Origin of the sequence: Sphingobacterium multivorum (assembly GCF_039511225.1) — a bacterium.
GTDB lineage: Bacteria > Bacteroidota > Bacteroidia > Sphingobacteriales > Sphingobacteriaceae > Sphingobacterium.
This window is the reverse complement of the sequence record NZ_CP154261.1, coordinates 2,304,420-2,362,090: the sequence shown is the minus strand read 5'-3', so window position 1 is coordinate 2,362,090 and position 57,671 is coordinate 2,304,420. Positions and strand designations below refer to the sequence as shown.

The 57,671-nt window shown below is 41.6% G+C and carries 41 protein-coding genes and 1 tRNA gene (2 of these 42 cut by a window edge); 21 read left to right on the top strand and 21 right to left on the bottom strand.

The window, feature by feature from the left end:
- From AAH582_RS09565 to AAH582_RS09555, 3 genes are all read right to left on the bottom strand, one after another.
- Positions 1-1,008, bottom strand: the start of a protein-coding gene (locus tag AAH582_RS09565) for a SusC/RagA family TonB-linked outer membrane protein (protein ID WP_343321945.1). 2,238 nt of this gene lie to the left of the window's left edge; only the first 1,008 of its 3,246 coding nucleotides appear in the window; the start codon lies at positions 1,006-1,008; its stop codon lies off the left edge, out of view.
- A gap of 377 nt (positions 1,009-1,385) precedes the next feature.
- Positions 1,386-2,162: a phosphatase PAP2 family protein gene (locus AAH582_RS09560; protein WP_343321944.1), complete on the bottom strand. Its 777-nt coding sequence runs from the start codon at positions 2,160-2,162 to the stop codon at positions 1,386-1,388.
- A gap of 264 nt (positions 2,163-2,426) precedes the next feature.
- Positions 2,427-3,698, bottom strand: a complete 1,272-nt coding sequence (locus AAH582_RS09555; protein ID WP_046675878.1) for a glucose-1-phosphate adenylyltransferase — start codon at positions 3,696-3,698, stop codon at positions 2,427-2,429.
- 594 nt (positions 3,699-4,292) lie between these two features.
- On the opposite strand from AAH582_RS09555, the gene AAH582_RS09550 reads away from it, so the two are divergent.
- Positions 4,293-4,901, top strand: a complete 609-nt coding sequence (locus AAH582_RS09550) for a methyltransferase domain-containing protein (RefSeq protein ID WP_343321943.1) — start codon at positions 4,293-4,295, stop codon at positions 4,899-4,901.
- Here the strand turns inward: AAH582_RS09550 and AAH582_RS09545 are convergent.
- Positions 4,885-6,417: a SulP family inorganic anion transporter gene (locus AAH582_RS09545; protein WP_115048082.1), complete on the bottom strand. Its 1,533-nt coding sequence runs from the start codon at positions 6,415-6,417 to the stop codon at positions 4,885-4,887. The two genes, AAH582_RS09550 and AAH582_RS09545, sit on opposite strands and share 17 nt — an antisense overlap.
- A 101-nt stretch (positions 6,418-6,518) precedes the next feature.
- Here AAH582_RS09545 and AAH582_RS09540 point away from each other — a divergent pair, with 101 nt between their 5' ends.
- Positions 6,519-8,051, top strand: coding sequence for a DUF3943 domain-containing protein (locus AAH582_RS09540; protein WP_343321942.1), 1,533 nt, complete (start codon positions 6,519-6,521; stop codon positions 8,049-8,051).
- A gap of 42 nt (positions 8,052-8,093) precedes the next feature.
- Here AAH582_RS09540 and AAH582_RS09535 read toward each other — a convergent pair whose 3' ends face one another.
- Both AAH582_RS09535 and fbp read right to left on the bottom strand, forming a co-directional pair.
- Positions 8,094-9,533, bottom strand: coding sequence for a L,D-transpeptidase family protein (locus tag AAH582_RS09535; RefSeq protein WP_343321941.1), 1,440 nt, complete (start codon positions 9,531-9,533; stop codon positions 8,094-8,096).
- 114 nt (positions 9,534-9,647) lie between these two features.
- A complete protein-coding gene (gene fbp, locus AAH582_RS09530; RefSeq protein WP_046675871.1) occupies positions 9,648-10,658 on the bottom strand; it encodes a class 1 fructose-bisphosphatase in 1,011 nt (336 codons plus the stop codon).
- Between the two features lie 269 nt (positions 10,659-10,927).
- On the opposite strand from fbp, the gene AAH582_RS09525 reads away from it, so the two are divergent.
- From AAH582_RS09525 to AAH582_RS09490, 8 genes are all read left to right on the top strand, one after another.
- Complete coding sequence (locus AAH582_RS09525; RefSeq protein ID WP_343321940.1) at positions 10,928-11,161, top strand: hypothetical protein; 234 nt, start codon at positions 10,928-10,930, stop codon at positions 11,159-11,161.
- Positions 11,162-11,413: 252 nt separating this feature from the next.
- Entirely contained in the window at positions 11,414-14,266 is a 2,853-nt protein-coding gene (locus tag AAH582_RS09520) for a heavy metal translocating P-type ATPase (protein ID WP_343321939.1), read from the top strand.
- Positions 14,267-14,321: 55 nt separating this feature from the next.
- Complete coding sequence (locus AAH582_RS09515; protein ID WP_046675869.1) at positions 14,322-14,600, top strand: lipopolysaccharide assembly protein LapA domain-containing protein; 279 nt, start codon at positions 14,322-14,324, stop codon at positions 14,598-14,600.
- A gap of 141 nt (positions 14,601-14,741) precedes the next feature.
- Positions 14,742-14,814, top strand: a tRNA-Lys gene (locus AAH582_RS09510).
- A gap of 178 nt (positions 14,815-14,992) precedes the next feature.
- Positions 14,993-15,769 (top strand): hypothetical protein, encoded by a 777-nt coding sequence (locus AAH582_RS09505; protein WP_343321938.1) that lies wholly within the window; start codon positions 14,993-14,995, stop codon positions 15,767-15,769.
- A gap of 111 nt (positions 15,770-15,880) precedes the next feature.
- Positions 15,881-16,453 (top strand): Crp/Fnr family transcriptional regulator, encoded by a 573-nt coding sequence (locus AAH582_RS09500; RefSeq protein ID WP_343321937.1) that lies wholly within the window; start codon positions 15,881-15,883, stop codon positions 16,451-16,453.
- A 78-nt stretch (positions 16,454-16,531) separates the two neighbouring features.
- The gene (locus AAH582_RS09495) at positions 16,532-17,350 is read left to right on the top strand and encodes an alpha/beta hydrolase (RefSeq protein ID WP_343321936.1); all 819 of its coding nucleotides are present in this window, start codon (positions 16,532-16,534) and stop codon (positions 17,348-17,350) included.
- On the top strand, positions 17,337-18,209 hold the full coding sequence (locus tag AAH582_RS09490; RefSeq protein WP_343321935.1) for an EamA family transporter: 873 nt from the start codon (positions 17,337-17,339) through the stop codon (positions 18,207-18,209). The genes AAH582_RS09495 and AAH582_RS09490 overlap by 14 nt, the downstream gene beginning before the upstream one ends.
- Here AAH582_RS09490 and AAH582_RS09485 read toward each other — a convergent pair.
- Positions 18,190-18,615: a hypothetical protein gene (locus tag AAH582_RS09485; RefSeq protein WP_343321934.1), complete on the bottom strand. Its 426-nt coding sequence runs from the start codon at positions 18,613-18,615 to the stop codon at positions 18,190-18,192. The two genes, AAH582_RS09490 and AAH582_RS09485, sit on opposite strands and share 20 nt — an antisense overlap.
- Before the next feature lie 373 nt (positions 18,616-18,988).
- Here AAH582_RS09485 and AAH582_RS09480 point away from each other — a divergent pair, with 373 nt between their 5' ends.
- The 7 genes from AAH582_RS09480 (at position 18,989) to AAH582_RS09450 (ending at position 30,656) form a co-directional block, all read left to right on the top strand.
- A complete protein-coding gene (locus AAH582_RS09480; protein WP_343321933.1) occupies positions 18,989-20,167 on the top strand; it encodes a FecR family protein in 1,179 nt (392 codons plus the stop codon).
- A 185-nt stretch (positions 20,168-20,352) separates the two neighbouring features.
- Positions 20,353-23,781, top strand: a complete 3,429-nt coding sequence (locus AAH582_RS09475; protein ID WP_343321932.1) for a SusC/RagA family TonB-linked outer membrane protein — start codon at positions 20,353-20,355, stop codon at positions 23,779-23,781.
- 17 nt (positions 23,782-23,798) lie between these two features.
- A complete protein-coding gene (locus AAH582_RS09470) occupies positions 23,799-25,454 on the top strand; it encodes a RagB/SusD family nutrient uptake outer membrane protein (RefSeq protein ID WP_343321931.1) in 1,656 nt (551 codons plus the stop codon).
- Positions 25,455-25,509: 55 nt separating this feature from the next.
- Positions 25,510-27,033, top strand: a complete 1,524-nt coding sequence (locus AAH582_RS09465) for a sulfatase-like hydrolase/transferase (RefSeq protein WP_343321930.1) — start codon at positions 25,510-25,512, stop codon at positions 27,031-27,033.
- Positions 27,030-28,520 (top strand): arylsulfatase, encoded by a 1,491-nt coding sequence (locus AAH582_RS09460; protein WP_343321929.1) that lies wholly within the window; start codon positions 27,030-27,032, stop codon positions 28,518-28,520. The genes AAH582_RS09465 and AAH582_RS09460 overlap by 4 nt, the downstream gene beginning before the upstream one ends.
- A 200-nt stretch (positions 28,521-28,720) precedes the next feature.
- Positions 28,721-29,314, top strand: coding sequence for an RNA polymerase sigma factor (locus AAH582_RS09455; protein ID WP_343321928.1), 594 nt, complete (start codon positions 28,721-28,723; stop codon positions 29,312-29,314).
- A 751-nt stretch (positions 29,315-30,065) separates the two neighbouring features.
- Complete coding sequence (locus tag AAH582_RS09450) at positions 30,066-30,656, top strand: riboflavin synthase (protein WP_046675860.1); 591 nt, start codon at positions 30,066-30,068, stop codon at positions 30,654-30,656.
- 89 nt (positions 30,657-30,745) lie between these two features.
- Here AAH582_RS09450 and AAH582_RS09445 read toward each other — a convergent pair whose 3' ends face one another.
- The gene (locus tag AAH582_RS09445) at positions 30,746-32,545 is read right to left on the bottom strand and encodes a chloride channel protein (protein WP_343321927.1); all 1,800 of its coding nucleotides are present in this window, start codon (positions 32,543-32,545) and stop codon (positions 30,746-30,748) included.
- Between the two features lie 6 nt (positions 32,546-32,551).
- The gene (locus AAH582_RS09440; protein WP_046675858.1) at positions 32,552-33,490 is read right to left on the bottom strand and encodes a hydrogen peroxide-inducible genes activator; all 939 of its coding nucleotides are present in this window, start codon (positions 33,488-33,490) and stop codon (positions 32,552-32,554) included.
- Positions 33,491-33,716: 226 nt separating this feature from the next.
- Between AAH582_RS09440 and AAH582_RS09435 the strand changes: the two genes are divergently transcribed.
- Positions 33,717-35,879, top strand: a complete 2,163-nt coding sequence (locus AAH582_RS09435) for a S46 family peptidase (protein WP_343321926.1) — start codon at positions 33,717-33,719, stop codon at positions 35,877-35,879.
- A gap of 161 nt (positions 35,880-36,040) precedes the next feature.
- Here AAH582_RS09435 and AAH582_RS09430 read toward each other — a convergent pair whose 3' ends face one another.
- Positions 36,041-37,219, bottom strand: coding sequence for a MalY/PatB family protein (locus AAH582_RS09430; protein WP_046675856.1), 1,179 nt, complete (start codon positions 37,217-37,219; stop codon positions 36,041-36,043).
- A gap of 204 nt (positions 37,220-37,423) precedes the next feature.
- On the opposite strand from AAH582_RS09430, the gene AAH582_RS09425 reads away from it, so the two are divergent.
- The gene (locus tag AAH582_RS09425; protein WP_046675855.1) at positions 37,424-37,816 is read left to right on the top strand and encodes a diacylglycerol kinase family protein; all 393 of its coding nucleotides are present in this window, start codon (positions 37,424-37,426) and stop codon (positions 37,814-37,816) included.
- Here the strand turns inward: AAH582_RS09425 and AAH582_RS09420 are convergent.
- The 10 genes from AAH582_RS09420 to AAH582_RS09375 all read right to left on the bottom strand — a co-directional run bounded on the left by AAH582_RS09420 (position 37,790) and on the right by AAH582_RS09375 (position 52,330).
- The gene (locus AAH582_RS09420; RefSeq protein WP_156167729.1) at positions 37,790-38,278 is read right to left on the bottom strand and encodes a hypothetical protein; all 489 of its coding nucleotides are present in this window, start codon (positions 38,276-38,278) and stop codon (positions 37,790-37,792) included. The two genes, AAH582_RS09425 and AAH582_RS09420, sit on opposite strands and share 27 nt — an antisense overlap.
- Positions 38,279-38,884: 606 nt before the next feature.
- The gene (locus tag AAH582_RS09415) at positions 38,885-40,618 is read right to left on the bottom strand and encodes a thiamine pyrophosphate-dependent enzyme (protein WP_343321925.1); all 1,734 of its coding nucleotides are present in this window, start codon (positions 40,616-40,618) and stop codon (positions 38,885-38,887) included.
- Positions 40,619-40,921: 303 nt separating this feature from the next.
- Positions 40,922-42,703, bottom strand: a complete 1,782-nt coding sequence (locus tag AAH582_RS09410) for a DUF4091 domain-containing protein (protein ID WP_343321924.1) — start codon at positions 42,701-42,703, stop codon at positions 40,922-40,924.
- A gap of 129 nt (positions 42,704-42,832) precedes the next feature.
- On the bottom strand, positions 42,833-43,615 hold the full coding sequence (locus AAH582_RS09405) for a zinc-dependent peptidase (RefSeq protein WP_343321923.1): 783 nt from the start codon (positions 43,613-43,615) through the stop codon (positions 42,833-42,835).
- Between the two features lies 1 nt (position 43,616).
- The gene (locus tag AAH582_RS09400; protein ID WP_046675849.1) at positions 43,617-44,378 is read right to left on the bottom strand and encodes a hypothetical protein; all 762 of its coding nucleotides are present in this window, start codon (positions 44,376-44,378) and stop codon (positions 43,617-43,619) included.
- Positions 44,379-44,548: 170 nt separating this feature from the next.
- Positions 44,549-45,832, bottom strand: a complete 1,284-nt coding sequence (locus AAH582_RS09395; RefSeq protein WP_046675848.1) for a glucose-1-phosphate adenylyltransferase — start codon at positions 45,830-45,832, stop codon at positions 44,549-44,551.
- 6 nt (positions 45,833-45,838) lie between these two features.
- Positions 45,839-47,251, bottom strand: coding sequence for a glycogen synthase (locus AAH582_RS09390; RefSeq protein ID WP_046675847.1), 1,413 nt, complete (start codon positions 47,249-47,251; stop codon positions 45,839-45,841).
- Between the two features lie 35 nt (positions 47,252-47,286).
- A complete protein-coding gene (glgB, locus tag AAH582_RS09385; RefSeq protein ID WP_046675846.1) occupies positions 47,287-49,245 on the bottom strand; it encodes a 1,4-alpha-glucan branching protein GlgB in 1,959 nt (652 codons plus the stop codon).
- A gap of 3 nt (positions 49,246-49,248) precedes the next feature.
- A complete protein-coding gene (locus AAH582_RS09380) occupies positions 49,249-51,708 on the bottom strand; it encodes a glycoside hydrolase family 31 protein (protein WP_046675845.1) in 2,460 nt (819 codons plus the stop codon).
- A gap of 148 nt (positions 51,709-51,856) precedes the next feature.
- Entirely contained in the window at positions 51,857-52,330 is a 474-nt protein-coding gene (locus AAH582_RS09375; RefSeq protein WP_046675844.1) for a Dps family protein, read from the bottom strand.
- 301 nt (positions 52,331-52,631) lie between these two features.
- Between AAH582_RS09375 and AAH582_RS09370 the strand changes: the two genes are divergently transcribed.
- Both AAH582_RS09370 and AAH582_RS09365 read left to right on the top strand, forming a co-directional pair.
- Complete coding sequence (locus AAH582_RS09370; RefSeq protein ID WP_343321922.1) at positions 52,632-54,350, top strand: RluA family pseudouridine synthase; 1,719 nt, start codon at positions 52,632-52,634, stop codon at positions 54,348-54,350.
- A gap of 376 nt (positions 54,351-54,726) precedes the next feature.
- Positions 54,727-57,249: a DUF5686 family protein gene (locus AAH582_RS09365; RefSeq protein WP_156167778.1), complete on the top strand. Its 2,523-nt coding sequence runs from the start codon at positions 54,727-54,729 to the stop codon at positions 57,247-57,249.
- Positions 57,250-57,644: 395 nt separating this feature from the next.
- On the opposite strand, the gene AAH582_RS09360 is transcribed toward AAH582_RS09365, so the two are convergent.
- A protein-coding gene (locus tag AAH582_RS09360) for a protein-disulfide reductase DsbD family protein (RefSeq protein ID WP_430459045.1) crosses the window boundary here: on the bottom strand, positions 57,645-57,671 show its final stretch. 1,602 nt of this gene lie beyond the right edge of the window; the window shows 27 of its 1,629 coding nt (coding positions 1,603-1,629); its start codon lies off the right edge, out of view — the gene reads right to left on this strand; its stop codon occupies positions 57,645-57,647.

The window sequence follows — 57,671 nt, the reverse complement described above, 5'->3', positions numbered from 1 at the left end:
CAAGCTATAATAAGTAATTTTGTCGCCACCACCATTGACCGATATGGATTGCCGATGGGTAAATGGATTCCGCCAGATGACATCGTTGGCATTATAATTTTTATCCTTGAAATAATCAAACTCTTTTTGTCCATTTGGGATGGAAAGACCGCGAAATTCGGCGACCCTGTTTTGATAGGTGAGCTCATCTTGTGCAGTCGTTAAATTCGCAAGAAGTTCCTGTGTTGGCGTATTAAAGGTATAATTACTTTGTACATTAAAAACTGGTGCTTGCGCTGCTCCTTTTTTCGTCGTCACAACGACAACGCCATTACCCGCCCGGGTGCCATACACTGCGGCAGTTGCTGCATCTTTTAAGAAGGTCATTTGGTCAACCTCGTTCGCTTCAAGCACATCAAATGCAGCTTTATCGCGGACCACACCATCAATTACATAAAGTGGCTCGGCAAAACTCCCCCGGATACGCAAGCTCGACGATGCTCCAGCCATCCCCGAAGTATTGGTGACATTGACCCCCGCTGCCCTACCGGCAAGTGAATTGGAAAGATTTGAACTGGGGATATTTTTTAGCTGTTCTGCATTTACGGTAGCGACGGAACCGGTGATATTCCCTTTCCGCTGCTTACCATACCCAATGATCACGACCTCTTCAAGCGCCTGATCACTCGAAACCATAACAACACTGATGTTGCCTGCGGAAACTGCTACCTCCTGCTTTGTAAAGCCCTGGTAGTTCACGACCAAAACATCACCACGCTTGGCCCGAATAGAAAAAATACCTTGTTGATTGGAGGATGCTTGAACGGATGTTCCTTTGACGGTGATGGTAGCGCCGGCTAATGCCTGACCTTTCTCATCTTTGATGATCCCTGTAACCTGATCTTGATCGACAATAGCATTGATCGGATCCAGATTCAGTGCGTAAGAATCAGGCTGACTAAACAGCAGGCAGAGCCCCAAAAGGCTAATGGGTCTCGCCTTTCCATGAAGAAAAAAATTTCTCATCATAATTACAAATTGGTTTAAAATAATAAAGAACCCTCAGGCTCAACTTTGGTTTATTTACTTAGCCTGCTTTCTTTTTGTAAAAAACAGCAAAAGTGGATTAGATTGTCTACTAAATTTAAAAAACAAATTCTTATTTACGAAATTAACATGATTTTTTAATCAGAAGTTCACATAAACGTTACATGCTGAAATAGGGAATGGAAATGGTTGACACAGCAGTGCCGATCTTCAGGTAGAACACCTAAAAACTGTGGTGAATACAGGGGTTTAAAGTGAATTTACATCCCTGTACGAATACTATCTAGGAAATTTTGTTTTCAGGCAAGCTGAGTACGATCAATGTAGAGACCCCGAATGGGGCTAAAAAAAATAAGAGTCTAAAACTGTAAACTAGCGTTTAAACAAAATTGTCTCCCGTTATATGTTGGAAGTACAACATAGCTCTTTTTCGAATTCTGTAATCGACTGTCTACCAACGGGAGCAACCAATAGGCGATTTTAGTACTTAAGATACCGACCCCAGCTCCCATAACGATATCCGAGAACCAATGCTTGTCGTTGTACATCCGCAGATAACCGGTACCTGCTGCAACAGCATATCCTGCTATTCCGTACCAAATTGACTCCTGTCTATATTCCTGCCAAAGCAGTTCGGCACCAACGAATGCAGCTGCAGCATGCCCTGAAGGAAAGGAATTATTCGCTGAACTATCAGGCCGCCATACGGGAATGGTGGATTTCATAATTTTCACGGTTGAAGTCATGATAATATTAGAAACAGCTGTCGTAAACAGGCGTTGTTTAAGGTTATGTTTGGCAGGCACCCCTACCGCGTCCAAAACAAATACTCCGGCAGTTCCAGCAAAGCGGGTGAAATCGTCCAACTTAATTTTTCGGCTAGTCCCCCTCGATACGCCGTCTCTAATGTCTTCATCTATCCCCTTTAAAAAAGGATTTCCTTTGGCAACGACGCCATAGGTGATCAGTCCTACAGGAACAGCCAGTTCCTTGTAAGGAACTTTCTTAAAAAAATGAGATCCGCTGCTCGAATCCGACGGTTGTTCCGACAGGATTTGGGCAATTGAGGTAGCCGGTACTACAAAAAGTAAAACCAGGATACAATAAAAAACAAAGTATCTTTTGTAAGTGCTCATTTTATCCGTATTTATTTTATCGTGTGCAAAGATAATATTAAAATATCCAGTAAAAAAAGACACCGGGCATTGTCAACTCGGAAACTAAGCATCTTGCACCATCCACCTTCGTCAGAGGGTCAGCTTCCCTTATAGGCTGATAGCCGTAGGGGCGAAAGCGTAATCGGCACATGAAGATGTGTCTGCTCAAAAAGCGTAAACAAAAGTCCGCCGTTTCATGGATTGATATGAACAGCGGGCTTTAGATTTAAAATTTATGTATGATCAAAGTCCTATCGTCACGCCATTGGCAATGACCGCATCTTTTTTCACAACAACAATCCCATCACAGATCATATGCGTATCAAAATCACCATCATTCAAACCAGGTCCACCAATGATACGAACGTCATCTCCAATTCGGCAGTTCTTATCCAAGATTGCATTTTCGATATAACAACGTTTACCTACACCTACCGGTGGTGGCTTTTGTGTATTTCCCAATTCCAATACTTCTTCCAACTGCTCATAGTAATCAGTTCCCATCATGTAGGTCGATTTAATAACCGTTCCTTCACCAATACGGGAACGTATCCCAATAACGGACCTCTCCAGTTTATCGCCATTTAAAATACATCCATCGGCAATTACCGTATTATTTAACGTTGTACCCGAAATTTTCGAAGGCGGGAGCATCCGCGCACGTGTATACACGGTTTCATTAAACAAATTGAAGTCCGGAATATCATCTGTCAATCCGATATTGGCATCAAAAAATGATTTGATGGTCCCGATATCGGTCCAATACCCATCAAATTGATAGCTCAATACCCGAAGTGCTTCGATAGCATCAGGTATAATTTCTTTACCAAAATCCATCCCCGGGTTGGCGATCAAAAGGTTGCGCAATATGTTTTTCGAGAAAACATAAATGCCCATGGATGCCAAATAATGCCTTCCCTGTTTATGCAAAACCGCTGAAACCTCTGAGGTCCAATTTAATACTTCATCCTTATCGGGCTTTTCGACAAAGGCAGTGATTTCATTCGCTTCGTTCGCTTTTAAAATACCAAATCCCGTAGCATCTTTACCATTGACTGGTATCGTAGCGATGGTAACATCGCCTCCATTTTCAACATGGAAATCAATCAGCTTTGAATAATCCATTTGGTATAATTGATCACCGGACAATACAAGAATGTAGTCGTAATCGACATTCAGGAGATGCTTCTGCGTTCGTCTTACCGCATCGGCTGTCCCCTCAAACCAACGATCGCCCTCATTGGTCTGCTCTGCAGCCAAGATGTCGACAAAGCCCTTACTGAAAATGCTGAAATTGTAAGAATTTTTGATGTGTGTGTTCAAAGAGGCTGAATTGAACTGCGTCAGTACGAAGATCTTATTATAGCCTGAATTCAAACAGTTCGAAATCGGAATATCGACCAAACGGTATTTTCCAGCTATTGGAACCGCTGGTTTCGAACGCTGTTGCGTCAATGGGAAAAGGCGCGACCCTCGACCTCCTCCCAATACAAGGGAAACTACTTTGTGTATCATACCTCAATCCATTAATTGGTTATAAAACTATTATCTTCAAGAACAGGGACCTGATCAGGTTTACCCTCGAGATCCTTTAAATTCAGGTTTAAGAATCCTTATTAAATTAGCAATTTTTCGGATAAGAAGCAAACAGCAATTTTGATCATTGATTCTTTTTACAATAAAGGTAATCCCCGAAAAACGAACAGAGCCATTCTTAATGTTAACCGATTAAAAGACGATGATTACAAGTCCGTGTCTCCCGTAGATTTAATATCCAAATAGACCATGCGCGCTCTCCAAACCATTCCAATCTTGGTTAGCATATGCAAGACCAACAATTAGAAATAAAACAATAAATAAGACTACTTTAATATAATTCATCTAAAAACACAGGGTACTTGCCCTACTAGAGTAATTGAACGCTATAAATTTTAATATCGTATGGAACGCAAGTGAATTACAACACTTTGCTCCTTTTCGATAGCTCCCAAAATTGAAATTAGATGATCAACTTTCGAGAGGCTAGTTAAACGCAATTTTCATTGGAGAGAAGCACGCTATTGACCTAATATTTATGTAAATTGCTAAAGTATATAGAACAAAATAGCTATGGATTCTTCACTATTGGATGAGAACTATTGGGATGAACGTTATAAGACCAAATCGACAGGCTGGGATATTGGCTATGCATCCCCTGCAATCATCAACTATGCAGCGGGGTCTATTGCTAAAGATGCGGCGATTTTAATTCCCGGTTGTGGAAATGCTTACGAGGCGAAGGCTCTCCTCGCCATGGGGTTCAGTCAAATTACCTTACTTGATATCGCCCCAACACTCGTTGCAAAGGTAAGAAGGGAATTCGAAAATAGCCCAAACATCCAAATTGTATGTCAAGATTTCTTTGAGCATCAAGGCCAGTACGACTATATTATTGAGCAAACCTTTTTTTGCGCGCTAGATCCCTTGTTACGCCCCAACTATGTACAACAAATGCATACTTTGCTCAAGCAGCAAGGTATATTGATGGGTTTATTGTTTAAACGGGAATTTGCGCAGCAAGGCCCACCTTTCGGTGGAGATCAAACAGAATACCAACACTTATTCAAATCTAAGTTTGACATTTTACACCTGACAGATTCCACCAATAGTATTCCCCAAAGACAGGGAAATGAACTGTTTTTTGAGCTGCGCAAAAAATTGTCTACTTGTCCGGCATAACCCGATAAGTGGGATCTTCCACGATATTGACCTTCACAATGTCTGCTGCATCTTTTAGCAGTGAGCGACAATCCTCACTGAGGTGCCACAATTCGATCTTTTTCCCTTGTGCAGCATAGCGTTCGGTAATTTTGTTGAGGGCATCCACAGCGGACATATCCACCACACGACTCTCCTTAAAATCTAAAATCACACGGTCGGGATCTTCCAAAACATCAAATTTATCCAAGAAGTTAGCTGTCGAACCAAAGAAAAGAGGTCCATAAATTTCATAATGCTTGATGCCCTCGGCATCCAAATATTTTCTTGCTCGAATGCGCTTCGCATTGTCCCAGGCAAATACAAGTGCGGATACCACGACACCAATCAGCACCGCAAGTGCCAAATTATGTAAAACCACCGTAATCGCTGCGACAAGAATACCAACAAAAATATCAGATTTCGGAAATTTATTGACAATACGCAAGCTCACCCATTGGAAGGTACCTATTGCCACCATCATCATCACACCGACCAGCGCTGCCATTGGTATCTGCTCAATGAAAGGAGCACCTACCAAAATAATCACTAAGATGGTCATGGCTCCAATAAAAGAAGAGAGCCGCGTGCGTGCACCAGCATTTAAATTGACCAGTGTTTGAGCAACCATGGCACATCCACCCATTCCTCCAAAAAATCCATTGATTGCATTGGCTACCCCCTGCGCCATGGATTCGCGGTTTGCATTTCCTTTGCTCGCGGTTATTTCGTCCACCATATTTAGTGTCAAAAGCGATTCCACCAACCCTACTCCGGCCATCACCAACGAATACGGAAAAATCAGTTGCAATGTTTCCCAGCTCAGGGGTACATTGGGTAAATGTAAATGGGGTAATGTCCCACTGACAGAGGCTATATCTACTACTTTTTTGGTATCAATTCCTAAAAGAGAAACCAAGCCAAACACAACGAGAATAGCGACTAAAGAGGCCGGGACTGCCTTTGTGATCCGAGGAAATCCAATCACGATCAACATCGTCAGTAGAGTGAGTCCCCCCATGATGTATAAGGTACTTCCCGACATCCACTCCACCCCCGATCCTGTATTCTCTTTAAATTGGACCACTTGCGCCATAAAAATAATGATGGCCAGTCCGTTTAAAAAACCGTACATCACAGGCTGCGGAATTAAGCGTACAAATTTCCCCCATTTAAAAAGTCCGACCAAAAATTGTAGAAGCCCCGCCAAGACGACAGCAGCAAAAAGATAATCAATACCGTGACTTGCCGCCAGGGCCATTAAAACAACCACTGTTGCACCAGCACCTCCAGAGACCATCCCTGGCCTGCCTCCCAAAACGGAAGTAATCAAACCCATTAAAAATGCTGCGTAGAGTCCCGTTAAAGGCGGTAATCCAGCCAAAATAGCAAACGAAAGTGATTCCGGAATCATCGTCATCGCGACCGTTAATCCTGCAAACAACTCATTCTTAAGATTGATCGATTTTATATTGAATATTTCAAAGGTATTGTTCATTTCTAAATTACTTGAACAGGATAATTGCTGCAAAGGTACTAATCGCACAAACACTTTTATCCTATATTTGTTATTCTTTACAAATTTTATCGCAAAACAGTATGTTCATTTCGATCAAACAACGCATTAACCAACGTCACTATAGTCTCTTTATATTTATCTTTTGGGTGCTTGTCCAGCTCGGGAATATAGGGCCAAGTAAGGCAGCACTCCTTCCAGCAAGAGACTCTTTAATGAATTCAGATAGCCTATTTCGAGCGACATCAGTCGAAAAAAATCACTTGTTCCACCGCGAGCAGCCAAAACCATGGAACAATCATCGTATCAATGTAAAACAAACAGACAGTCTATTTGATTACCAAAAAAAGAACTTCTTAAGGGCGGGAATTGAGTGGTTCTCCATCCAGGCTATTCCTGCCTCGGTTAATTACTTCATTCGAAAAGATCCTGTTTCCCATATTTCCTTTAAAAACTTCTTTAGCCATTTAAAACTGTCTGCCTGGACCTGGGACGACAATCTTTTTGCAACGAATCAAATGGCGCACCCTTATCACGGTCAGTTTTATTTCAATTCCTTCCGATCCAACAACTATAGTTTTCTACAATCAACAGCTGCAACCGTAGCTGGTAGCTATATCTGGGAAACTGCAGGTGAAACCGAACCCCCATCCATCAATGATATCATCAACACAAGCTTTGGGGGTACTATTTTAGGTGAAATGACCCATAGACTATCGCATCATATTCTTTCACGACCAAGCCTAACTAAAGGACAACGTAATAAAAAAGAACTACTGGCCATGCTGATCAATCCGATAAACGGACTCAACCGACTGCTCGATGGGCGCTGGGGAGATAAGGTCAAGGGAGCTGTTATCGACAGTTCTTTAGTGCACACCGAAGTTGAATTGGGGCTAAGACGGTTTGATGCCAAAGAACATGACATCTTAAATAAAGGAAAGAATGACGTATATGCACGTATCAAACTGATTTACACCAACAATGATATAGACAAAAAGAAACCCTTTGATGACTTCTTCCTCAATTTGGAACTCGGATCAGATGATAGTTCCATTGTCAATGCGGTCAATGTCTATGCTTCGCTATATGGAAACCGTATTCTCTCCAATTTAACAGGACGCCACCGTGGTATTGTGTCTGCACATTTCGACTTTCTGCGCAATGAAGCTTTTTATTACGGATCCCAGAGCATCAATTACAATGTCTTTTCAAACTTCAATATTGGTAGCCATACCAAGCTGACAACCATTCTTGGTGGTGGTCCGGTGGTATTGGCCGCTGTACCCGATCCCTACCTCCATTTTGGTGAAAGCCGCACATACGATTACGGACCCGGAGCTGATGTTAGGGCTTCGGCTACATTGAGCACATTGAACCGCTTTAAATTTGGTGTAGATTATCGTGGTGGATATTTTGTCACAATCAGTGGTAACAAATCCCACCATTTTCTTCATACGGCATCCACGAGTGCTTCAATGCGTATCTGGAAGAACTTTGGCGTCAACCTTTACTCTGGTTACTTTAGATTGGAAGGTCGTTATCAAGACCATAACAACGTAAACAAAGACTATCCTTTTGTCCGGATAGCCCTAGCCTACAACTCTGAATATTAGCTATAAAAAAAAGGCTTAACGCATTTGGTTAAGCCTTTCTCATCAATTTGTCCAATACTTCTTTAACGCTTCCTTTAAACGCGGGTCGTACCCGTATATATCCGGATAAGTAACAATTTTACCTTCGTCATCCAACCAAGTTGTATAATACGTGATATAAACTGGCATCTGCCGTTTTAGTGTTACCCAGCGAGACTTTGAAATGGAATCTGTCGTAATTTCTTTCGCAATTTTTTCGGCCTGTTTTTCATTATTGACAAGATAAGACGCCAAATCCACAGGTTTTTCTACACGCACACAACCATGGCTGACCGCCCGGTTGCTTTGCCCAAACATTTGTTTTGCCGGCGTATCATGTAGATAAATAGAATAGGGATTCTCGAACAGGAACTTTACATTCCCCAATGAATTATCCGAACCGGGATTCTGTTTGAAACGAAAATTCTCCACAGAATCCGAATTCCAATTGACAGTTGTAGGATCCACTTGTTTACCTTTGTAATAAGCCACCATATTGCGCGACGCCAAATAGTTTGGATTATTCCGAACACTTGCCAATAATTCTTTCTTAACAATACTGCTTGGAATATTCCATACCGGATTAACTTGCATGGCATCCAACATCCCCTGCATCACAGGCGTCTCATGGTTCTCACCTTTCCGCGTATATGCCGGATTGTCTGTTTCACCCACACACACATTCATCAGTTGGCTTGTCTTCCCATCTTCCATGATATGTAAACGCTGTTCAGGTATGTTCACAAATACATATTTCTCCGGAAAAGCATCCCCCATCCAGCGCAATTTTTCCAATACCATTAACACCTGGCTTCGTTGTGCACTGTTTAGATTCCCATTTTCCAACAAATCTTGAAATCTAGCATAATATTGATTTTTAGGCTGTATATCGGCCAAGACGTTTCCGATTTTCACGCTGTCCAATAAGTTGACAACTTTGCCATAGCTCATACGTTTTTGAGGAACGAAATACCTTCCATAAAGGCGTTTGGGATTGACCACACCATATTTGATACTGCTGATATAAGCCACGAGTCCATCAGTGCTCAATAAGTCAAGCTTCGCCAATAAAGGATAAACTTCGGCAACATCTTTGCCCTTCAGTTTTCGAAGCGAAAACAACGTTTCCTTAATCGCAGCCGTATGGAAATAACTGGTCCGAATACCATGCTCTTCACTTCGCTCGAAGTAAGTAATCATAGTATCGATACTACCATCAAAGAGATGTTCGGCAATTAAAGTCATCCCTTCAGTAGAATCCGATAATTCCTTCATCCAGCTCGAATTAACCAATTGGGATTTTTCCTTAGCATACACGTCACGGAAGACTTTTACGTAAGCAGCTGTGTCAAAATCCTTATAGGACTTATTTTCAAACTCCTTCGCCAGCACATCGCCATAAGTTGGAGGGTTATCTTTACAAGAAAAAAATACTACTGAAATAAAAACTAAAAATCGTAACATATTACAAATCGTGAAAAAGAAATGGCTTCGCAATAATGAAGCCATTTTCTGGGGACAAAGATAAATAATTCTTATGGTCTAAAGAATCTTACCTGTCATTGAATCACTACAGAATCAATCACTGTATTTTTTCAGAAAATCTTCCAGCAATTCAACCATATCGGTATTGCCCAAAAAAGCTGCTGATCGTTGGTGCAAAGTTTTTGGCTCAATATCTAGTATACGCTGAGATCCATTCGAAGCTTTACCTCCGGCCTGCTCGATAATAAAAGCGATTGGATTGCACTCATACATCAATCTCAGTTTCCCATTAGGGTGTGCAGAAGTCGTTGGATAAAGAAAAATGCCCCCTTTGAGGAGATTGCGGTGTATATCGGCGACCATTGAGCCGATATACCGTGACGCATAGGGGCGTTGCGTTGCACTGTCTTCCATTTGGCAATATTTGATATATTGCTTGACGCCGTTTGGAAATTTGGAATAATTTCCCTCGTTAATTGAATAAATTTGGCCCGAAGCCGGAATTTTCATGTCGGGATGGGATAAACAAAACTCGCCGATCGATGGATCCAATGTGAATCCGTTTACGCCCTTTCCGGTTGTATACACCAACATGGTTGAACTACCATAGATCACATAACCTGCAGCGACCTGTTTCGTTCCATGTTGTAAAATATCATTGCTATTACAAGAAACACCCGTATCAGAAATTCGTCGATAAATGGAAAAAATAGTCCCCACAGATACGTTGACATCAATATTGCTTGAGCCATCCAGGGGGTCAATACACACAATATATTTGGCATTTTTGGAAACCCCTGATTGGATGTAAACTGGATTTTCATGCTCCTCTGAGGCAACTACACAGCATTCGCCCCCACTTTGAAGTGCTTTGATAAACTGTTCATCAGCGTAAACATCCAGTTTCTTTTGTCCCTCGCCCTGCACATTAACCTGTCCTGCATCGCCTAAAATATCAACCAATCCCGCTTTATTTACCTCTCTATTTACAATTTTTGCCGCAATTCCAATATCGCGCAAGAGTCTAGAAAGTTCCCCTTTGGCATATGGAAAATCGGCCTGTTTTTCAATGATAAATTGACCTAGTGTAGTTATACCACTCATAATATTGTTTTATTGGATATTTGTTGCACAAAGCTAAAAAAGTTAAACAAACTTTAGCAAACACATGCTGCTCATATTTAGCATTTTAGCAGACTAAATACGCAATCGATTGCGCTAAGTTTTGAAAACTCTTCTTTGCTAAAACGATTATTAGCTATTAAAAAGATAATAAAAGGTGGAAAGCAGTGGATAAATTTCAAAGAGCGACGATTAGAAAAAAAACAATAAATGCTAAGTATTTGGTAATTTTGGCTAAATATTCTGATACAATGCAACAACTTATACAGCACATCGAAAAGGAAAAATTGGGAAGCCAATTGGTAAAACAGCACACGTTGATCATAGATGATAAACAGGTCGTTCACGGCGCCCTATTCATGGTCAAAACCACAAAAAAAACATTTAAACTGATGATTCCAGCGCCTTTTCACGAAGCAGTTTTGAAAGAGCAGGTAACCATCAATACATTGATCAAACATCCCCAAGTAATGCTACTGGCCTAATCAAGGGGAAATTCCCCTATCCCATACCTCCCCCCAAGCAAACAAAACATAGCTCGATTGTGTTTATCATAGCGTGATTTCGATGTTTTTCACATCACATTCCGTCTCCCGAAGACTATAAAGCTGGCTCGACCTAGAAAACGGGGGCAAATTGAAAGCATATTATCAACGGGAAATTTTACAAAAAAACCCGGTAAAAGTGTAAAAATCACCTCGATATAACTTTTAACTTTAGGCAACAAAGACAACGCTATGCAACACCGCTATACACTTTCAGGAATGTCCTGTGATGGATGTAAAACAACAATCGAACATGCATTGAACGAGTTACCTGGGGTTCATGCCGAGGTGACTTTAAACCCGCCAAGCATCACAATAACATCCCAGAAACACATTCCGTTACAGCAATTACAGGAAATAATATCCAAATTGGGGCCATATCAAATCGGCGAAGCACATCAGCATACTTCCGAGGTTCCCTCCGATCAATCCATGGAAGTTCCGCCTATCCATAGCGAACAGCAACACAACCATTCCGCTCAGTCAAATGCGACAATGCATCAGTCACAAACATTAGCTACGCCCGACAAAGCACATGGTAATCCGTCTGCGGATAAATACTATTGTCCGATGCATTGTGAAGGCGATAAGCTTTATGATTCACCAGGAAGCTGCCCCGTATGTGGCATGCATTTGGTAAAACACGATTCAGTCTCGCACAGCGATCAGGAACATCAACATAATCCGCCTATTCAATCAAGTACAGCAGTTCCTACACCCCATAGTCGCGTCCACAACGATCATAATACTACACATCAGCCTAAGACAGCATCCCCAGCCGACAAAGCACATAGTAATCCGTCTGCGGATAAATACTATTGCCCAATGCATTGTGAAGGCGACAAGCTTTACGGCGAACCCGGAAACTGCCCCGTATGCGGCATGAACCTGGAAAAGGTCCCCATGTTAAAGACAGACCTTCAATATACTTGCCCAATGCATCCTGAGATTGTACAAGACCATCCCGGAAATTGCCCCATATGTGGTATGGACCTTGTGCCTATAGCCAATGGTAATAATGCGGACGACGATCATACCTATCGTAATCTTCGTATGAAATTATGGGTCTCTATCCTATTTACTGTCCCCATATTTATACTTTCCATGGGTGAAATGCTTCCGGGCAACCCGATCGGTAAAATCATTCCGCCCAGCTGGTCGGGATGGATACAACTGGTTTTATCTTTACCGGTTGTTTTTTACACCTGTTGGTCTTTTTTTCAACGTGGCTGGGTATCTTTCAAAACCTGGCGCCTTAATATGTTTAGCCTGATTGCACTTGGTGCTGGAGCTGCGTTTGTCTATAGTTTGGTAGGTCTATTTTTTCCGCAGATCTTTCCTGACGAATTAAAAAATCACCATGGCTACATTGCGCTTTACTTCGAGTCCGTTACCGTCATTCTAACGCTGGTATTGTTAGGCCAGGTGATGGAGGCTAAAGCACATTCCAAAACCAATTCAGCGATCAAAGAACTGATCAAGCTGAGTCCTTCCGAAGCTACGCGCGTGGAAAATGGAATCGATAAAAAAATAGGCATAGATCAAATTCAACTTGGTGATATACTCAAAGTAAAACCCGGTGATAAAATTCCAGTCGACGGACAAATTACGGATGGCAACAGCAGCATCGATGAATCCATGCTGACGGGTGAACCTATTCCAGTAGAAAAGCAGGAAGGCGATCATGTCAGTTCAGGAACCATCAATGGCGACCGCAGTTTCCTCATGAAAGCAGAGCGTATTGGTTCGGACACACTCTTGGCTCAGATTATTCAACTTGTTAATGATGCCAGCAGAAGCAAGGCACCCATTCAACGGTTAACAGATAAAGTATCCGAGGTATTTGTTCCGATTGTCATTATCATTGCAATTTTGACATTTCTTACCTGGTGGCTCTGGGTTCCTTCTGCTTCCTTAGCGTTCGGCTTTGCCAATGCACTTGCCGTACTAATTGTTGCCTGCCCCTGTGCCTTGGGGCTCGCTACACCGATGTCCGTCATGGTTGGTGTCGGCAAAGGAGCCAAACATGGCATCCTGATCAAAGATGCAAGTGCGCTGGAAAAAATGAACCAGGTCGATATGGTACTAACAGACAAAACAGGTACCATCACCGAAGGAAAACCCACCGTCGATGATATTCAACCAAACTCCTCCAGTAGCAAAGACGAAATATTGTCTTTGGCTGCCGCTTTAAATACCAATAGCACACATCCTTTAGGTCATGCTATTATTGAAAGAGCAAAAAAAGAAAACAGTAAAACAGAAAATAAAGTTTCCGATTTCGAAAACGTAGCGGGACAAGGAATCAAAGGAAACATAAACGGAAACAGTATAGCACTTGGCAATCAATTATTGATGGAGTCTATCGGTATAGCAGTTCCACACGATATGAAGCAGATGGCTGAAACCGCTCAGTCCAATGGAAAAACGGTGTCTTTCCTCGCAAAAGATCAAACCTTATTGGGCTATTTTAGTATTTCAGATCAAATCAAGGCTTCATCGAAGCAGGCAATTCAATACCTCCAAAAACATCAAGTCGATGTAGTCATGCTGACTGGAGATAATGTCCATACGGCAAAGGCTGTGGCGGATCAAGTCGGCATCAAGCATTTCAAAGCCAATGCCTTGCCCAAAGATAAGTTGCAAGAGATTCATACATTACAGCAACAAGGTCATGTGGTCGCGATGGCCGGTGATGGTATCAATGATGCCCCTGCCCTTGCTCAAGCCGATATCGGCATTGCCATGGGTACGGGTACCGACGTTGCCATACAAAGTGCTTCTTTGACTTTGTTGAAAGGAGATCTTACTGGAATTGCCAAAGCAAAAGTACTGAGTCATAAATTGCTTCGTAACATTAAGGAAAACCTGGGTTTTGCTTTTGTCTATAATATACTCGGTATTCCATTGGCAGCCGGACTGCTATATCCATCTTTCGGAATTCTCCTGTCACCCATGATAGCAGCTGCCGCAATGAGTTTTAGTTCCGTTTCGGTTATTTTGAATTCTTTACGCTTAAATCGTGCAAAGATCGATATCGATTAAAAACAGATATTCCCTATATTCGCTGCTACAATAACGACATATAGCTTACAGTAACATGCGTAATATCTTTTTAATCTTAATTACGGTTATCATCACAGTTGTCTGTGTCAAGAATCCGCAATCGGTTCAGCTCAATTTTCTCGGGGAATCACAAGTGGCACTATGGAAGCTACTATTGACATTTTTTATTGCCGGAATTGTCTTTGTATCGCTGCTAAAAACCGGAAAAAAGAAACAGCAGGTACACGAACAGGAGGAAATAGACGAATCGGAAGAAGAAAACGATCACAAAAAACCTCAATTATCGGATGAAGATCGAGAATTCCTCTCCTAAAAGAAAAAATAAACCACTAAAAATGAAGCCCTAAACAGCTGTAGCGCATTTTTATGGCATAAATACTTGCGTGGAATAGGGATTAACCCTATCTTTGCATCACTTCAAACAAGGAACGTTAGTTCTAAAACAAAGAAGTAAGATTCCGTAGCTCAGCTGGTAGAGCAATACACTTTTAATGTATGGGTCCTGGGTTCGAATCCCAGCGGGATCACAAAAGAAAAGCTAATCGCAAGATTAGCTTTTTTTGTTTTAAAGCTATTAGGATCCAAAAAAAGTTCGGCCGGGTTCGATCCTTTCGAGGCTCAGCAATATTAAAAATCACTATTTCCATTGATTTTTTTACAGAGCTAATTTAATAGCTTTGTTAGGCACATTAAATAGCACAACGGATGAAAAATTTTATTTTACTTCTTTTAACCTTTTTAAGTATACCTACTCCGGCCCAAGATAAATTAGCTTCATCAGATTTGGCGTATCCTGATTTAATTCCGACACTCATGCAGAACGGCTTATATGGCTACTGTGACAAATCACTAAACGTTAAGATAAAGGCATTTTTTGAAAAAGCAGAATTATTCGAGGCTGATTACAATTTCCAACTTTTCCATGTGAATAATCCCGAGATCGTTAAATATGGAACAAAAGACTATGCCTGGGTACTATTCAATGGCGAACGCTACCGTATCGATAAAAAGGGTGCACGAGTATATAAATACAATGGTGCCGATTTTAAAACAGGTGAAACAACAATTTATCTCTACAAAAATTCGACTGTTTATCATAGCGACAGTATAGATCAAAAAACACTCTTTCAACACATCAAAGATAACCAGAGCGGAAAACAACTATTTCCGGAAGACCAATCCATTCAGGAATTTCGCATAAAAAATAAGGAGTTAATTGAAGAAGGAGTTAAATTGATTTTTCGACCCAAACGAAAAGAAATACCCTATCTAGATTTTACCAGTGAACACACTTTACTGAAGGGAATAAAAAATAGCGAAACCAATCAGATCGTTGTTAAAGCAAAGTATGCGAATATCGAGAAACTTTACAATAATCCACTACGTGAACAGCAGTATCCGCTGTTTATTGGCTATCGCGGTGACCTCGATAAGGAAATATACGTCGGTTTAAATGGAATAGAGTACTGTATCAAAGACTAGTGTAAAAATCATTAATTTCCAAGTTACAGTCCGTAAAGACACTATTGCAGCTGTCATTTCACTAACTTTGTTAATAAGATAGACCAGCATGTACAAAAACAATTGCCCCAGATGATAGAAAAACTACTCTTCGAAATGAATACTTATGCTGCGCTCAGTGCAGAAACAACAGACATTTTGAAAACTATCTTTCAGGTGAAGCAGTTCAAAAAAAATGAACATATTCTACGTGCTGGAGAATATGCCAAGTACTATTATTTTATCTGCAAAGGATTATTAGGCTATTATAAATTAGACGCTGATGGTAATACCATCTATAAAATGTTTTTTGAAGAAAATAGCTTTTGTGCTTCCACCGCCGCCATCATCACAGAAACACCGAGCGCGTTCAACATCGTTGCACTCGAAGATGTTGAGTTGATTCAGTATTCTGCCAAGGCTTTCCGTGAGCTTGTCCGGACAAAGCATGATTTAGCACTCTTTCAGATAGCCTACCTGGAAAAGAATTGGGTGGTCAAAAAAGAACCACTTGAAATCGAGCTGAAATGGGAATCTGCGAAGGAACGTTACCTTGAACTTCATCAGAATCAAGTGCTTTTCAAACGCCTCAAGCAGCATCATATTGCCTCCTATCTTGGTGTAACACCCACGCAATTGAGCCGTATCCGTAAGGAATTAAAATAATAATTCCATCAACATCTGTACACGTTTTTAAAGATTATACTGTTGAATTTTGCCATATAAAGACAAAATTTATAAGCTATGAAAACAGTATACACCCTCCTATTTTCTGCCCTTAGCCTACCATTGGCGGCACAGCAAATTATTAAGACGCAAATCCATAGTGCCAAAATGAACAAAAACATTGAAACTGTCATAATTACACCCGACATGCAAGACGGGATCAATTATAAAACAGTTTATATACTCCACGGTTATAGCGGCAACCCCACCCGCACAGTGCAAGGAGATATTCCCGACTTAATCCAAAAAGCAAAAACATTTCAGACTATTTATGTGCTCCCAAATGGCAACTTCAATTCTTGGTACGTAGATAGCCCCATCGATCCACATTCACAGTACAGCACCTTTATCGGAAATGAGCTAGTCAATTACATCGATCATCACTACCCGACGCAACAAAACCGAAATGCGCGCGGAATACTGGGCTGGAGTATGGGTGGCTACGGAGCATTGCACATCGGCATAGCCTACCCACAAACATTTTCGATCGTCGGAAGTTCATGCGGCGCACTTGATTTCGACCGCTTTGGACAAGCCTACCAGCAATATCAGGTAGACAAGGTATTGGGCGATTTCAAAAATCTGAACGATGTAGACCGCATCTACAGCAACGAAGATAAAATGAAGCACAATAAACAACGCTATATCCTCGATTGTGGAACTGAAGACCTGCAAATGCTGGAAATGAACCGGACATTCCACAAGCATCTGACCAACAAAAACATCGAGCATCTTTACATCGAATCAAAAGGTGGACACGATACTGCTTATTGGAGCAAATCACTATCACAACAGTTGGCTTTATTTCAAAACTACTTTCAACATGAAGGACTATAAATCGACACTCTATGTTGCTGCAGGCGCTTGCAGCTATGGACTCCTCGCAACGATCGTGAAATATGCAAACCATTTAGGGATACACACAAGTCTGTTGACCTTTCTGCAGTTTATGTTTGGTTTTCTCTTTTTGTTGTCCTTTAATCTGTTATCAAAGCCTAATGCAAAAGAACATAACGCCATCAAATTTTCATCAAAAATTAAACTGATGGTCTGGGGCATTTCCCTTGGTTTAACAACAACACTTTACTATCTCTCCATCCAATATATCCCGGTATCTGTTGGAATTATTTTACTGATGCAATCCATTTGGATAAGTTTGGTTGCAGAAGCAGTACTGTTGAAAAAGTTTCCGTCAAAAGGCAAGATAACAGGAGTTATTATTGTTCTGCTCGGAACGACCTTAGCAACCAATCTATTCCAAAACAATAATGCGCTTGATTACAGAGGAATAATACTGGGTTTAGGAGCGGGAATAAGTTATGCGCTGGCGATTTATGCTTCAAGCACAGTGGAGAAAGAGTTACCGAGTTCGGTACGAAGCCAATTCTTGGTCTTAGGCGGACTGCTGCTCATCGTCGCATTTTGGAACATGGATATTATTCGGTATATGCAAGTTAATGCAATCCCCTGTGGATTACTGATTGCCATTTTTGGAACGATCCTACCGCCTTTATTGTTTACAAAGGGAATCCCGAAAACTGGAATAGCGATGGGAAATATTATTTCAAGTCTGGAAATCCCCGTTTCAACCTTATCTGCCATGTTGGTTCTACAGGAAGTTGTTTCAGGATTCCAATGGTTTGGCATACTCCTGATTTTAATGGCTGTCATTATTATTAATGTTGGTAAGCCGTAGTAGCCAGCCAATGATTAAATCTATTATATTGCCATAAGATCAGCCCCCATACCGGAACTATGGTTGCAGCCATGTGGAGCATTTCAAATATATTGGATGCTCCACCAGTTTGGATCAGAAAGGACGAAAACAATAGGCTAATAGCCGCGGGCAATAAAACAAAGGATAGTGCCCGTGCAAGCCTACTGCTTCTGAATTGCTTATTTAAATTTAGAAAAATAGATATCGTACCAATCGCAATACAGAGTGTCACGAATGAAAGCAACAATTCTGTAAAAAAGGGCATGTAGCAACGTGCCCTTTTTGCCGCCTCATTATTTGCCTGAAGTATCGCTGTAAGGACAAAGGTCGTCGACACACTAAACCCTATTATTCGCAGGAAAATAAAACTTAGTTTCCTTTTCATCAGCACAATAATTTAAAGTAAACAAACAAAGCGGCAAACAGGTCTGAACTCCCCCGTTCCCTCCTATTTTTCCTTAATACATTTCGACCAGTTCCTACGGAGAGCGGCAATCCCAAAACTGATTTCAACGCCGGCCTTTTACAAGTTACAGCTGATAAATCCCTGTAACTATCAAGCTTTAAGTAAAAACAAGAATCTTTTTAAAGATGCAAATTAATCCTTGAAAGATAAATGCCAAAGCACTATTGGACGTGGTCCTGACGATATTGGACGGATGGAGATTAATATTTGTCGGCATGCTACACCTGAATATTTTTTCATTTTTTACTAAGGTTTATCCTTCCTGTTACGTATCTATCTAAAATTATACACCATGAGATTGACTGATGACATCAAACAACTAATCATAAAGTACATTGGCGACAACTTATCTCCCGATGAAAAGACCGATTTAAAGTTATGGTTGGATGAATCAGCAGAACACCGTATTTTTTTTGAAGACCTTTTAGATCGCGATGATTTTATCAATGATTTAAATCAATGGAGCCTACTTCAGGCCTCAGATACAATGGATTGGAACGAAAGGTTAAAGACAAAGACCCTAGAGACCATTCGGAGCTCCGCCATTAAACCATCTCCTATAAGAAACCTAAAGCGTTTGCTACCCTACGCTGCAGCTTTAATAAGCCTAATTTTAGGTGGTTTGATGTATTTCATGGTGGTAAAAAAACAGGCTACATCGATCAGCAATCGAATGGTCTTAAATGATGTAGAAGCACAGAACAACAACGCTGAAATACGACTTTCGAATGGAAAAGTACTCCAGTTATCCAGTCAGAAAGGAGCCCTTGTTTCAGGAGATAAATTGACCTACGAAGACGGTACTGTTCTACAAAGCGAATCTTTAAAAGAAGATCTGATGGCTACAGTCAATACCCCCGCCGGCACAATGCTGAAACTGCAATTGGAAGATGGCTCGGAAATTACACTCAATGCGAAAACAACACTCAAATACCCGCTTCATTTTGCAAAAAACAAACGTGTTGTTGAAGTTGACGGTGAAGCCTATTTCAAAATTACAAAAAATAAAAAGGTTCCATTTCAGGTCGTTTCCAATGGACAGCTCATCGAAGTCACCGGTACAGAATTCAACGTAAACACCTATTCGAAATCCCAAAGTACTACCACGCTTGTGGAGGGAAGTATCAATCTATCGGCGCAAGGGCAAACGTTACAGCTCAGACCCAACCAGCAAGCGCTCTTAGCTTCGGGTCAACTATCCAAAAAAGTGGTCGATCCCGCTAATTACATCGCGTGGCTCGACAATAAATTCTATTTTAATGAAACGGACCTTCATACTGCCCTACAACTGATCGGTCAATGGTATGACCTGCAAATCATCTACACGCAACCGATAAAAGAAACACTATTATATGGCGAAATTCAACGTACGAAAAGTCTATCGGCAGTCCTAAAAATTTTGGAACGTAGCCATATTAAATTTGAGTTGATCCAAGAAAATGGCATCCGGAAACTATTTGTTTCAAACTAACCAATTATCCATGAAATAACCCTAAAACAACAATTATGAGAAAACCAACCTAAGGAGACAAAACGAGATACTAAAAAAAGCCGACCAATGCTACGAACATTAATCGGCCATAATAGCGATCTCCATTTTTGACCGATTTACCCAATCAGTTTAACAATAGATTATATCCCTAATTCAACAAATTTATGAATTTTAAATTTCTTGTTCATAGAAATCGAATTGCTGTGAACATTCCCAAGCAATGGAAGACCAAAATGAAGCTGAGCGCATTTTTTACTCTTGCATGTGTTGTTAAGCTGTCTGCAGCCAGCTACGCACAATCAATCACGATTAAAGCCAAAAAAATGTCTTTGGTGCAGGTACTACGTACCATCCAAAAACAGAGTGGCGTCCCCTTTCTATTGAATGGTAAAGAACTTGCTGAACTAAAAATTGAGGCGCAGGTTCGTAATATGCCTTTAGAAAAAGCTGTACCGATCCTCTTAAAAGGCCAACCTGTCGATTGGAGTTTTCAGGATAATATGCTTGTCGTAACGAAGTTAAAAACAAACCACCTAACGTATGACCTTCCAAGCAATTACGTCTTAGTGCAACAAAACCGTACCATCAAGGGAAATGTTCACGATAGCAAAGGAACCGCGCTCCAAGGTGCAACAATTATGATAAAAGGTTCGACAAAGGCAACTACTACAGATGCAAGTGGTAACTTTCAGATTGAAGCAAATAATAACGCCGTACTTGTCATTAAAATGATCGGCTACCAAACCAAGGAAATCCCATTGGCCAACCAGCTTTACCTCAATATTGAACTTAGCCAGCATATCGACGCATTGGAGGAAGTCGTCGTCGTAGGCTACGGTACGACAAAAAAGAAAGAACTAATCGGTTCGGTTTCCCAAGTTGATGGGAAACAACTCGCCAAACGCTCCGTTCCCCAGCTTGCTCAGGCCCTCACAGGTCAAATGCCGGGCGTGACCGTCATACAGCGATCTGGCCAACCCGGGGCAGCAAACAATACCATACAGATTCGTGGTGTGGGATCATTCGGCGCCAGTACCGACGCACTTATTTTAGTTGACGGTATCCCCACCAATTCCTTTAATGATATTGATCCAAATGATGTTGCCTCGATATCGGTATTGAAAGACGCCTCCTCAGCAGCCATATATGGAGCTAGAGCCGCAAACGGCGTTATTCTAGTAACAACAAAAACAGGCGCAGCTGGCGGAAAATTAACGGTCAATTACAATGGTTATTATGGGATCCAAAAGCCAACAGCCTTCCCCGAATTTGTCAACTCTTGGGAGTACGCTTCCTTACTCAACGAAACCACAAGTGGTGGCGGTGGTTATACGGCCGAAGAAATCCAAAAATTTAAGGATGGCTCAGATCCTGACAATTATCCCAATGCCAATTATATGGCAAGCTCATTTAAGTCACAAGCAACGCAAACAGGCCACAATTTAAATATATCCAATACCACAGATAAAATACAATACACCTTATCTGCTGGTTTTCTGAATCAAAAAGGTATTGTCATCAAAAACAATTTTGACAAATACAATGTCCGCCTCAATCTCATATCAAACCTCAATGACAAGCTCAAATTAACGACGCGGGTAGCGGCAATTCAGACCGAAACAGACGAACCGGCAGCACCGGCAACGCTCGACTTCTCCCGCATGACGGATATCATTTCTCAGGTGATTCGCTATCCCGCCATATACCCTATTCGGTTGAGCAACGGTGACTGGGGTGCAGGAAATAACCTGAAAGGGACACCCGTATCTTTCCTGGAGAGCGAATCCTTCTACAAAGAAAAAGTATCCAATATATCGGGAAACGCAAGGCTCGATTGGAAACCGATTTCAGATCTGACCTTATCCGCTATTGGCGGGTATACGCAGACGAATGGCCGTACAAAACTTTTCAGAGCTTCGCAAAGGATCAACAATTCCATAATTCTGGGCCCCTCAAATCTGAACCAAAGTGCGCCCTACGACACTTATAAAACTTTTCAAGCTTTAGCAGACTACACGAAGACTTTCGGGTCGCATAACCTGAAAATATTAGGTGGTTATTCTTTCGAAAAAGGCTACAGCGAAGGTTTAAGCGCTTACCGCCAGAATTTTCCCAGCAATGATCTTACCGAGTTAAATGTAGGTTCACCAGATGGGCAACAGAACGCTGGGACAGCCTCAGAGTGGGCATTGGAATCATTATTTGCACGCATACAATATAATTATGCCAAGAAATACCTTGTCGAGGGTGTTGTTCGATACGATGGGTCATCCCGTTTTCCAACCGATAAAAAATATGCGACCTTCCCTTCGATTGCAGTAGGTTGGTTGCTGAGTGAAGAATCGTTTATAAAGGACCATTATAGTTGGATCGACGAATTGAAAATCAAAGGATCTTATGGGGTACTTGGAAACCAAAATATTGTCGGTAATATACAACAGCGTGTTGTCTCTAACTACCCATACCAGGATGTTTTAAATCCGGGTTATAATTACCCTTTTGGAAACACCATTTCTCCCGGGGTCGCCAGAACCACCATTGTTGACCCTACGCTACGCTGGGAATCAACCCGAACGGCTGATGCTGGTTTGGAAGTGGCTTTACTTAAAAATTTATTGACATTCAGCAGTACCTATTATAACCGATATACTTACGATATTTTGGTGAGCCCAGGTTCTAGTGTTTCCAAAGTTTTGGGGTTTGAAGTAGGCGTACAGAATTCTGGAAAACTTCGAAATAGTGGCTGGGAATTCACCTTAGGACATCAAAAGAAGTTGAACGAATTTTCGTATAATGTGAATCTAAACTTCTCTACGGTCAAAAATAGGGTCGTCGATTTGGGTGTCGGCAATATCAATCAACCGAATGGCTTAGTTGGAAATGGTTCCACCTTATTTATCGGTTACCCCATACAGGCTTACTATGGCTACCAAGCCGATGGCCTATTTATCGATGCTGCTGATATTGCAAGCTGGGCTAATCAAACCAGCATCAACCCAAAGCCACAGCCAGGCGATATCCGATACAAGGATATTAGTGGCCCCGACGGCATACCTGATGGAAAAGTAGATGCCACATATGACCGAACTGTGATCGGATCACGTATCCCCAAATACACCTATGGGATGAATATCGGGATGAGCTACAAAGGGTTTGACTTAGGAATACTTCTTCAAGGTGTAAGCGGTGTTAAAGGCTTATTGGACAATTATGCTGGATTTGCGTTGACACAAAACGGCAATATCCAACGCTGGCAAGCTGATGGAAGATGGACAGTAGCCAATCCCGATAGAAATGCCATATATCCAAGAATTGAACAGTTGCCAAACACAGGTACTCCCAATACACTGCTGTCAGACTACTGGCTTTTGGATGCGAGCTACTTACGCCTCAAAAATATACAATTAGGCTATGCCATTCCCAAGAACATCCTTGCAAAATGGAAATTGTCAAGCCTGCGGATCTATGCAAACGCCGAAAACCTATTTACCAAAAGCAACTATAGAAAAGGCTGGGATCCGGAAATCAATTCAAGCGGCGCCTACTACCCTATTATGCGCAATTTTACATTTGGGGTTAACCTTAGTTTTTAACCGATCGATAAAAAACCATGATACACATCACACACAGACATATAAAATTGGCCCTATGCATTCTTCTTGCATCAAGCCTGAGCATCAGCTGCAAAAAACAGCTGGAAACCAATCCGCTTGATAAATTTGCAAACGAGACTTTTTGGACCAGTGAAACAAATGCGCAATCAGCGCTGACAGGATTATACAAAGCAGAAATCCAAATGAACTCCCTCGCCGAATTCAGCCCCACAGACTGGTGGTCCTATAACGGGCTACTTTATCTGGAGTTTGCTTCGGACAATGCCTACGATAGACGTGGTGATAATTCGGTTTTCAACAAGCTATCCGATGGAACATTAACGAGCAATAACGGCAACTTAGACAATTATTGGCAGTATACCTATAAGAAAATCGCCCGTGCAAATTATTTCCTTGAAAATATTGATAAGACGCCGATTTCAGCTGAACTACTCGCTCGTTTCAAGGCAGAAGCGCGCTTTATACGTGCCTGTCAATATTTCTACCTCTCTCAATACTGGGGTGACGCTCCCTTGGTGACCAAAACCTTAACACCCAATGAGGCGAATCAGGTATCCAAAGCAAAAAAACAGGAATTGGTTACTTTTGTTGAACGTGAATTACAGGAAGCGGCAAACGACTTACCGAGTTATGGCAAATTGACTGCCGCAGAACGGGGCCGCGCAAGCAAACAGGCAGCCCTCGCTTTCCTGGGACGCATCCAACTGGCCGAAAAAGCCTACGCCGACGCGATCAAAAGCTATGAGCAGATCATCAATGCCAATGAAAATAGCATTGATCCCAACTATTCAGGCTTATTTAATGGAACCAACGAAACGAGCAAAGAGATTATTTTTGCCACGCAGTATCTTGTTGATCTCGCTGGAAACGGTATGTTCCAACACAATTTTCCCGCAGTCGCTGGGGGGTGGCATCTCCATTGCCCGCTTGGTAGCCTTGTAGAAAGCTATGGTTTCACCGATGGAACGGCATTTTCGTACGATGATCCGCGCTATAATGCGCAAGACATCAGCAAAAACCGGGATCCGCGTTTAGCCTTCACGGTGATAACAAATGGAGACCGCTTTAAAAATTTAAAATACACCTCACATCCAGATTCCACATTGTCTATTGATCAATTGACAACAACAAAACAGGCAACACGCACGGGCTACGGATTGCGCAAGTTCAACGACGAAGGCTTTAGTGGAAACTTACAAAACTCTGGAGCCGATGTTCCTATTATACGCTACGCCGAAGTCCTCCTGAGTTACTTTGAAGCCAAACTCGAAAATGGTGATCCTATTACCAGCGACCTACTGGACAAAACCATCAACGCTGTCAGAAAAAGAAACAGCGTTAATATGCCAGCCATAACCGTCCAAAGCAGCAGCGCACTGCGTTCGACCTTACGTAACGAAAGACGTGTCGAACTTGCACTGGAAGGCCTTCGCTACTGGGATCTGCTGCGCTGGGGTATAGCAAAAGATGTATTGAAAGGTGATTTTTATGGCGCTCCATTCCCGAACGCAAAAAATCTCCGTATAAAATCCGGTGGAAGTAAAGACCCGTATAACCGCTGGTACGTAACCAGCAAGTCCTTCCGAGCTGGCCAAGATGAACATTGGCCAATTCCACAGAATGAAATTAATATCAATCCAAATTTAAAATAGTACCTTGGGTATCGTCAATTGTCAAACGATACCCTTTAAACAAAATTCAACGTATATGAAGAAGCCACTATGCCTAACGTTATTACTCTCCGCGAGCCTTTTTGTTACGCTACCCACCGTTAGTTTTGCCCAAAAGGCGAGTAAACCGAATGTCATCTATATTTATGCGGATGATCTTGGTTTCGGTGATTTAAGTAGCTATGGTGCCAAACAAATCGAGACACCCAACCTGGATAAGCTCGCCCGGAACGGCGTTCGATTTACCAATGCACATAGTACATCGGCAACTTGTACCCCTTCCCGTTTTGCATTGATGACCGGGACGTATCCATGGCGCCAGGAAGGGACAGGCATTCTGCCCGGCGATGCCAAACTAATCGTTCCTACGGATAAAATTACATTACCCAAGGTATTTAAACATGCCGGCTATGCTACTGCCATTGTTGGCAAATGGCATATGGGACTCGGAAATCAGGTCCAAAAAGACTGGAATGCACCCATCAAACCCGGGCCTAATGATGTAGGCTTTGACTATTCATTCATTTTTCCTGCAACAGCAGATCGCGTCCCAACAGTGTTTCTTGAAAATGATCAAGTTGTGGCCGCAGAAGCCAATGATCCAATCCTGGTGGACTATGAAAAGAAAATTGGTAATGATCCTACGGGCAAAGAACACCCCGAACTGCTCAAAATGCATTCTTCACCGGGTCAGGGCCACAATCAGACTATCGTCAACGGCATCGGAAGAATCGGTTACATGAGCGGCGGAACACGTGCCAGGTGGGTGGATGAAGAAGTTTCCACAACATTTCTCCACAAAGCCCAGGACTTTATTTCCCAACATCAAAACAAACCGTTCTTTCTCTATTTCTGCTTAACAGAACCACATGTCCCACGTATGCCCGCAACACAATTTAAAGGGAAAAGCAAACTCGGCTACCGCGGCGATGCGATTCTGCAGTTGGATTGGACCGTCGGACAAATTCAACAGCAGCTGCAGCTCTTGGGACTTGACAAAAACACGATTATAATTTTCAGCAGCGACAACGGGCCCGTTCTCGACGACGGCTATATGGATGGAGCTGTGGCCCAACAAAATGGCCATCTACCCGCAGGCCCACTACGCGGTGGCAAATATAGCATCTTCGAAGGCGGAACGCGCGTGCCCTTTATCGTGAGCGGCAAAGGTGTTGCACAGGGGAAAGTTTCCAATGCTTTGATCAGCCAAATAGATCTCTTGGCAACAAGTGCCCAATTATTGGATGTTCCACTAAAAGCAGATGAAGCAAAAGACAGCGCCCCACTCTTGAAAACCTTAACCGGTCAAGATAATAAGGGACGTAGCAGTATGGTACAGCATGCGCAGACACTGGCTATCGTAAAGGACGAATGGAAATATATTGCACCCAGCAAAGGTGCCCCCTACATGAAACTAACCGATACTGAAACAGGAAGTCTTCCGGAAGATCAGTTATACGATCTCAAAAATGATATCGGCGAAAAGAATAATGTGGCTTCAAAATATCCAGAAAAGGTCGCTGAACTCAAGCAGTTATTGGAAGGAGAACGTAAAAAATGAAAATAAAAGCTGGACTCGCCCTCATCCTCCTCGGATGGGGGACTCTTTTTGCACAACAAAAGAAAAAGCAGCATCAATTGCCCAATATTATATTTTTTTATGCGGACGATTTAGGTTATGCCGAAACGGAGCCCTATGGACAGCGATTGATCAAAACACCACATATCCAGCAGCTGGCACGTGAAGGTCTACGTTTTATAAACCACTATACAAGTACGCCTGTCTGTGCCCCCGCCCGTTGCATGTTATTAACGGGCAAGCATGGTGGCCAATCCTATATTCGTGGAAATTATGAATTGGGCGGTTTTGCAGATAGTCTCGAAGCTGGCCAGATGCCACTTCCTGAAGGAACCTATACCATGGCTCATCTATTTAAAAAAGCCGGCTATCAGACCGCAGCCATTGGAAAGTGGGGACTTGGGATGAGTAATTCCACCGGAAGCCCCAACAAACAGGGATTTGATTATTTTTTTGGCTACCTGGACCAAAAACAGGCCCACAATTACTACCCAACTCATCTTTGGGAAAATGAAACAAAATATCCCCTTCAAAATAAGGAAAAATTTGTCCATACTCCTTTAGATTCCAGTAAGGCCACGACAGAGGACTTCAAGCAGTTTGACGGTAAGGAATATGCACCTGAACTAATGACAGCGAAAGCGCTGGCTTTTATCGACAAAAACCGAAGTAAACCTTTTTTCTTATATCTTCCTTATACTTTGCCGCACTTATCACTACAAGTTCCCCAGGAATATGTAGATAAATATAAGGACCTCTTCCAGGACAAACCGTATTACGGACAGGACGGCTATACCGCTACCCCCTATCCAAGAGCGACCTATGCGGGTATGATCACCTACCTGGATGACCAAGTCGGTACCATTATGAAACATATCAAATCATTGGGAATAGATGACAATACCATTATTCTGTTTTCCAGTGACAACGGAACTGGTTTTAATGGGGGCATAGATTATCGCTTTTTCCGCAGTGTCGATTCACTTAGGGGATTAAAAATGGATGTTTTTGAAGGTGGTATCAAAGTTCCGTTAATTGTCAGGTGGCCAAACCATATCAAAGCCAATGCTGAAACGGACCTTATCTCGGCCCAATATGACCTCATGGCAACCTTCGCACAGCTGGTTCAACAAAGCCCCGGACACAGCAATGGGCTCTCCCTCCTTCCAACCTGGCTGGGTCAGAAGAATCAACAGAAACATCAATACCTCTATTTCGAATATCCAGAAAAGGGCGGCCAGCTCGCCATACGCGAAGGACGTTGGAAGGCCGTCAAACTCGATCTGAAGAAAAACCCCAAAGCAAAATGGCAATTGTTTGATTTAACGACAGACCCTTGGGAAGAAAATGATTTAGCTGCACAATACCCGCAAATGCTGCGACATTTTGATGAAATTGTTCAGCATGAACACCGACCTGCCCATATTCAGGAATGGGAAATTGTAGCGAATAAGATGATTAAAAAATAAATCGATTTCTTTCTTCATTTTTTAATCTTAAAAAACTTGGGTTGTCCGGATTGAATCATGACAACCCAAGTTTTTTATGTAATTTAGCACAGCAATCCACAGCTGGAGTCCTAATGTGAATGTACCTATTGAATGACGTATCGAACATAGAGGAGTACAACATGTTCCGAAGGCCAACGTAAAAGGATCAATAACCAAGTATGCGGCAAATAGAATCATACATCAATACATTAAAAGAAGGTGATGAAATGGCTTTATGCTTTTTTATGGATCATTTTGGTCATTCGTTACGCTATTTTGCCTTTTCCTACCTCCGCAACAAAACCGACGCCGAAGAAATTGTCTCCGATGTTTTTGTTAAGTTATGGAATAATCGACAAAAGGTAGAGAATTATGAAAGCCTGAAGGCCTTTCTTTTTATCGCTACTAAAAATGCCTGTATCGATATGCAAAGAACGACGCAATTCAAAATACGGAAAGAGGAGCTCGATATTCTTCAGCATATGTCGGTTCCGGAAGACGATGTACTCAAGAAAATATTCCGGACGGAACTCACCGAATTGCTGCTTGCTGAAATAAATTTGCTCCCCAGACAGCAGGCTCAGATCTTCAAGCTCAGCTTTTTGGAAGGCTTGAATACCGAAGAAATTTGTGAAACATTAAACACAACCGCATCGACCGTCTATTATGCAAGGTCTAAGGCATTATACGCATTAAAAGAAAGGTTCAAATCTAAAAAATTTGAATACCTCAGTGTTCTTATGCTATCTGCATGGTATGCCTTCAAAGGATAATTAACTCCCTTCAATTTCCCGCATCCGACCCCTAGATAGATCAATAGGCTATTCACACGGTATACTTTCCAAGGTTAACCACCTTCAGGCAATACTTCCCGTCCAACGTTGGAACGGTTTAAAAAAATACAAACAGCTGTTTATCAGTAAACTAAGAAAGCAATAATTTAAAAAACTAGAAACAAAAAAAAGCTTAGCATTCGGTCGGGCGACCTGCTAAGCTTTTATAAATACCTCTTTGTAAGAGGCAATCAACCTAAACCTAGGACAAAGATAGTGCTTCAAATGATATAAACAAAAATTTTGTTATATTTTTTTTCAACTCCCATAAATTTGTTTTAGGATAGCAATCACAAAAGGAATAGTAAGTGTACAATGTACACTACAATCTTTTTGCATTTTTCAATGGGCTATTTTTTTGATAGCTTCGCTCAGCGACTCCCAACCACCGTATTTAACTCGTGCATTATTTAAATTTACTATGTAATAAGGGAGTACTCCTTTGCTTCGTTTTATCAAGCACTCTTATTCTTTACAGGTTCAATTGGATGCATAAACAGGGTCCGAAATGATGGATTGCCCTTTTTAAAGATCCTTTTAACAATCGCTATAACTATCCTGCTAGTTTGAGCATCAAGTCCAGTTTCAACTAGCATACGCCTGACTTATCGCGACAGTATTTGTGCGACCTAAACAATCATATTTCATTTTTTTATTTAGTAACTTTGGAAACAATCAAAAATAAAATAACATGTTTACTGGAATCATAGAAACCTTAGGAAAAATAGAAAATATCGAACAGGAGAAAAGTAATATCCATTTTTACGTCAGTTCTGCTATTTCCAATGAACTTAAAATAGACCAAAGCGTTAGTCATAATGGTGTTTGTCTTACTGTAGTAGGATTAAACAATGATCTTCATAAAGTGACAGCAATTGACGAAACCCTACAGAAGACAAATCTGGCTCAGTTAAAGGTGGGCGATCTGATCAATCTGGAACGCTGTACTTTGGCAGGCGGAAGATTTGATGGACATATCGTTCAGGGACATGTGGATCAGACTGCGCGTTGTATCCAAAAGAAAGATGAAAATGGTAGTTTTATTTTTACCTTTCAATACGATGTTTCCAAGCAAAATATCACCGTAGAAAAAGGATCCATTACCGTAAATGGTATCAGCTTGACAGTAGTCGATTCTAAAGACGATCAGTTCTCCGTTGCCATCATTCCATATACGCTAGAGCATACCAACTTGCAGCAGGTTGAAGTGGGGAGCACAGTCAACTTGGAGTTTGATATCATCGGGAAATATGTCACGAAGATAATGGCTTTGCGCGCTTAAAAAATACACTTTTCTTCCTTGGGTTTAAAGGTAATCCAAGGAAGTTCATCCTTACACGCTTTATTTCGGGTCCTAACTGTATACTTGATTTATTCCAAATAGTGCCCCTGACGGATCAGTAATGCGCGATATTTATTGAATACACTCGATTTGGAAACAAAGCCCATATATTTATTTTCGTCCCCTAAAACCGGAAGTATCCACGTATCGTCCTTATTCATTTTAGCCATCACGATTTCCATGTTTTCGTTGATCCCAACGGTATCATTTGGCTTCTGCGCTAATTTCTCAAAGGTGGTATCTCCCCCATCCACTTCGCCCAATAAGACTGAAAATAGAAACTCACTATAAAGAAGTCCCATAAATTTGCCCTCATAATCAACCACGGGAAAGATATTGCGTTTACTATGGATGATGTCTGTTTGTCGACCTTTTGGTGTTTCGTCAGGGCGTAAGATCACAAAATTAGTTTCCAATACATATTTAATCCGCATCATACTTAACACGGATCGATCCTTATCTTCATAAGAAATCAGATCGCCAGACTCCGCCAATACCTTGGTGTAAATGGAATGCTTTAGCACGGCCCGATTAATCAAATAAGAAATGGAACAAACCAACATCAATGGAACCATCAACGTATAACCTCCGGTCACTTCAGCAATCAAAAATATGCCCGTCAACGGCGCATGCATAATGCCACTCAACGCACCGGCCATCCCCGCTACCACAAAATTTGGTACGTTTAACTCGGCTATTCCGGTTAAGTTTACACCATACGAAAATGCAAATCCTAATAATCCGCCCATGACTAAACTTGGTCCAAATACCCCACCATTTCCGCCACCGTTTAAGGTAAATAATGCAGCAAAAGATTTCCCAAATAAGGTTAATATCGTATAGCCCAGGACAACTAATCCCATATCTTTATAGTCTGAAAACAGACTGTTCTTAACAATCGAGTTAAACTGACCATTCAGAATCTGCTGAATGGTAATATAGCCCTCACCATACAGCGCCGGGAATACAAAAATCATCAGACCTAAAGCAATTCCACTGACCCAGACTTTATTATAGGGATTCTTAATCTTAGAAAACCATTTACCCACACTTCTGGAAACACGTGCAAAGTAAATCGTATAAAGCCCAATCAACACGGCCAACAAGAGGTAAAATACTAAGGCCGAAACCTGCCAGTCGGAATTAAACGTACTGAATAAAGGCTCATTATAAAGCACACGAGAGACAACAGAAGCCAATGCCGATGAGATCAGCAAAGGAATGAACACGGGAATTGAAAATTCTGGAAGCAAAATCTCGATGGCAAAAATCATTCCGGCCAAAGGGCTGTTGAATGCACCTGAAATTCCTGCTGCTGCACCGCAAGCCAATAACATGGTAACTTCCTTATACTGCAGTCCAAAAAAACGGGCGATATTAGAACCGATGGAAGACCCGCCCAAAGCAACCGGTGCTTCCAAACCACAGGAACCGCCAAAGCCAACGGTTATAGCTGAGGTCACCACCTGAGAATAAATATTACTGGGATCCAATCGGCTGCCTTTCCGACTGATGGCATAGATAATGGGTGTAATCCCATGTTCCATCTTCTTCCCTTTCAGAAATTTGCGAACAAAAAATACGCTGAGCAAAATTCCGATCAATGGAAAAATTAAGTAAACTGAGTATTTTACTTTCCAGTCGATATCATCCTGTATAGTCGTTGCAATAAAATGGGTTAATCTTTTCAGTACAGATGCCATAATACCACCAACAATTCCAACCAAAAATGCGAGTATAATAATAAAGTTCCGGTTAGAAACTTTCTTCATTCGCCATTGATTGATCTGGTCTATTTTTTTAAAAAAACGTCTTTTGAGGTTTCCCATATCGTTCTATTGAAAGCTCAACACTTCCTTCTTCTTTTTTGTTTTGAATTTATCGGGTACTACGGCCAATATTTCTCTTTCCAGCGCCTGGATGGCTTGTCTCTTCACATAGTTCTGTGTGGTTACCAATGATATCTCGCGTACCGGTTCTGGTGATTTGAAATAACGGATACGATCCAATTGTTCGTCGGAATAATCCCAAATCGACAATTCGGGCAATATGGTGATGCCGTCGTTGATATCGACCATACGTTTTAAGGTCTCTACGCTACCGGTGTTATATTCAAATCTTCCCGTAAGATCTTGATTGTGTTTGTGGTGACAAATATTAAGTACCTGCCCACGCATACAATGCCCCTCATTGAGCAACCAAAGTTTATCATCGGCAATATCATCGCCACTCAGTATTTTTTTTGGAAACAGCGGACTATTGACTGAGATATAGGCAACAAAATTTTCGTAAAATAAGGGCGACTCCAAAATCCCAGGATCATTTAAAGGAGTAGATAGCACACCACAGTCCAAAAGTCCGACCTTCAATTCATGCACAATCCGTTCTGTGGTATATTCCCATATCTGCAATTGTAGCTTCGGATATTTTTCCATAAATGTGGTCAGCACATTCGGAAGTAAATAAGGTGCGATTGTCGGGATAACACCGACCCTTAGCGTGCCCTCAATTTCCCCTTTTTTATCCTGTACAATCTCATTGATTTTTCGGCTTTCCGTCAATACCATTCGAGCTTGAAGAATAATTTTCTCGCCGATTTCTGTAGGAACAACAGGCTGACGGCTCCGATCAAAGATTTTTGCCCCTAAAGACTCCTCGAGTTTTTGTATTTGCATGCTCAACGTAGGTTGTGTGACAAAACATTTTTCTGCAGCTGCAACAAAACTTCGGTAGGTATCAACAGCTATAATATATTCCAATTGGATTAAGGTCATCTTACTATCTTTAAAGCACAAAATTACGAATCCTGTCGTAAACCAATGTCAAATCCTTTACAATTAAAGTCAACAGGCGTATTTGGCCTGCCGATTATACAATAAATACCTTGCCAAAAAGATCCTGTATATCCACTATTGTTACATTAGTTCACATAAAAAATCGATTTCATCGAAATGCTTTTCTTAAATTTGGAGATTTACAACAGTTGATAGTTAAAATCCTATGAAGTTTATAAATCGTACGACAATTGCACTAGCTTTATTCTTAACCATGGCAAACAGCCCTTATAGCAAGGCAAATCCTGATGAGGGAATGTTTCCATTGAGCGAATTAAATAGAGCTGGATTGAAAAAAGCCGGATTAAAGATCAGTGAGAGAGACATCTACAATCCTGGTCAGGTCGGACTGGTAGATGCCCTGGTTCAAGTTAGTGGATGTACCGGATCGTTTGTCTCAAACCGTGGTCTGATTATTACCAATCATCATTGTGCTTTTTCTGCCGTTCAACTTGCGAGTACAGCAATCAACAATTACCTAAAAAACGGTTTTGTCGCACAAAATCAAGAGCAGGAAATTGAGGCAAAAGGATTAAAAATAAGAATTACCGATTCTTATGAGGATGTTTCCGCTAAAATATTAAATGCTGTCGCCAACATCAGCGATCCTGTGGAGCGTATCAATACGATCAAACGTAAACAACAAGAACTGGTTAAACAAGCTGAAAAGGAAGATCCGACGATTAAAGCTGAAGTATCGGAAATGTTTATCGGCAAAAGCTATGTCCTATTCCGTTATAAAACAATTGAAGACGTTCGTTTGGTTTATATTCCACGTCAAAACATCGGTGAATTTGGTGGAGAGACCGATAACTGGGTATGGCCACGCCACACGGGAGATTATTCTTTTCTGAGAGCTTATGTCGGCAAAAACGGAAAATCTGCACCTTATTCTAAAGATAACGTTCCTTACCAGCCAAAAAAACACCTTAAAGTCAATCCAAATGGTGTACGGGAAAATGATTTCACCTTTATCCTTGGTTATCCCGGAAAAACATTCCGACACAGACCAGCACAATATATTCAATATCAACAGGAATATCTTTTGCCTTACGTATCCAACCTGTATGATTTCCAAAATAAACAGATGGAGGAAGCAGGAAAAGACAATACCGATATCGCCCTGTCCTTGGCAACACGCATAAAACGTAATGCCAATGTATTGAAAAACTATCGTGGTAAACTCAAGGGCTTACGAGGAATCGACTTGCTATCGACAAAAAAACAAGAAGACGAAGCATTGGCAGCGTTTATTTTAAGTAAACCTGAACTGAAAAACAAATATGGAAGTCTACTCGCTGATATTGATGCCTATTATCAGATCAGTGATCAAGATGCCCTGAAAGAACTTTGGATCAACAATATTTACAATAGCACAAGCTTATTGAAAGTAGCTCGCGACCTAAACGTTCTGAAAACCAACTTAGCCAAGGAAAAATCATCCCAGGCGGCCAGACAGCTTTTCGATTTAAATATTGAAAAGTTAAAAACAGCACTTAAAGAAACTTACGAAAGCTACAATAAGCAAGCTGATCAGCGTATTTTTGCCCGAATGCTGGAAGACGCCATCGCGTTCCAGGGAAAAAACCAATTGGCCTCCATTCAGAAATTGCAGTTTAATACGGGTACTGCACAAGAATTTGCCACAGAAATCATCCAAAACAGCAAACTTGCCGATCAAAAATATATACTGAATACCGTCTTGGCCAATGCCGATGCATTGCAGAAATTTGACGACAAATTATTGGATTTCCAGGGCAAGCTGAACAATGACATTGTCGATTTCGCAGCTGAGCAAAAAAGACGTGAAGGGGTACTGAACAAATTAATGGGCGATTATGTTGCCGTCAAGGAAATTTTCCAGGCCAAGAACTTTATTCCTGATGCAAATTCAACCTTACGTCTTACTTACGGGCACATCAAAGGCTACTCGCCTGCTGATGCAACCTATATGAAACCGTTTACAACAATCGAAGGGATTATTCAAAAAGGAAATCTTGGTTTAGCAGAATTTGACTATCCACAAGAAATCAAGACAGCTTACCTCAATAAAAATTTTGGTCCTTATGTTCAAAAAGACCTGGGATCCGTGCCGGTCAATATCTTATATGATATGGATACCACAGGCGGAAATTCAGGATCTCCAATTATGAATGCCAATGGTGAATTAATCGGTGTAAATTTTGACCGTGCTTACGACGCAACAATTAATGATTTCGCTTGGAACGAGAGTTACAGTAGATCCATCGGAGTTGACATTCGTTATGTCCTCTGGGTTGCCGATAAAATTGACAACGCGCATTTTATCCTGAAAGAAATGGGTATCTAATCTGGTCTAAAACAAGGCGCGAGAAAGCCGCTGCATCGAGAGATGCAGCGGCTTTCTTTGTTCACCACGCTATTTCCGATTCGCCCGGAGGCATGCCACTATGAACGAAGAATTCACCGTAAATCAGAACCTATTCATCTAACTCAGAATAGCTTCGCATACTATTTTGCCCCTTGGAGCAAAGAAGAGAAAACAGTCTTCAAACGCAACAAGCCTGTTGTCAATACCTCCCTTGAACAAGCAACGTTGAGGCGAATAAAGTCATCACTCCCCTTCCCGTACATCGCACCTACATTCACCTGCACATGCGCTTCGTCCAATAAGAGCTTTCCCAATTTTCGACTTGAAATCCCCAAAGCGGCGCAATCTACCCACACAAGATAAGTACCCTCCAAAGGAAGCACATGCAAAGCAGGCAGATGTTCGTTCATAAAGCCTTTCAAATACAGATAATTTGCATGGATGTAGCTTAAAGCCTGATCCAACCATTCCCCGCCCCACTCATACGCAGCGATCAAGCCCGTAATGGCAAAGGGACTTATGCTACTGATCTCATTAGCTAAGAAAGCCTGTTGCACCTTCCTCTTGAGTTCAGGATCGGCCACGAGGACTGTAGCGACCTGCAATCCCGCCAAATTAAAGGTTTTACTCGGTGCTACACAGGTAATCGAATTCGCCAAAAAGGCTGCACTGATACTTCCAAAAGGAATATGTGTATAGCCTTCAAATACCAGATCGCAATGAATTTCATCTGAAATGACTAAAACTTGGTGCCGCAAACAGATTTCACCAAGACGTTCAAGCTCAGCTCGGGTCCAAACTCGCCCAGCAGGGTTATGTGGGCTACATAAAATAAATAACTTGACTTTCGGATCACTTGCTTTATGCTCAAAATCCTCAAAATCGATCGTATACTCGCCATTACGATAAATCAGGTCATTGGAAACCACCTCGGCCTGATTGCGTTCTATGGAAGAAAAAAAACAATGATATACAGGCTCTTGCACCAAAACCTTATCTCCGGACGATGTCAATGCGCTAACCAAAGCCGAAAGCGCCGGTACCACACCGATAACAGGAAGTATCCATTCCGGTTGAAGTACAAATTTATGTCGCCGTGAGGACCAGCTCATCACTGCGCTGTAAAAAGCAGCTGGAATCGTAGCATAACCATATACCGCATGTTGAACCCGTTTCGCAAGTGCATCCACGACTGGTTGTGCTGCTGGAAAGTCCATATCCGCAACCCAGAGTGGAATCAAATCGGCATAATCGTGTTGATTCCATTTGACCGAATCGGTACCACGACGAACAATCGTTTTGTCAAAATTATAGATCATACAGCAATTTAATTAAAATTAGGAGGCATTTGCAATAAAAATACGATAAAGTAAAAAAGGGTTCAGTTCGCACGATAAATCACCTAGTATAGACTAAAATGTATAACACAACTCGACGGGCGTCGTAGACAACGTGCATTTAAAAAATCCAGTATACCCGGATAAGCAGAAAGCGCTATCTTTACAGAAAATAGCATAACAACTATGGCCAAAAACAACTTTTCATTCCGTGCCAGATTAAAGAGTTTTCGCTACGCCTTCAGCGGGCTGAAAACAGCCTGGCAGGAAGAACACAATTTCAGGGTGCATTGTATCGCGGCCATTATGGCCATACTGCTATCCTTTGTTCTTCACATCCGTACCCATGAATGGATTGCTGTGCTATTTGCCATTGGTTTTGTATTCGTCTGTGAATTGTTAAATACTGCATTGGAGAATATGGCTGACTTTATCTGTCCTGAAGATAACCCAAACATCAAAAAGATGAAAGATGTTGCCGCAGCGGCAGTGATGATAAGCAGCATCACTGCACTATTGATCGGCCTCTTAATTTTTACGCCAAAGCTGATCTCATTGGCCCTTCGTTACATTTTCTAACGCAAATTTCTCATCAAAAGCGATCTTCTTCGGATCGACAAAATACATTTTCCCAGCTTTCTCTTCCATTGCACCATAACCTTCCACTGCACGTCCACTGGATAGTTTAAATATCACCTGACGGACGGATTCTTGTCCTTCAGAAGAAAAAGTATAATCGGCCGTTAAAATCCCCGCCTTCAATAGCCCATCAATGTGTCCGCTATTACGATCTTTTTCCTTCCAAGCATAGCTTAGATCACCATGTACTTTTTCTCCATCAACAGTGATTGACAGCGAAATTGTATCTCCATTTTTAAGGTACCGGTATGTACTCTTTCCACTAAGAAACCCCGCGGTATCCAATGGTTGAGTAGTTTGAACAGTATCATCGCGTTTCGTTGAAGTAACTTGTTTTTTTTGTTCCTGATGGCAGCCCGCGCAACACAGCAACATTATAAATCCGAAATTTATTATTCTCATCGTATCGTTTTTGTTTGATCGTATAGATAGCAATTCAAAAGAATTTTTGTTTTAAATAACTACCATTTAAAATTTTCAAATTCAAAAAACAAAAAGCAACTGAATATTGTTTATAAGTTAGATAGCAGTCTACTATTTTAGCACGATATAAGCTATTAAAAATAAACAATTTAGTAACAATAAAATTATCGCAGACTTATTGTAAAGCTAATTTTTATTAGTAAATTGTACACTATAAAATTCAGGAATTCTTAACCAATATTAGTATGAAAGATGTAAGCTTTAAGAAATTTGATAGTGGATGTACATCACTCACAAAATTGTCCATTGAAACAGACTTGGCTATTATTGTTAAAGAGCAAGTTACCATTTCTTCCGAATCCAAAATTGAAAAACTCAGACGCTGTAAAGAAGAATTACTTAAGAGCCTTTGGTTTGTTCAACGTCAATGTTGAGATAACAGTTTCCTCCAAATTTCGACTATCCGCCGATCAGCATCTATGGTCTGATCGCCACACATTCATGTCACTTTTAACACAAAATAAGCCCCTCCGCTTTATGTTTCGAGGGGCTTTTAAGATATCCAGTCATGCGATATCGCAAGGATTAAAGCGATTTCAAATGTTTATAGTTAGACTTGATGGTATCCCACACTTCTTCGAAATTACCCGACAACATTAATTTTGCCATACTTTCTGTCATCCCTTTCATTTGACTGAAGGAGATCTTGGGCGGCATGGCGAGCGCGTTGGGATTGGTATATAGATCAATCAGGACAGGCTCATCGACAATCCCAAAAGCCTCATGGATAACACCATCCACATCCTGGGGTTGAGTGACCGTAAACGCACGTATGCCCATCGCCTGGGCGATCATCGCAAAATCTGGATTGACCATATTGGTTTCCTGATCTTTAAGACCTGATACCTGCATTTCCAATTTCACCATACCAAGTGCACGATTGTTGAAAACGATGATTTTGATCGGCAGATTATATTGTTTTATTGTTGCCAGATCACCCAACAACATGGACAGTCCTCCGTCACCACAAAAAGCAATAACCTGGCGCTCAGGATGTGTCAATGCAGCGCCTATAGCCATTGGCATGGCATTAGCCATAGACCCATGATTGAAAGACCCCAGCATGATTCGATCCTTTCGCTGATTAATATAACGTGCTCCCCAAACACAGCACATCCCGGTATCAAGCAAGAAAATCGCATCATCACTGGCTTTCTGATCAATGGTATGCGCGACAAATTCCGGCTGTATTGCGCATTCGCTGCCTGAATCCTCCACATACGTCATGAGATCTTCCTTGACCTTTTCATAAGAAGCAAGCTGCTTCTCCAGAAATTTCGTATCCGAACGCGCTTCCACAAAAGGCAATACAGCCTTAATGGTATGTTCAATATCGCCCACTAATCCATAATCTACGATAGATCTGCGCCCTAGCTTTTCACCTTCAATATCAATCTGGATAATGGTTTTGTTGGTCGGTATAAAATCCTTATAAGGAAAATCAGTCCCCAAAAGTAAAATAAGATCGGAATGATGCATACTTTGAAAAGCCGAAGCCATTCCTAGAAGTCCTGTCATCCCGATTTCATTGGGATTGTCGCGTTGAATATCCATCTTTGCTTTAAATGAATAACCTACTGGCGCATGGATTTTTTGTGATAACGCTACTATTTGCTGCTGTGCTTTCTTGGCTCCCACACCACAGAACAAGGTTATCTTTTCTGCCTGATTGATATATTGTGCCAATCGCCCAATTTCCATCTCCGAAGGTCTAATTTGCGGCTCGGTAAAAAACACTTTCGTTGCAGTGTTCATCTGAACGGCTTCCATTTCTGATACATCACCAGGTAGGCCGATAACTGCGACATCCCGTTTAGAGATAGCCTGTTGTAATGCATTTTGCACCATACGTTGTACCTGCTCCGGCCGAGTGATCATTTGATTGTAGCAAGAACAATCATCAAACAGTTTGATTGGATTGGTTTCTTGAAAATAATCGGTTCCAAATTCATATGTAGCACAGGTTGATGCGATCACAAGCATGGGTACACGTGTCTTGTGTGCTTCATAAACACCATTGATCAGATGCACATGCCCCGGCCCACTACTTCCGGCACAACAGGCGATCCCGTGCAAATCAGCCTCTGCCGTTGCGGCAAATGCCCCCACTTCCTCATGCCTGACATGTATCCATTGCATCGTTCCATCTGCATGAACAGCTTCGTTGAAAAAATTTAAACTATCGCCCGTTACGGCATAAATACGCTGAATTCCCGCATCCTTTAAAAGACCCACAATCTGGTGTGCTACATTTTTCATACTTATACTATAATTTAAGATTTTGTGATAGCGGCATCGTGCAAACTCTATTGCCGCTACTTAATAACAACAATAATGTAGCATAATGGTTTGGGACATTAGCTGAACAGGTCTGTCGTTTCCCAAGCGCATAAACTGGTCAAATGTGCAACAATAGCCTCAATTTGGAGCTGGGATACGTGGAGCCCAAATTTAAGCCAACAATCCGTTACACTTAAAATACTCAGCGATTGTATTCAACAAAAAAAGCTGTTTCAACTTGATTGAAACAGCTTTTTTAAAAATGATAGCTTGGATAAATCCTTAGTTGATTTGTCGCGACAACTCATCGACAAAACGTTTTGCATCATTGAGATCTTTATTCCAGTCCGCATAGCGTTTAGCAGTATTTAATTTTGCTATTTTTGCATTTAGCTTCGCTAGGTTGGCTTGATCCTTTGATTTTTCCAACTTCGCCTTCAAAATGCCGACTTTGGTATAATCTTGAATACCTTCTAACATACGCTCGTAACGGATAGAGCTTCTTCCTTGCGGATAAACGATATACGTGTCTCCTGCCGGCCATGTACGGAACCTTGAATCACGCAGTGGATCCTTCACCCAGGAGTTGAATGCCCAACGTAATGCCCCATCGAAGCCTGCCGCCAGCGCATACCAAGCCATATAGGTGGATTCTGCTGGATCCGAGAACGTAAATTGGTTTGGAAATTCGTCCGAGCAACACACATAAAATGTCGTGATATATCCTTTTTTACGTCGCTCAATAAGATCTTTCTGATCAAAAGGATCTCCAGCGGCAACGCTGATATCTGTACTCTTATGATAGCGTTGGTAGCTTTTGTGATTATCAGCAAATGCAACACCAAATTCGGGCGCTACTTTTTCCAACAAGGCGATCGCTGGATCCATTTCTTCCCGGCCTCTTTCATCCATCGCAATATTGGTAATTTTTAACCAGCCCTTTGCGGTAATGTGCTTACTAAAATCCTTTAAGAAAGGCGTCCATAGCTCCTCAAATATTGCTGTACCGGGTTTTGCAATCACATTGACCAGTTCATTTTTGCTCTCATCGAAATAATGTACCTCATTATTCCATGGCAAAAGCGAATAGCAATTGATCTGTTTGTTGACCCCTAGATCCATCATAAAGTTTACCCATCGATCAAAAACAGTATAATCATAAGTCCAGGAACCATCTTTTGCCTTCTTCCAGGTGATCATATCCGCATAGGGATCATAGGTCTGTACGTTCCACGCATCCTTATTTAAAGTCGCGGTAATCACTTTTTGCCCTGCAGCTGCAAGCTGTTTCATGGTCGGCTTCAACGCTTCAAAATGTTCATCGCTCCACATCTTCACGTTATTGACCCGAGCCACAGCAGAAGGATGCTGCCATTGGTCCAAATGATAAGTCCACTGCGACGATGGTGGCAGCACATGATTTTGGACATTGACGATCAGCTCTAATTGCTCTTTCATCTTGCCATTTTGTTGAACCGAAATTGTCGTTTTATATTGTCCAGCGGCAGCTTCCTTGGGAACCTTTACAGTAATCCATACAGGACGGACTTTCTTCGCTTCAAGGTCATAGCTTTTGAGATCATCCAACATATCTGCCGAAAGAGAAGCTTTAAAATCTTCTGGCTTACGGTGGCCACAGCCACTTGCAAATTCATCAGTCATGACATAACGAACAAAACGCGCTTGTACCGCATCGCTGCCAATCACCTGGCCTGTTGTAGATTTTAATTCACTTGCCGATACAGCGACATGCGCTGTGGCAACACTGGTCCATAACAATACCTGCGCCGATACTTGTTCACCTTTCCAGGCATCTACAGTCGCCGTACGTTGTGTTGTCAGATTTGGATTGACAGATTTGGGGTAACGTTTGTCTATCGATACAAACGAAGCATGTAGGCCGGCTTTAACATTCGACCAGTTGGATAAAGTATCCTTTGTCGGATCGGCCATTTCAGTAAATGTTGTCCCTGTAGCAAAACGCTGCTGGGAAAATCCCGGATTACTGCCGCAAAATAGCATACAAGCCAGGGCAATAGAAGAATAAATTGTAGTTTTAGGCATAACAGTTATAATTAACAAAACTTTAGCGAAGCGATGATCTTCTTTCCAGCCCAGGAGCAGGGTGCTCGCAGAAAAAAGGCAAACAACTTCTGTTTGCCTTAAAAATAGTAAAATTTTATTTATCTATAACTAACTTTGTTCAAAAATTTCAGAAAGTGCTTTATACAGCTCAGGATGATGGCTCTTGAATTTCGCCGGGTCCTCAAAGAAATATTCAGACGCAACTGCAAAAAACTCGGCTGGATTGGTCATGCCATAGACATCAATATCAGATTTATTCGCCTTTATCTTGGCAATTTCTTCCCGTATCAGGTTCATAAAAGGAATGACTGAAGTTTTATCCATCAAATGTGTAGGAATGCCATCCACGGTACCATCGGTTTTATCGATCAAGTGTACAAATTCGTGTATTGCTGTATTCTGTCCATCCTTTGGATTCCTAAAGCCATACTCCAATGCCGATTTGGACAATATCATTTGTCCGTTCATGGCTCCCTCACCCACCATCCCCATAATATTGCGGTCAGCATGGCCTTCAAATTCATATGCCGTATTGAACTGGGAAGGATAAACCATAATATTGGTCAAATTGGGATAAGTCCATTTCTTAAAGGCAAATATTGGGATAATTGCACTGGCGGCAATCATCATATAATCTTTCAACTCAACCGCTACGCCCACACCTTCAATTTTAACTGTATCCAAAAATTTTAAACAGCGGGTTTCAAATTCCATTTTATCCACATCGGACAGATTGCGGTAATAGGCAACTTCTTTTTCCAGAATTTCCTTTCCTTCGTCGCTTAGTACACGTTTAATGGCTTTGCTGTTTTTGGCCGTACGATTTAACAGGTAATAAACAACATAAATGGTTACTGGTATAAGCAGTATAATAAATAGTTTTCCTAACATATTAGTTGATCTGTATCCATTTGGGATCCCGAGCCTGCAAATTACGCAAAAAGCCTTTAAAATGTGAGGTTCCGAATAAGATTAAAATCTTTTGCTGTGGGGCGTCAGCAACTAATGATGCCAGGTTTTCTTCCCTTTTTTTCATGACAAATTCTTTATCAAATTTGTTCTTTAAGGCTGCTTTGATCGGTTTACAGGAATAAGGTTCTTGGAGCGGTGTTTTATAATCACAATCATCCAGTTTGATCGTACCATACAGGTATTCAAACTCGTCAAGCAATTTATTTTTGGGAATATCCGCATTCACCGCCGTTTCATAATTCACCAGAAAAAAGGAATAGTCGGGCTGACTGATGATTCGTTGCCCCAGTTTACGGTACATGGGCGCCCGCAGAACCCTGGAGGTATCGCCCGGTATTTCAATACATTGCTGCAGCCCGAGCCGATTTCCCGTAAGTTTTCTAAATTTTCGGTCATATAGATCACGTTGTGCCGCGCTATCCACCTGATAAGCGATACTTTCATAAAAAACAACATAGCCCGAACGTTGGAGGGAATCTACAGCGCGCTGAATTTGATCATAGTACACCCGCGTACCCAAATGCCGCATTGGAATATAAACGACTGACCGATCGCCATGGCGAAGCTCAAATTTTCGCGAGGCATCACGCAAGACGCCTGTACCTTGAACCATCAATGAGGTATCACAACCTACAATGACAACCAGTATAAAAAAAAGGGAGATAATCTGTATCAATCGCATACTATTCATTATAATATCTATTCTTTTCTAGCAAAGACAATACCATCTGACGTTAATTTGCCGGTATTAGACAAATTTTGACTTCAGCTAACTGCTTTTCAAGCTTTTCAAGATACTTTTATGATAACATGAAATGATAACAATATATTATCTCCCCTGTTCTATAAATTTTATAGGCTTGTCAATCCTATTGTTGTTCCGTTTGGAATAACAGCATTTTTTTTGATGACAACAATGCCGTCACAAATGGTATAGGTGGGATGATTAGCGTTCAACAAATGGGGTCCACCATTGATCCGGACATCGTTGCCGATACGGCAATTTTTATCCAAAATAGCATTCTCAATATAACACCGTTCGCCAACACCAACCACAGGTATATTTTTGCGCTTTGCTTCCTCCATATCGACAAGATCCTCATAATAGTCTGACCCCATCATATAGGTGCCGCGTACCACAGATCCTGTACCAATCCGTGAACGAACACCCACGACGGAACGGTCTATTTTATCCGCTTGGATAATACAGCCATCCGAAATGACCGAATTAATTAATGTTGTACCCGAAATCTTAGAAGGCGGCAACATCCTTGGACGGGTGAAAACCGTATTTTTATCAAACAGATTGAAGGCCGGAATATTATCGGTCAGACCAATGTTGGCTTCATAGAAAGATCCTATGGTACCAATGTCTGTCCAATAACCCTCAAATTGATAGCTAAGTACTCTATTTGTATCAATGGCATCGGGAATAATTTCTTTTCCAAAATCCATTCCGCGATTCTCTTCAAGCATACGTTTCAGGACGCCTTTTGAAAAAACATAAATACCCATAGAAGCCAGGTATTCCCTGCCCTCACCCTTTAAATGATCGCTCACTTCTGAACTCCAGTCTACGAGCTGCTCGCTATTCGGCTTCTCGATAAAAGAGGTAATATGATTCTTTTCATCCGATTTCAGTATACCAAAACCGGTGGCATCTTTGGCGTTTACTGGTATAGTGGCAATGGTCAGGTCGCCTTCGTTTTCGACATGGAAGTCAACCAGGGCATCAAAATCCATTTGATATAGCTGATCCCCTGATAAAATCAGTACATAGTCATAATCAATACTCGCCAGCTTCCGAAACGATCGTCGCACGGCATCGGCCGTACCCTCGAACCATTTGTCGCCATCGTTGGTCTGTTCAGCAGCCAGAATATCGACAAAGCCCTTGCTAAAAATACTAAAGTTGTAGGTATTCTTAATGTGGGAGTTGAGCGACGAAGAATTGAATTGTGTCAACACAAAAATCTTGTTAAAACCCGAATTAAGACAATTCGAGATGGGAATGTCCACCAAGCGATATTTCCCGGCAATGGGAACTGCTGGCTTAGACCGTTGATCGGTCAATGGATACAGACGTGAGCCCCTTCCTCCGCCCAAGACGATAGCTACTACATTATGACGTGACATATCAAATTACATTAATTGGTTATATAGACTTATATACTTCGCTGCAGATTTATCCCAAGAAAAATCCAAATGCATCATTTTACGTTGATTCTCCTCAAACTGCTTTTTACTGTCGTAAAAATTTATAGCCCGGACAATCGCTGCACTAATTTCAGTGATTGTCAGACTATCAAAACCTATACCGTAGCCATCATTTTTCAGATCGATTACCGTATCTTTTAATCCCCCCACCCGATGCACGATCGGCAATGTACCGTACTTCATTGCATAGAGCTGATTAAGCCCACAGGGCTCAACGCGGGAAGGCATTAAAAGAAAATCCGCACTGGCATAAAGCCAATGGGCAAGATTTTCATCATAACCAAAGAACACATCAAAATTATCTATTCCATCATCGACGAGTGATTTCACTCGCGACTGGATCACTGGGTCTCCGGCACCCAGTATAAATATACTTAATCTATCGCGATATTTCTCCGTCAAATCCAAAATTATCTCCGGTAGTAAATCTGCTCCCTTTTCTGTTGCAAATCGGCCGATAAAAACAAGCAATGGTCGATCTGGATTGATCTTATACTGCTTCGCCAAAGCCTCCTTATTTTTCAACTTGCCAGCAAAAGCTTGTACAGCATCGTAGTTTTCCAGCAAAGTATAATCAATTTTGGGATCCCAGATTTCCCAGTCAATTCCATTGACAATACCAACGGATTTATTCCGTTCATCATAAAATAACTGCTGTAAACCATTGGCTTCCACATAAAGCTCTTCCAGATATCCTTCAGAGACCGTTGTGTAGGCATCGCAACATTTAATGAGGGCTGCAAGCGGATTAATTAAACCATCCCAGTCCAATAATCCCCATTTCCAACTATCGAAAGCCGGCAACAGAATAGCTTTGCTCCAATGTGTCCAGCCCTGATACTGCCCATTGTGCACGGTGGCTACCGTTTTAACGTCGGCCAGAAAATTATAGTCATTGCTATACTTCATCAAAAAAGGCATCAAACCGACATGATGATCGTGGCAATGCACTATATCAGGTACTATCGCTTTATCCTTAAACCACGCCAACACAGCATGTTGAAAGGCGATAAATTGCTCACCTTCATCCGGATAACAATATACCTCCTGCCGATCGAGTTTACCTGGAATCTTAATCAGGTAGAGTTCAAAACCAAGGACCTGTTGATCTTCCTTATAAACGCCGTAGCGCAGCAATTCAGATCCTTGATAAAAAGTACCTTCATGAACTAAGCTAAAAGCATGATCCCTTACAAAAGGACGATCATACCAGGGCATGACAACCGCTGCCTCCCAGCCCAGCTTGGTTTGGTATTTAGGCAGTGCCCCCACGACATCCGCGAGGCCACCCACTTTGGCCACGGGATAACATTCTACACTCAAGTGAAATACGTTCATTCTTCTTTTACAGCATGAAATTTAATAACATGATTTTACACAGGGATACGCTCGCCTTGTTTAATTGGATTAGCCTCCTTCACCACTTTCTTTCTTTTTAAAATATATCCGCCCAGCGGAGGCAAATGAAGCTGTGCCGATTGCACTTGATTCATCCAATGCAGGTGCTCACTATGGACGGCCGGATGATGTACACCTGAACCAAAATAGTTCAAATCGTCTGAATTCAAAACTACTTCCCATTCACCGGCATAAGGTAAACCAATACGAAAATGTTCCCGAACAACAGGCGTTAAGTTAAGTACAACGACCGTATCATCCCAGGCGTCAAATCCCTTTCGCCAATAGACGACAATTGAATTTTCGCGATCACCAGCATCTATCCATTCAAATCCAGCGGCGTCAAAAGCCTTCTGGTAAAGACTTGGTTGGCTCCTATAAACCGTATTCAGGTCGGCTACAAATTGCTTCATACCCTGATGTGGCGCAAACTCCAAAAGATGCCAATCAAGCGATTGGTTTACATTCCACTCCGAAGTTTGCCCAAATTCTCCGCCCATAAACAGCAATTTTGTTCCCGAAAAAGTATACATAAAGAGATACAATGCCCGCAGGTTGGCAAACTTTTGCCATTCATCGCCCGGCATCTTATAAATTAATGAATGCTTTCCGTAAACAACCTCATCATGTGACAGCGGTAGCATAAAATTTTCATGGAAAGCATATACTGTCGCAAAGGTCAGTCGATCATGATGATAGCTGCGATTAATCGGATCCTCTTTAAAATAATCCAATGTGTCATGCATCCAGCCCATCATCCATTTCATTCCGAAACCCAATCCACCAGCATAGGTTGGGCGACTGACACCTGGCCAGGAAGTCGATTCTTCCGCGATGGTCTGCACATGCGGGAAATGTCCGTAAACGGCCTCATTCAGCTCTTTTAAAAATTGTACTGCTTCGAGATTTTCATTTCCACCAAATTCATTGGCAATCCACTCGCCTGCGTTTCGACTATAATCCAAATAGAGCATAGAAGCTACCGCATCGACCCGAAGTCCATCAATATGAAAACGATCCAACCAATAAAATGCATTACTGATCAAAAAAGAGCGCACTTCATTACGTCCGTAGTTGAAAATATAGGATTGCCAATCGGGATGAAACCCTTTACGGGGATCTTCATGCTCGTATAAGCTCGTGCCATCAAAACGATAAAGACCATGTGCGTCACCTGGAAAATGCGAAGGAACCCAATCTAACAATACACCTATCCCGGCGGCATGCAGCTCCTCAATCAGATACATGAGATCTTGTGCCGATCCGTAGCGTGAACTCGCGGCAAAATATCCCGTTATCTGGTATCCCCAAGAAGGGTAATAGGGATGTTCCATCAGGGGCATAAATTCTACATGGGTAAAATTCATCTCCTTCACATAGGATACGAGCGCCACAGCGATTTCGCGGTAGTTGAGCAAAGTATCCGGACTTTCGGGATCCCGCGACCAAGATCCTAAATGCACTTCATAGACAGACCATGGTTGATCCAGCCTGTTTTTAACAGCCCTTTCCTGCATCCATTGCTTATCCTGCCACTCGTACCAAGTCGAATGAACAATGGAAGCAGTCTTTGGCGCGATCTCCCACTGAAAAGCAAAGGGGTCTCCTTTTTCAAGTTGTTCGCCAGTATAAGTCTCAATAACATACTTATACGCCTCCCCATTGCCAAGCCCCGGAATAAATCCCTCCCAGATTCCGCTACCATCCCAGCGCACATAGAGCGCGTGACGCGCTTTATCCCAAAAATTGAAGTTGCCGGTTACAAAGACCGATTTTGCATTCGGAGCCCAAACCGCAAAATAAACGCCTTTTTCACCATTGACTTCCAGCTCGTGTGAACCGAACTTTTCGTATAATTTGAAGTGCTTACCCGACTGGAATAAGGCGACATCAAATTCAGAAAATAGACTATGCGGAATTACTTCATTGGTCATGTTTTAACCTTCTATCAATATGTTATCAAATTCTCGTGCGACATTAATCCAATACCGCCCCTTATCATCTACTTGTACTTTTGTTTCAATACCATCGGTCTTAACCTTCTTAACCTGAAAAGGCAAGCCGATTAACTGTAATTTATATTCCTCATATCGCTCCGTAAAAAGCCCATCTTGCGTCTGTTTAATCGACAGGGATTCTTTGAGCCCCGATACGGTAAAGCATTTTTCAAGATAAATATCCTGCTCATACGCAAAGGTGTCGCCATGATCCGAATACACATACGAACGGGTTACACCTTCAGCGAAGTAAACATTGAGCTGCAGCTCCTCAATCTTCTTTTCACCAGTGTATTGCATCACTGGATATTCGGGGATAACAGATCCTCCACGAATGAAAATCGGCATCTCATCAATCGGCGTAGGAACAGTATGTTCTTTACCGCCCACGTAGGTTTCATTATTGAAATAATAGAACCAAGTACCTTCAGGCAGATAGACAATCTTACTTTTTTGCCCCGGCTGCAATACCGGGGATACCAATATTTTATCCCCAAAACAGAATTCTTCCTCACGTTGCCAATTGGTCGGTATATGCTGTTCGACCATGGAAATCGGACGTAATATGGGAAAACCATACTTCGTTTGCTCCCAAAAACAGGTATAGATATACGGCAACAACTTATAACGGAGTTCGATAAATTTCCGATTGATCTTTTCCCAATCCTCCCCAAAACTCCAAGGCTCCCGGTCGCGGGTATCGCCAGCGGAATGCACACGCATAAAGGGCGAGAAAACACCAAATTGCATCCATCGCGTAAATAACTCACCGTCGGGTTCACCCGTAAACCCACCGATATCCGTTCCACAAAAGGACATGCCCGAAGTCGACAAACGCTGTAACTGCAAGGTTCCCAACTTGAGGTGTTCCCAACTGGCCAAATTATCGCCGGTCCAGACCGAAGAATAGCGCTGCGTACCCGCATAAGCCGCTCGCGTGATGGTAAATGGCCGTTTATTTTTATACAATTTCTTTAAACCATCATAGGTTGCCCGGACCATCTGCATGCCGTAGATATTATGTGCCTTACGATGCGAACCCCGATGGCCGTCGTATTGGTGACGTACATCGTCGGGGAATGTTCCGCGGCCAAATACGGCCGGTTCATTCATATCGTTCCAAAAGCCAGCCACGCCATCTTCCACAAGCCCCTGGTATAAGGTGCCCCACCATTGACGAACCTCCGGATTGGTAAAATCAGGAAATTGACAACGTCCCGGCCACACAAATCCTTCCATAAAATAATCATCCCCGCGGCGACAGAAATACCTATTTTCCTTTCCTTCCCTGAACACCCAGTAGTTCTCATCAACCTTGATGCCCGGATCGATCATCACCACCGTTTTAAAGCCATCATTGGCCAAATCGCTGATCATATTCTTAGGATTGGGAAAATACTGCTTGTTCCAGGTAAAACAACGGTATCCTTCCATGTAATCGATATCAAGATAAATCGCATCACAGGGGATCTGTCGCTTCCGAAACTCCTCAGCAACCTTCCGGACATTCGCTTCGGGATAATAACTCCAGCGACACTGATGGTAACCAATTGCCCACAGCGGTGGCAGGTAATGCGTACCTGTCAGCGTATGATAGCGACGGATAACGTCGATAATATGTGGACCATGGATGTAGTAGTACTGCAGTTCCCCTCCTTCGGACCAAAAACTTGTTTTTCCCGGATCTTCCGCGGCAAAATCAAAATACGTTTTAAAAGTATTGTCGAAGAATATGCCGTAGGCTTCACCATCTTTTAAACCAATATAAAACGGAATAGTTTTATAAAGTGGATCCTGATCGTAAGCAAAAGCATAAGTGTCTGAATTCCAGTTTTTAAGTCTTTTACCTCTCAGGTTCAATTTAGTGGCCTTGTCCCCCAGTCCATAAAAAGCTTCATTTTCAAAGGCCACTTTTGTGCTATATACATAGTAGCCGCCAAAATCTGGATTCTCCTCCCAGTGCATGGGTGCCAAATCAGCGTTAAACAGTTTACCCGAGCGATCAGAAAAAGAAATCAAAAAATCATTCTTATTGATCTTACAGGAAATTGTATTGGTATGGACCAGATAATGATCTGTTTCTTCCTTGCATTGATGTATACTAACGCGGTGATCTTTCTTGGCCAGGGCATACGAAAAATCCTCCAAAAAAGTGCCTTGCGGAGCCAGCCGTACCCTCACGATCTCATCCGTTACGATCTTAATTTCTACCTTGGCTTTGCCATCCGAAAAATAATAAGACTTATCGTTTTGATTGTGGGCTACTATGGTTTCAAGGTATTTCTTTTCAATTTTAGGTAAATCCAATACCGGATTATTCACATGATGCATACTCTCCAAAGTACCATCATTTTCCTCCTCATGTAGTGTGGTTTGATTTAGGTTGTCGTCTTCAAGCATAGTTGTAATATGTTAAAAAGTTTCTGAAGGCTTAATTCCTCTTTAAGATAGAAAATTAATCCTGCGCTGACAACAAAACACAAAAAAAAATCCCACCTATGGGGATAGGCGGGATTTTTTTCGATACCTGTGGATAAACTTCTACAGCTTACTTAACAAAATGCGCACGAAGCATCCAGGCCATCTTTTCATGCTTTTCCAATAGTCCGACCAAAAAGTCCTCTGTACCATTGTCGGCTGTACCTTCGACCACAGAAATGTCGGCGCGAATTGACATCGCTATGGCCTCATGATCAGCCAACAGTTCCTTATAATAAGACTGGCTGTCGGTCTTTTCTGAGGTAGACTCCGTCAAGCGAGTCAATTTCAAATATTTATCAAAGGTACCTACTGCATAATGCCCTAAAGTACGTACACGTTCTGCTACTTCATCGATCACTTCAGCTAGTTCATCGTATTGTGATTCCAAAAATAAGTGAGCAGCATGAAAATCCGCACCTTCCACATTCCAATGCGCGTTGCGCGTTTTCATGTAGACAATGTGTTCATCTGCCAACAGCACATTTAGCAACTTTGCAACTTTTTTCAAGTCCGCATCTTTAATTCCAATTGAAGTTTTCATATTATAATCTTTTGTTAACTATATGTTTTAAATGCTTAGTTAAATTTACCCAAAAATGCGGTAAAAACCAAAAAAAGCCAGTCAAATTCACAACATTCAACTCCACACACTGCAACAAACCCGCTTTGAGGTTCGTATAACTGCAAAGCCGTTGCCATACAGAAAAAATGTACCGAGGCTGCATCGACATTGTTCTTAGTAGACAGCAATAAAACTTAAACAGTCCCTTATAAACGAAACATTTTAAAGAAAAAAACAAAAATCGATCAAGCTATTATTTAAAGCACATAATGTTGTATTTTTGCAGACATCTTTATTTGGAGGGAAAGCTGCGGACAACATGGACAACAATACATATTTTCACAAATTCAAACAGGATATTTCAGCAATTGAACTTCCAACACGGTTTACCTTCCCATTTTGTTATGAACCGCACCCTCTTGCCGTGATCGCTGCAAAAGAACTCCAATATTACATCGAAACACAAGACGATTGGACCCACAATTTTGGCCTGGACTCCGCCGTGGAGGGCCTCGCTATTGGAAAAATGTTCGGTGTGCTGGTTGTCAGAAACTCGAAGAACGAGCTTGGCTACCTTGCGGCCGTTTCAGGGAAACTGGCCGGAAGCAACAAGCACCGGTATTTTGTACCGCCAATCTTCGATATGTTGGAAGAAAACAGTTTTTTTCTACACGAAGAGGTACATCTCAATGCGCTGAACCGCAAAATAGAAACGCTTGAAAACAGTGAAGAGCTAGCAAACACGCAGCGTAATCTTGGCCGTTTAAAAAACGAATGGGATAAATCCCTCGATGAGTTAAAATCGAAATTAAGGATCCAAAAGAAGGAACGAAAAGAAATCCGTACGAAAATGAAGGTCAGTTTGTCCGATGCGGATTATGAATTATTGATGGAAGACATGCGAAGCCAGAGTTTAAAAGACAAACAACAGCTTCAGCGCTTTCAATATGACATGCATTTGGCCCTGGAAACGGAAAGCAACCATCTCCAACAATTGCTTGCTACGATTGCCGCTCTAAAAGAGGAACGCAAAATGCGCTCAGGTAATCTGCAAAAACAGCTTTTCGAACAATATAATTTTCATAATGCAAACGGACAACACAAGAATGTCGTCGATATATTCCATGAATTTGACCATATAACTCCGCCTGCAGGATCGGGGGAATGCGCTGCACCAAAACTGCTGCAATATGCGTATGAAAACCAATTCTCCCCCATTGCTTTGGCTGAATTTTGGTGGGGCTGCTCCCCTGCATCTGAAATACGCAGGCACAAAAACTACTATCCGGCATGCCGCAAAAAATGTGAACCGATTTTAGGGTATATGCTGCAAGGCTTGGTCGTAGATCCGAATCCCATGCAGCAGGAAACGACCTTGGATATCACACTTCCCCAAATTTACGAAGATGAAGATATCATCATCATCAACAAACCGGCCGAATTTCTCTCTGTACCAGGAATATATGTCAAGGATTCGGTCTACACCCGCATTCTCCAACGCTACCCAAGTGCAGGACCGATTATTATCCACCGCCTGGACATGTCAACATCCGGCCTGCTGGTTGTTGCCAAAAACAAAGAGGCGCATAAATTTATTCAAGATCAATTTATACAACATACCATCAAAAAAACATACATTGCCTTGCTTGATGGTATTATCGAGGCTCCCTCCGGCTTGATCGACCTTCCACTTCGCGTCGATCTGGATGATCGCCCCCGACAAATGGTCTGCTACACCTATGGTAAACCGGCGCAGACAAAATGGGAAAAAATTGCAATAGAGAATAATCAAACACGGGTCAGGTTTTATCCCTTGACGGGCCGAACCCACCAGCTTCGCATGCATGCGGTGCACCCCAGTGGGTTAAATACGCCTATCGTTGGTGACGATCTCTATGGCAGAAAGGCCAATAGATTACACCTCCACGCGGCTTCAATTACCTTTATTCATCCACGTTTCAAGCAAGAAATGACCTTCGAAATCGCGCCAGATTTTTAACAGCGTTGACTATATCGTTACAAAAGTCAGTAAATATGGGGACGGAAAATCATCGCGAAGTCAAAATGTAATGTGAAATTTATTGACCCAAATCAACAATTTACCATAAACGACTCATAAACAGACATTTAAAAGGAAATATAATTCAACTGCTTTCCTTTATTACATTACAATAAAATTTTAATTATTCTTAATTTTTTGTTTCCTTTGTTCACTGATTTTTTGATTTTAATACCTATAAAGTCAAAAATAAAGTAGAGACAGGAAAACAATTTTGAATTTTCAAGATTATAGCAATATAATGAAAGCTAAAATAAACGCAACAACCTTCATAACTAAACTCTTTTTTTCGATAACGCTCGTACTAACGGTGTCCATGGCTTTTGCCCAAAACAAAACCGTTACCGGTACAGTTAAAGATGCAAAGACCAAGAATCCTATACCCTATGCTACCGTAGCCGTCGTTGGCGCCCCGGCTTCCGCTGGAACCGCCACGTCGACCAATGCAAATGGTGAATTCAAACTTGTCTTTCCAACATCTTATGTGAAAATCAGAGCAAGTTACATTGGGTATGACAGCAAAGATGCTTTTGTTACGAATGACGCTACGCAAACAAAAGAAATTTTGATGGATGAACAGGACAACATGCTGGAGGAAGTTGTCGTCAAAGCCAAAAAGAAAAAATACAGCAACAAAGATAATCCTGCTGTCGCATTGATCCGAAAAGTCATCGAGAATAAGGAAAAAAATAGACTTTCAGGTCAACAGTATGCTGAATTTGACCAATACGAGAAGATGTCTTTAGGACTGAGCAATCTTTCGGAGAAATTCGTCAATAAAAAAATATTCAAAAATTATCAATTTCTTTTTGAAACGGATGACTCCGCTAAAACAGCCAACAAATATGTTTTGCCTGCTTTCATTGAAGAAAAAATGTCCAAGGTTTATTACCGTAAAGATCCAAGCAAAACCAAACAGTATATCCTTGGTAATCAACGCGCACAGTTTGACCCTAAATTTATTGACAACGATGGTCTGACAGCCTACTTCAATAAATTATATGAACAAGTTGATATTTATGATAACAACATTTCATTGGTTACCAATCAGTTTTTAAGCCCAATTGCAAACTCCGCACCTACTTTTTATAAGTTTTACATTACGGATACCATTAAGACTGTACAGCCTTGGTTGGTCGAATTGAGCTTCTTTCCACGCAACAAGGCAGACATGTTATTCAAAGGCCAACTGTATGTTACCTTAGACGGCAATTATGCCGTACAGGGCGCCAATATGACTGTTGCAGATGATATTAATCTAAACTTTGTACGTGACCTCCAGATACAGCTTAAATTTGAGAAAGATAGCAAAAGTCGCTTTTACTTAAAAACAAGTACCCTGGGTATTGATTTTTCTTTAACAGAAAAAGGCATGGGGATCCGTGGAAGCCGAACAGTAGATTACAATAATTACAAAGTCGGCATTCAGCGTCCTGATAGCACCTATGATGGTCCATCTACCGTCATTGCTTACAATGTAGAAAACAAGAAAGCAACAAAATCATTATTTGAAACACAACGTCCGCTTGCCCTTGCGCAAAACGAATTGAATATCTATCATAATATTGATACTTTACAAAAGATCCCTTCCTTCCGTACCTTCATGGACATCGCTGCATTGGTACTTTCCGGATACAAACAAGCCGGTCCGGTTGAGATCGGTCCTGTAAATACATTCTATAGTTTTAATCCGGTTGAGGGCTTCCGTTTACGGGTTGGTGGACGTACGACCGAATCTTTAAGCAAACGTTTCTATGCGGAAACGTATGCGGCCTATGGTTTTAAAGATCAGAAATGGAAATACTTTTTCAGCGGCACGTATGCATTCAACAATAAATCGGTATACTCCTTCCCGATGCATTATATCAGGGCCTCCTATAAAAAGGACACGAAGATTCCGGGACAAAAACTGGAATTTATTCAGGAAGATAACTTCTTACTCTCTTTCAAGCGCGGTGACAATGACCGCTACATTTATGAGACCAATTACGGCTTAGAGTATAAAAAAGAATTTTTAAATCACCTAGCCATTGGTGCTGCATTCAATATTAACAGACAAACTCCTGCTGGAAGCCTTACCTACCAGATGGTAGATGCCAACAATGAAAGTAGACTGTTTAATGAATTGAACTCTACGGAATTGTCGGTAAATTTCCGATATGCTCCACATGAAGAGTTTTATCAAGGCAAGATTTACCGCACACCAATATTCAATCAATATCCGATCTTCACGTTCAATTATACCGCTGGAATCAAAGGACTGGCTAAAGGTGAGTACAATTACCACAACTTTAATGTGGGCGCCTTTAAGCGCTTCTATTTTAGTCAATTTGGATTTGCTGATGTAACGGCAGAGGGTACTTATATTGCCGGAAAAGAGATCCCATTCCCTTTTTTGACAATCCATCGGGCAAATCAGACGTATGCGTATCAATTGAACTCGTATAACTTGATGAACTTCCTGGAGTTTGTCAGTGACCACAATGCCTCGTTGAATGTGCAATATTATATGAACGGTTTTCTGTTGAATAAAATTCCTTTGATCAAAAAGCTTAAATTACGTGAGGTATTTAGCTTCAAAGGTGTATATGGTGGCCTGCGGAAAGAAAACAATCCTGACGATCCTAACTATGGCTCAAAGGTATTTACTTGGCAGCACAATGCAGATGGTGTACAGAGTTCTTATACCTTCGGTTCAGAACCTTATATGGAAGCCAGTATCGGTCTATCCAACATTTTTAAAATATTACGTGTAGACTACGTAAAACGTCTAAACTATCTTGATCACGTCGATGCACCAGCTTGGGGTATTCGTGCGCGGGTTAGATTTGACTTCTAATAGTTTCCATAAATTTATAGTATAATTTGAAGCCCTGTCATTTGTATGAACAGGGCTTCTTTTTTTGTCCTATAATTCCGCAACATCGGCTCCCCCGCCAACGCTTTCTTGACGAAATAGCGGGGAAAGCTTCGTACTTGCTTCGTACCTTATTCGGAGACACAACAGATGTTGTACAGATGTTGACCAGATTCCGACCAGCCCCTGACCAGGAATTACCTGGTCAGGGGCTGGTCAATATTTATTGCAAGATTGTCACCTTCCGAAGCTGGTACGAACACTATACGAAGAAAGCCCCACTGCATTAGGTCTGCAGACACAAAAAGCGATGGCTTATGAACAAAAAAATCCCCCTTGCATAGTACAAGGAGGATAAAATTAGCATATGACGATGGTTAGTTTTTATGTTTAAATGCATCCAC

Coding starts and splice junctions, on each gene's coding strand:
- AAH582_RS09430 (WP_046675856.1), bottom strand. CDS start 37,219: ATGATCTATAATTTTGACAAAACGATTGTTCGTCGTGGTACCGATTCG.
- AAH582_RS09390 (WP_046675847.1), bottom strand. CDS start 47,251: ATGAACGTATTTCACTTGAGTGTAGAATGTTATCCCGTGGCCAAAGTG.
- AAH582_RS09395 (WP_046675848.1), bottom strand. CDS start 45,832: ATGTCACGTCATAATGTAGTAGCTATCGTCTTGGGCGGAGGAAGGGGC.
- AAH582_RS09560 (WP_343321944.1), bottom strand. CDS start 2,162: ATGAGCACTTACAAAAGATACTTTGTTTTTTATTGTATCCTGGTTTTA.
- AAH582_RS09460 (WP_343321929.1), top strand. CDS start 27,030: ATGAAAATAAAAGCTGGACTCGCCCTCATCCTCCTCGGATGGGGGACT.
- AAH582_RS09470 (WP_343321931.1), top strand. CDS start 23,799: ATGATACACATCACACACAGACATATAAAATTGGCCCTATGCATTCTT.
- AAH582_RS09480 (WP_343321933.1), top strand. CDS start 18,989: ATGAGATTGACTGATGACATCAAACAACTAATCATAAAGTACATTGGC.
- AAH582_RS09375 (WP_046675844.1), bottom strand. CDS start 52,330: ATGAAAACTTCAATTGGAATTAAAGATGCGGACTTGAAAAAAGTTGCA.
- AAH582_RS09505 (WP_343321938.1), top strand. CDS start 14,993: ATGAAAAATTTTATTTTACTTCTTTTAACCTTTTTAAGTATACCTACT.
- glgB (WP_046675846.1), bottom strand. CDS start 49,245: ATGACCAATGAAGTAATTCCGCATAGTCTATTTTCTGAATTTGATGTC.
- AAH582_RS09475 (WP_343321932.1), top strand. CDS start 20,353: ATGAATTTTAAATTTCTTGTTCATAGAAATCGAATTGCTGTGAACATT.
- AAH582_RS09555 (WP_046675878.1), bottom strand. CDS start 3,698: ATGATACACAAAGTAGTTTCCCTTGTATTGGGAGGAGGTCGAGGGTCG.
- AAH582_RS09400 (WP_046675849.1), bottom strand. CDS start 44,378: ATGCGATTGATACAGATTATCTCCCTTTTTTTTATACTGGTTGTCATT.
- fbp (WP_046675871.1), bottom strand. CDS start 10,658: ATGAGTGGTATAACTACACTAGGTCAATTTATCATTGAAAAACAGGCC.
- AAH582_RS09540 (WP_343321942.1), top strand. CDS start 6,519: ATGTTCATTTCGATCAAACAACGCATTAACCAACGTCACTATAGTCTC.
- AAH582_RS09550 (WP_343321943.1), top strand. CDS start 4,293: ATGGATTCTTCACTATTGGATGAGAACTATTGGGATGAACGTTATAAG.
- AAH582_RS09405 (WP_343321923.1), bottom strand. CDS start 43,615: ATGTTAGGAAAACTATTTATTATACTGCTTATACCAGTAACCATTTAT.
- AAH582_RS09440 (WP_046675858.1), bottom strand. CDS start 33,490: ATGACCTTAATCCAATTGGAATATATTATAGCTGTTGATACCTACCGA.
- AAH582_RS09495 (WP_343321936.1), top strand. CDS start 16,532: ATGAAAACAGTATACACCCTCCTATTTTCTGCCCTTAGCCTACCATTG.
- AAH582_RS09410 (WP_343321924.1), bottom strand. CDS start 42,703: ATGCCTAAAACTACAATTTATTCTTCTATTGCCCTGGCTTGTATGCTA.
- AAH582_RS09485 (WP_343321934.1), bottom strand. CDS start 18,615: ATGAAAAGGAAACTAAGTTTTATTTTCCTGCGAATAATAGGGTTTAGT.
- AAH582_RS09515 (WP_046675869.1), top strand. CDS start 14,322: ATGCGTAATATCTTTTTAATCTTAATTACGGTTATCATCACAGTTGTC.
- AAH582_RS09520 (WP_343321939.1), top strand. CDS start 11,414: ATGCAACACCGCTATACACTTTCAGGAATGTCCTGTGATGGATGTAAA.
- AAH582_RS09415 (WP_343321925.1), bottom strand. CDS start 40,618: ATGAAAAATGTAGCACACCAGATTGTGGGTCTTTTAAAGGATGCGGGA.
- AAH582_RS09545 (WP_115048082.1), bottom strand. CDS start 6,417: ATGAACAATACCTTTGAAATATTCAATATAAAATCGATCAATCTTAAG.
- AAH582_RS09535 (WP_343321941.1), bottom strand. CDS start 9,533: ATGTTACGATTTTTAGTTTTTATTTCAGTAGTATTTTTTTCTTGTAAA.
- AAH582_RS09465 (WP_343321930.1), top strand. CDS start 25,510: ATGAAGAAGCCACTATGCCTAACGTTATTACTCTCCGCGAGCCTTTTT.
- AAH582_RS09380 (WP_046675845.1), bottom strand. CDS start 51,708: ATGCTTGAAGACGACAACCTAAATCAAACCACACTACATGAGGAGGAA.
- AAH582_RS09525 (WP_343321940.1), top strand. CDS start 10,928: ATGCAACAACTTATACAGCACATCGAAAAGGAAAAATTGGGAAGCCAA.
- AAH582_RS09365 (WP_156167778.1), top strand. CDS start 54,727: ATGGCTTTTGCCCAAAACAAAACCGTTACCGGTACAGTTAAAGATGCA.
- AAH582_RS09445 (WP_343321927.1), bottom strand. CDS start 32,545: ATGGGAAACCTCAAAAGACGTTTTTTTAAAAAAATAGACCAGATCAAT.
- AAH582_RS09420 (WP_156167729.1), bottom strand. CDS start 38,278: ATGAGAATAATAAATTTCGGATTTATAATGTTGCTGTGTTGCGCGGGC.
- AAH582_RS09435 (WP_343321926.1), top strand. CDS start 33,717: ATGAAGTTTATAAATCGTACGACAATTGCACTAGCTTTATTCTTAACC.
- AAH582_RS09425 (WP_046675855.1), top strand. CDS start 37,424: ATGGCCAAAAACAACTTTTCATTCCGTGCCAGATTAAAGAGTTTTCGC.
- AAH582_RS09500 (WP_343321937.1), top strand. CDS start 15,881: ATGATAGAAAAACTACTCTTCGAAATGAATACTTATGCTGCGCTCAGT.
- AAH582_RS09490 (WP_343321935.1), top strand. CDS start 17,337: ATGAAGGACTATAAATCGACACTCTATGTTGCTGCAGGCGCTTGCAGC.
- AAH582_RS09455 (WP_343321928.1), top strand. CDS start 28,721: ATGCGGCAAATAGAATCATACATCAATACATTAAAAGAAGGTGATGAA.
- AAH582_RS09450 (WP_046675860.1), top strand. CDS start 30,066: ATGTTTACTGGAATCATAGAAACCTTAGGAAAAATAGAAAATATCGAA.